56 protein-coding genes (2 of these 56 cut by a window edge) are annotated in these 57,671 nt (G+C 44.1%); 8 read left to right on the top strand and 48 right to left on the bottom strand.

All coding sequences use genetic code 11. The features are described from left to right. From AC58UW_RS06250 to AC58UW_RS06155, 20 genes are all read right to left on the bottom strand, one after another. Positions 1-491, bottom strand: the 5' portion of a protein-coding gene (locus AC58UW_RS06250; protein WP_497419812.1) for an extracellular solute-binding protein. The gene continues 1,063 nt to the left of window position 1, outside the view; 491 of the gene's 1,554 nt are visible here — the first part of the coding sequence; the start codon lies at positions 489-491; its stop codon lies off the left edge, out of view. Positions 492-529: 38 nt separating this feature from the next. Further along, complete coding sequence (locus AC58UW_RS06245) at positions 530-1,426, bottom strand: carbohydrate ABC transporter permease (protein ID WP_497419811.1); 897 nt, start codon at positions 1,424-1,426, stop codon at positions 530-532. A 12-nt stretch (positions 1,427-1,438) separates the two neighbouring features. Further along, complete coding sequence (locus AC58UW_RS06240; protein ID WP_497419810.1) at positions 1,439-2,416, bottom strand: ABC transporter permease; 978 nt, start codon at positions 2,414-2,416, stop codon at positions 1,439-1,441. A gap of 95 nt (positions 2,417-2,511) precedes the next feature. Next, the gene (locus tag AC58UW_RS06235; protein ID WP_497419809.1) at positions 2,512-4,848 is read right to left on the bottom strand and encodes a helix-turn-helix domain-containing protein; all 2,337 of its coding nucleotides are present in this window, start codon (positions 4,846-4,848) and stop codon (positions 2,512-2,514) included. A 238-nt stretch (positions 4,849-5,086) separates the two neighbouring features. Beyond that, positions 5,087-6,496 carry a PAS domain S-box protein gene (locus AC58UW_RS06230; RefSeq protein ID WP_497419808.1) on the bottom strand — a complete coding sequence of 470 codons (1,410 nt, stop codon included), beginning with the start codon at positions 6,494-6,496 and terminating at the stop codon, positions 5,087-5,089. Between the two features lie 80 nt (positions 6,497-6,576). Continuing rightward, entirely contained in the window at positions 6,577-7,206 is a 630-nt protein-coding gene (locus tag AC58UW_RS06225) for a class I SAM-dependent methyltransferase (RefSeq protein ID WP_497419807.1), read from the bottom strand. Between the two features lie 666 nt (positions 7,207-7,872). Next, on the bottom strand, positions 7,873-8,058 hold the full coding sequence (locus AC58UW_RS06220; protein WP_497419806.1) for a hypothetical protein: 186 nt from the start codon (positions 8,056-8,058) through the stop codon (positions 7,873-7,875). Beyond that, positions 8,030-9,505, bottom strand: a complete 1,476-nt coding sequence (locus tag AC58UW_RS06215) for a sulfatase family protein (RefSeq protein WP_497419805.1) — start codon at positions 9,503-9,505, stop codon at positions 8,030-8,032. The genes AC58UW_RS06220 and AC58UW_RS06215 overlap by 29 nt, the downstream gene beginning before the upstream one ends. A gap of 69 nt (positions 9,506-9,574) precedes the next feature. Beyond that, a complete protein-coding gene (locus AC58UW_RS06210) occupies positions 9,575-11,245 on the bottom strand; it encodes an ABC transporter substrate-binding protein (RefSeq protein WP_497419804.1) in 1,671 nt (556 codons plus the stop codon). A 21-nt stretch (positions 11,246-11,266) separates the two neighbouring features. Further along, on the bottom strand, positions 11,267-12,160 hold the full coding sequence (locus AC58UW_RS06205) for a carbohydrate ABC transporter permease (RefSeq protein WP_497419803.1): 894 nt from the start codon (positions 12,158-12,160) through the stop codon (positions 11,267-11,269). Between the two features lie 28 nt (positions 12,161-12,188). After that, entirely contained in the window at positions 12,189-13,097 is a 909-nt protein-coding gene (locus tag AC58UW_RS06200; protein WP_497420001.1) for an ABC transporter permease, read from the bottom strand. 203 nt (positions 13,098-13,300) lie between these two features. Then, the gene (locus AC58UW_RS06195) at positions 13,301-15,628 is read right to left on the bottom strand and encodes a helix-turn-helix domain-containing protein (RefSeq protein WP_497419802.1); all 2,328 of its coding nucleotides are present in this window, start codon (positions 15,626-15,628) and stop codon (positions 13,301-13,303) included. 270 nt (positions 15,629-15,898) lie between these two features. Continuing rightward, positions 15,899-16,930, bottom strand: a complete 1,032-nt coding sequence (locus AC58UW_RS06190; RefSeq protein ID WP_497419801.1) for a zinc-dependent alcohol dehydrogenase — start codon at positions 16,928-16,930, stop codon at positions 15,899-15,901. A gap of 44 nt (positions 16,931-16,974) precedes the next feature. Beyond that, on the bottom strand, positions 16,975-17,967 hold the full coding sequence (locus AC58UW_RS06185; protein ID WP_497419800.1) for a hydroxyacid dehydrogenase: 993 nt from the start codon (positions 17,965-17,967) through the stop codon (positions 16,975-16,977). 40 nt (positions 17,968-18,007) lie between these two features. Continuing rightward, a complete protein-coding gene (locus AC58UW_RS06180) occupies positions 18,008-19,036 on the bottom strand; it encodes a Gfo/Idh/MocA family protein (RefSeq protein ID WP_497419799.1) in 1,029 nt (342 codons plus the stop codon). 23 nt (positions 19,037-19,059) lie between these two features. After that, a complete protein-coding gene (locus AC58UW_RS06175; RefSeq protein ID WP_497419798.1) occupies positions 19,060-20,595 on the bottom strand; it encodes a type 2 periplasmic-binding domain-containing protein in 1,536 nt (511 codons plus the stop codon). A 29-nt stretch (positions 20,596-20,624) separates the two neighbouring features. Then, positions 20,625-21,506 (bottom strand): carbohydrate ABC transporter permease, encoded by an 882-nt coding sequence (locus AC58UW_RS06170; RefSeq protein WP_497419797.1) that lies wholly within the window; start codon positions 21,504-21,506, stop codon positions 20,625-20,627. 32 nt (positions 21,507-21,538) lie between these two features. Further along, entirely contained in the window at positions 21,539-22,504 is a 966-nt protein-coding gene (locus AC58UW_RS06165) for an ABC transporter permease (protein ID WP_497419796.1), read from the bottom strand. Between the two features lie 17 nt (positions 22,505-22,521). After that, positions 22,522-23,280 carry a sugar phosphate isomerase/epimerase family protein gene (locus AC58UW_RS06160; protein ID WP_497419795.1) on the bottom strand — a complete coding sequence of 253 codons (759 nt, stop codon included), beginning with the start codon at positions 23,278-23,280 and terminating at the stop codon, positions 22,522-22,524. A 66-nt stretch (positions 23,281-23,346) separates the two neighbouring features. Next, positions 23,347-24,285, bottom strand: a complete 939-nt coding sequence (locus AC58UW_RS06155) for a sugar phosphate isomerase/epimerase family protein (RefSeq protein ID WP_497419794.1) — start codon at positions 24,283-24,285, stop codon at positions 23,347-23,349. Positions 24,286-24,518: 233 nt separating this feature from the next. Between AC58UW_RS06155 and AC58UW_RS06150 the strand changes: the two genes are divergently transcribed. Then, entirely contained in the window at positions 24,519-25,724 is a 1,206-nt protein-coding gene (locus tag AC58UW_RS06150) for an ROK family protein (protein ID WP_497419793.1), read from the top strand. Positions 25,725-25,801: 77 nt separating this feature from the next. Here the strand turns inward: AC58UW_RS06150 and AC58UW_RS06145 are convergent, their stop codons facing one another. The 3 genes from AC58UW_RS06145 to AC58UW_RS06135 all read right to left on the bottom strand — a co-directional run bounded on the left by AC58UW_RS06145 (position 25,802) and on the right by AC58UW_RS06135 (position 28,178). Beyond that, complete coding sequence (locus AC58UW_RS06145; protein WP_497419792.1) at positions 25,802-26,764, bottom strand: bile acid:sodium symporter family protein; 963 nt, start codon at positions 26,762-26,764, stop codon at positions 25,802-25,804. Between the two features lie 144 nt (positions 26,765-26,908). After that, on the bottom strand, positions 26,909-27,448 hold the full coding sequence (locus tag AC58UW_RS06140; protein ID WP_497419791.1) for an NAD(P)H-dependent oxidoreductase: 540 nt from the start codon (positions 27,446-27,448) through the stop codon (positions 26,909-26,911). A 160-nt stretch (positions 27,449-27,608) separates the two neighbouring features. Further along, positions 27,609-28,178, bottom strand: coding sequence for a TetR/AcrR family transcriptional regulator (locus AC58UW_RS06135; protein ID WP_497419790.1), 570 nt, complete (start codon positions 28,176-28,178; stop codon positions 27,609-27,611). Positions 28,179-28,307: 129 nt separating this feature from the next. Between AC58UW_RS06135 and AC58UW_RS06130 the strand changes: the two genes are divergently transcribed. Together AC58UW_RS06130 and AC58UW_RS06125 are read left to right on the top strand one after the other, a co-directional pair. After that, positions 28,308-29,177, top strand: a complete 870-nt coding sequence (locus tag AC58UW_RS06130) for a LysR family transcriptional regulator (RefSeq protein WP_497419789.1) — start codon at positions 28,308-28,310, stop codon at positions 29,175-29,177. A gap of 117 nt (positions 29,178-29,294) precedes the next feature. After that, positions 29,295-30,395, top strand: coding sequence for a GerAB/ArcD/ProY family transporter (locus AC58UW_RS06125; protein ID WP_497419788.1), 1,101 nt, complete (start codon positions 29,295-29,297; stop codon positions 30,393-30,395). A gap of 215 nt (positions 30,396-30,610) precedes the next feature. Here the strand turns inward: AC58UW_RS06125 and AC58UW_RS06120 are convergent, their stop codons facing one another. The 4 genes from AC58UW_RS06120 to AC58UW_RS06105 all read right to left on the bottom strand — a co-directional run bounded on the left by AC58UW_RS06120 (position 30,611) and on the right by AC58UW_RS06105 (position 34,252). Continuing rightward, a complete protein-coding gene (locus tag AC58UW_RS06120) occupies positions 30,611-31,783 on the bottom strand; it encodes a Ger(x)C family spore germination protein (protein WP_497419787.1) in 1,173 nt (390 codons plus the stop codon). Continuing rightward, on the bottom strand, positions 31,780-33,378 hold the full coding sequence (locus tag AC58UW_RS06115; RefSeq protein WP_497419786.1) for a spore germination protein: 1,599 nt from the start codon (positions 33,376-33,378) through the stop codon (positions 31,780-31,782). Before AC58UW_RS06115 ends, AC58UW_RS06120 begins: the two co-directional genes overlap by 4 nt. 188 nt (positions 33,379-33,566) lie before the next feature. Further along, entirely contained in the window at positions 33,567-33,701 is a 135-nt protein-coding gene (locus AC58UW_RS06110; RefSeq protein ID WP_497419785.1) for a hypothetical protein, read from the bottom strand. Between the two features lie 50 nt (positions 33,702-33,751). After that, positions 33,752-34,252 (bottom strand): hypothetical protein, encoded by a 501-nt coding sequence (locus AC58UW_RS06105; protein ID WP_497419784.1) that lies wholly within the window; start codon positions 34,250-34,252, stop codon positions 33,752-33,754. Between the two features lie 71 nt (positions 34,253-34,323). Here AC58UW_RS06105 and AC58UW_RS06100 point away from each other — a divergent pair, with 71 nt between their 5' ends. After that, positions 34,324-34,458 carry a PLDc N-terminal domain-containing protein gene (locus AC58UW_RS06100; RefSeq protein ID WP_497420000.1) on the top strand — a complete coding sequence of 45 codons (135 nt, stop codon included), beginning with the start codon at positions 34,324-34,326 and terminating at the stop codon, positions 34,456-34,458. A gap of 79 nt (positions 34,459-34,537) precedes the next feature. Here the strand turns inward: AC58UW_RS06100 and AC58UW_RS06095 are convergent, their stop codons facing one another. The 6 genes from AC58UW_RS06095 to AC58UW_RS06070 form a co-directional block, all read right to left on the bottom strand. Beyond that, positions 34,538-35,053: a tetratricopeptide repeat protein gene (locus AC58UW_RS06095; RefSeq protein WP_497419783.1), complete on the bottom strand. Its 516-nt coding sequence runs from the start codon at positions 35,051-35,053 to the stop codon at positions 34,538-34,540. Between the two features lie 88 nt (positions 35,054-35,141). Then, positions 35,142-35,810, bottom strand: coding sequence for a succinate dehydrogenase cytochrome b558 subunit (locus tag AC58UW_RS06090; RefSeq protein WP_497419782.1), 669 nt, complete (start codon positions 35,808-35,810; stop codon positions 35,142-35,144). Positions 35,811-35,983: 173 nt separating this feature from the next. Then, complete coding sequence (locus tag AC58UW_RS06085) at positions 35,984-36,733, bottom strand: SDR family oxidoreductase (protein ID WP_497419781.1); 750 nt, start codon at positions 36,731-36,733, stop codon at positions 35,984-35,986. A gap of 76 nt (positions 36,734-36,809) precedes the next feature. Further along, positions 36,810-37,289: a carboxymuconolactone decarboxylase family protein gene (locus tag AC58UW_RS06080; RefSeq protein ID WP_497419780.1), complete on the bottom strand. Its 480-nt coding sequence runs from the start codon at positions 37,287-37,289 to the stop codon at positions 36,810-36,812. 110 nt (positions 37,290-37,399) lie between these two features. Beyond that, positions 37,400-38,719, bottom strand: coding sequence for an FAD-dependent oxidoreductase (locus AC58UW_RS06075; protein WP_497419779.1), 1,320 nt, complete (start codon positions 38,717-38,719; stop codon positions 37,400-37,402). Between the two features lie 186 nt (positions 38,720-38,905). Beyond that, a complete protein-coding gene (locus AC58UW_RS06070; protein ID WP_497419778.1) occupies positions 38,906-39,370 on the bottom strand; it encodes a carboxymuconolactone decarboxylase family protein in 465 nt (154 codons plus the stop codon). Between the two features lie 25 nt (positions 39,371-39,395). Here AC58UW_RS06070 and AC58UW_RS06065 point away from each other — a divergent pair, with 25 nt between their 5' ends. Genes AC58UW_RS06065 through AC58UW_RS06055 form a run of 3 tightly spaced genes read left to right on the top strand, consistent with a single transcriptional unit; the run spans position 39,396 to position 43,124 of the window. Then, entirely contained in the window at positions 39,396-40,844 is a 1,449-nt protein-coding gene (locus AC58UW_RS06065) for a spore germination protein (RefSeq protein WP_497419777.1), read from the top strand. After that, positions 40,841-42,013, top strand: a complete 1,173-nt coding sequence (locus AC58UW_RS06060; protein ID WP_497419776.1) for a Ger(x)C family spore germination protein — start codon at positions 40,841-40,843, stop codon at positions 42,011-42,013. The genes AC58UW_RS06065 and AC58UW_RS06060 overlap by 4 nt, the downstream gene beginning before the upstream one ends. Before the next feature lie 16 nt (positions 42,014-42,029). Next, positions 42,030-43,124, top strand: coding sequence for a GerAB/ArcD/ProY family transporter (locus tag AC58UW_RS06055; RefSeq protein ID WP_497419775.1), 1,095 nt, complete (start codon positions 42,030-42,032; stop codon positions 43,122-43,124). Positions 43,125-43,177: 53 nt separating this feature from the next. Here AC58UW_RS06055 and AC58UW_RS06050 read toward each other — a convergent pair whose 3' ends face one another. The 8 genes from AC58UW_RS06050 to sigV form a co-directional block, all read right to left on the bottom strand. Continuing rightward, positions 43,178-44,077: an RNA polymerase sigma-70 factor gene (locus AC58UW_RS06050; protein ID WP_497419774.1), complete on the bottom strand. Its 900-nt coding sequence runs from the start codon at positions 44,075-44,077 to the stop codon at positions 43,178-43,180. Between the two features lie 223 nt (positions 44,078-44,300). Further along, a complete protein-coding gene (locus AC58UW_RS06045) occupies positions 44,301-44,891 on the bottom strand; it encodes a DUF3892 domain-containing protein (RefSeq protein WP_497419773.1) in 591 nt (196 codons plus the stop codon). A gap of 78 nt (positions 44,892-44,969) precedes the next feature. Next, entirely contained in the window at positions 44,970-45,815 is an 846-nt protein-coding gene (locus AC58UW_RS06040; protein ID WP_497419772.1) for an ABC transporter permease, read from the bottom strand. Then, a complete protein-coding gene (locus AC58UW_RS06035; RefSeq protein WP_497419771.1) occupies positions 45,799-46,602 on the bottom strand; it encodes an ABC transporter permease in 804 nt (267 codons plus the stop codon). Before AC58UW_RS06035 ends, AC58UW_RS06040 begins: the two co-directional genes overlap by 17 nt. After that, positions 46,577-47,596, bottom strand: coding sequence for an ABC transporter ATP-binding protein (locus AC58UW_RS06030; protein ID WP_497419770.1), 1,020 nt, complete (start codon positions 47,594-47,596; stop codon positions 46,577-46,579). The genes AC58UW_RS06035 and AC58UW_RS06030 overlap by 26 nt, the downstream gene beginning before the upstream one ends. A gap of 229 nt (positions 47,597-47,825) precedes the next feature. Then, on the bottom strand, positions 47,826-48,077 hold the full coding sequence (locus AC58UW_RS06025; RefSeq protein WP_497419769.1) for a hypothetical protein: 252 nt from the start codon (positions 48,075-48,077) through the stop codon (positions 47,826-47,828). Positions 48,078-48,164: 87 nt separating this feature from the next. Next, positions 48,165-49,043: an anti-sigma-V factor RsiV gene (gene rsiV, locus AC58UW_RS06020; RefSeq protein ID WP_497419768.1), complete on the bottom strand. Its 879-nt coding sequence runs from the start codon at positions 49,041-49,043 to the stop codon at positions 48,165-48,167. 1 nt (position 49,044) lies between these two features. After that, the gene (sigV, locus tag AC58UW_RS06015; RefSeq protein WP_497419767.1) at positions 49,045-49,554 is read right to left on the bottom strand and encodes an RNA polymerase sigma factor SigV; all 510 of its coding nucleotides are present in this window, start codon (positions 49,552-49,554) and stop codon (positions 49,045-49,047) included. A gap of 199 nt (positions 49,555-49,753) precedes the next feature. Between sigV and xerS the strand changes: the two genes are divergently transcribed. Continuing rightward, entirely contained in the window at positions 49,754-50,836 is a 1,083-nt protein-coding gene (xerS, locus tag AC58UW_RS06010) for a tyrosine recombinase XerS (protein WP_497419766.1), read from the top strand. Between the two features lie 3 nt (positions 50,837-50,839). On the opposite strand, the gene mgrA is transcribed toward xerS, so the two are convergent. The 7 genes from mgrA to AC58UW_RS05975 all read right to left on the bottom strand — a co-directional run. Next, complete coding sequence (gene mgrA / locus AC58UW_RS06005; RefSeq protein ID WP_497419765.1) at positions 50,840-51,829, bottom strand: L-glyceraldehyde 3-phosphate reductase; 990 nt, start codon at positions 51,827-51,829, stop codon at positions 50,840-50,842. A gap of 526 nt (positions 51,830-52,355) precedes the next feature. Further along, positions 52,356-53,402, bottom strand: a complete 1,047-nt coding sequence (locus AC58UW_RS06000) for a phosphotransferase enzyme family protein (RefSeq protein ID WP_497419764.1) — start codon at positions 53,400-53,402, stop codon at positions 52,356-52,358. 12 nt (positions 53,403-53,414) lie between these two features. Beyond that, entirely contained in the window at positions 53,415-53,921 is a 507-nt protein-coding gene (locus tag AC58UW_RS05995) for an ADP-heptose synthase (protein ID WP_497419763.1), read from the bottom strand. Positions 53,922-54,086: 165 nt separating this feature from the next. After that, positions 54,087-54,680 carry a ribonuclease H-like YkuK family protein gene (locus AC58UW_RS05990; RefSeq protein WP_497419762.1) on the bottom strand — a complete coding sequence of 198 codons (594 nt, stop codon included), beginning with the start codon at positions 54,678-54,680 and terminating at the stop codon, positions 54,087-54,089. A 108-nt stretch (positions 54,681-54,788) separates the two neighbouring features. Beyond that, positions 54,789-55,742 (bottom strand): C40 family peptidase, encoded by a 954-nt coding sequence (locus AC58UW_RS05985; RefSeq protein ID WP_497419761.1) that lies wholly within the window; start codon positions 55,740-55,742, stop codon positions 54,789-54,791. Between the two features lie 149 nt (positions 55,743-55,891). Beyond that, entirely contained in the window at positions 55,892-56,185 is a 294-nt protein-coding gene (locus AC58UW_RS05980) for a hypothetical protein (protein WP_497419760.1), read from the bottom strand. A 68-nt stretch (positions 56,186-56,253) separates the two neighbouring features. Continuing rightward, positions 56,254-57,671 carry the 3' portion of a thiamine pyrophosphate-dependent enzyme gene (locus tag AC58UW_RS05975; protein ID WP_497419759.1) on the bottom strand. It continues 886 nt past the right edge of the window, so only the last 1,418 of its 2,304 coding nucleotides appear in the window; its start codon lies beyond the right edge, outside the window; it ends in the stop codon at positions 56,254-56,256.

Raw genomic sequence — 57,671 nt, 5'->3', positions numbered from 1 at the left:
TCAATGCCCCGTGCACTGGTCGCCATATAGGTTTTGCCATCAAACATGGTGTACGGCTTCAACTCTGGATGCGCTTTCAAATATGCTTTGTAAGAGGTGCTGTATTTCTCGATGTAATCGTCGATTGGTTGGATAGCTCCCTGCTCCTTCAATGTCGCCATGTAATCACGGCCGAATTCCCACATCATATCAGGTGCTTCGCCTGCAGCAATGAGCGTATTTAACTTCTTTGTAGATTCTGTCCGGAGAATCGGAACCCACTTCACGTTAATGCCCGATTTCTCATTGATGTATTTGGTCGTCCGGTTGCTCTCATAAGTTCCTTCGTCGCTCGCCACTTGGCCGCGGTCAAGGATGGATACACTAACCTCCAGCTTCTTATTCTCTCCTGAAGTCTTGCCTGAATTATCTGTGCTGCTTGGTGAGGAGCAAGCTGCAATTGCGAATAAAGAAGCGACTAGCGTTAAAGCTACGTGCTTTTGTTTAATCATCAAATTTTGCCTCCTACAATATGAATGGATTTTTTCTATTAGCCTTTAATCGAACCAATCAAGACGCCTTTAACAAAATATTTCTGTAAGAATGGATATACACACAGGATCGGCAACACTGAGATAATGATCGCAGCAGCCCTTAATCCCTCAGGGGTTACCATGGTTTGAATAGAAGCGCCTTCGCTCCCGCTGGTCGCATTCGTATTCAGCAGATTCTGGCTTGTCGTATCGATCATCTGCAGCAGCTTCACCATCAGTGACAGCTTACCCGAATTCGTGATATACATGAGAACATTCATATACGAATTCCACCAGGTTACTGAATAAAATAACGTCAGCGCAGCAATAATCGGCATAGAGAGCGGAAGAATAATTTTCCAAATAATGAACAAGTCATTCGCTCCGTCAATCGCTGCGGATTCCTCTAGTTCCGGCGGCAACCCTTCAAAGAAAGATTTCATTACGAAGAAGTTGTACGTACTGAGCAGCCCAGGCAGCCAAAGTGCCCAGTAAGAGTTCATGATGCCCAGCGTTTTGATGAGGATATAGTTAGGGATGAGCCCTCCGCCGAACAGCATGGTGAACGTTATGATCATTAGCAGGACATTCCTGCCCTTGAGCCGCTTGCGACTTAACGGATAGGCCGCCATGATGGTTGCTACAATGTTGATGGAAGTCCCCACAATTGTAATGATTAATGTATTCTTCATGGCATTAAACAGCTGGCCGTCTTCAATCAAGTTCCTAAAAGAAGTGAATGTGATTTCCTTCGGCCACAAGAAGACTTCACCTGACATAATGGCCCGAGAACTGCTTAAAGAGGTAGCTAACACATGAATGAATGGGAACAAAGTCATCATGGCAAGTACCGCCAGAAACACATAGATGACACCATAAACCAGTTTAACTGACGAGCTTTGACTGCCGGACACCGCATTCCCCTCCTACCATAGCCCATTCTCGCCTAAGGCTTTAATTAATCGATTCACGCTGACAACCAAGATCAAACCAATGACGGATTGAAACAGGCCAAGCGCTGTCGTATAGCTGTACTGTGCGCCTTCAAGACCAACATGGTATACATAGGTGCTAATTACATTCGCAACCTCTGAAACCGCTTTATTTTGCAACACGAAAATATGCTCGAATCCCACATCCATCATCTGACCCACACGCAGGATCAGCAGAATCGCTATCGTGGATCGGATACCCGGCAGTGTAACGTGCCAGATGCGCCGAAGCTTACTTGCTCCGTCAATCTTCGCTGCTTCATACAACTGAGGGTCAATACCAGCCATAGCGGCAAGGTAGAGAATCGTTCCCCAACCCGCATTCTGCCATATTCCGGACAAGATGAACGTAATCGGCCACCAGAAAGTGCTTGCCATGAAATAGATCGGCTCTATGCCAAACAACTTCACCAAAGCAAAGTTGACGATCCCCGTGGAAGGAGACAGCAGCGCGATAACAATTCCCCCAAGTACCACCCAGGAGATGAAGTGCGGAATGTAGAGAAGATTCTGAATCGTTCGCTTGTACCATTCCAACCGGACTTCATTTAAGAGTACAGCCAGCACAATAGGAACTGGAAAAGCGAATACGATACTGTACACATTCAGCAAAAGCGTATTTTTTAATACGTTGAAGAAATCTGGACTCGTGAACAATCTGTTGAAATGTTTCAGGCCAACCCACTGACTCCCCCATATCCCATCTGCAAAACGATAATTCTTGAAGGCAATGATCTCACCAAACATCGGTGTGTACTTAAATGTGAAATAGTAAGCAAAGATGGGAAGCAGCAATAGATATAAATATTTGTCCCGCTTCACATACTTCCAAGCCAGTTTAAGCTTAGTCGTTTGCTCCTTCTTTCCGGCATTCGCTTGTGCGGTGGTGGCCCCGACGGTTCGTGATTTCATGTCCTACCTCCTCTCAGGTCAATGACTTGCACCTTTATGGTAGCGCTTTTATGGTTATTTCGAAAATAGACACTTTTTAAAAACACACACCTTTTTTAACCGGATTCCAATTCGCCATTTTTATCATCTTCGCCTTTTTTAAGATTTTCCCGGAAATCGCCTGGTGTTTGGCCTGTATATTTCTTGAAAATACGTATAAAGCTCTGAACATTGTTGTAACCTACGCTCTCCGCGATGGTGTTGACCTTCAGTTTCGAGCCGAGCAGCAGCTCCTTTGACTTCTCCATACGGATCTGAATCAGACAATCCATGAAATTGGTTTCCGTCGTTTCCTTGAAGAGCTTGCTTAAATAAGGAACGCTTAACTCAAATTGCTCCGCCAACAGATTGAGCGAAAGGTCGCTATCCATATAATGCTGCTCGACATATGCTAGAACCTGCCCAATCGTATCGTGATGCCCTTTGGAAAGCCGCTTCTCTTCGGTCCGCACAATGAGCTGATGCAGGAAGACAGACATATAGCTCTTCAGCTCAGCAACTTTCACGCAGCACTCAATGCGATCATATATATTTTCCTTCGGGTCCAGGAATTCTTTGATCTCAAGCCCCTTATCCGATATGGCCTTAATGGATTTCATGATAATCTGAATACACATCTGCTTAATTAACTCAGGAGGAACATTGCTGGCTACGACCTCGCCAAAAATTTTATCTAGCTGCGAACGAAGCTTTACTTTATCTGTTTCGCGAATCAGGTTGACGACAGACTCAATTAGCGCAGTTATCCGGTAAAATTTCTCGTTATAATTACTGCCCGCGATATCGTCGATAGAGACAACGGTGTTATCCCCCATAATCAACTTGTATTTCAACGCATTCAGCGCTTCTTCATAGGAAAGCTGGATACCTTCCAGATGTGAATGTGGACTGCCTACCCCAATGGTTACTGTTTGTTTAAAATGAATCCCTACATAATTCTTGACCAGATCAGCAACCTGCAGGGCTTGAATTTGATTGCCTTGCGAATCTTCCGATTCGAAGCTCATAATGACGGTGACTCGGCCATCGGTTAATTCCACGGAAGTGCCCTTGCTTACTCCAGCGATTAGTTCATCCGCAACGTTGCTAATGGCATACGTAAATAAATAGACATCCCGCGGAGTGTGATTCTCTTCGATGCGATCCAGTTCAATGACGAGTACAATGAATTGTTTATGATATAAGTCTATACCGAGCGTATGGAAATACGGCTTCATCCGATCGTAATTCGTTTTATCCCCCATCAGCAGACTCATGATCAGACGCCATTTCAGCGCGGGCAAGCTGTCATTCATTTGTTTTTGCAAGGATTCGTTGTCAGATATCATCTGTTTGAAAAACTGCTCCATGTAGGTAAGGTCGCCAGAACGGACTGATTTCTTACCCGCTACAGAGTGAAAGAACAGTTCAAGCGGTCGGAACGTGTAATTGCTTACTGCAAATACAATGACAATAGCTAGCAAGAACATCCCCGCTGTCACCACTAGCAGTAAATTGCGGACAATCATTAACGGACGGTTCATCTCGGGATCAGGGACAATACTGATGTATTTCCAGCCATTGTAATTAGAAGTCAAATAAAACGTCGTGTAACTCCCGCTTTTCGAATGCGTTGTGATATATCCATTATCCTTAAATTCACTGAGCTTTGGAGCGCCGGGAATGGTGCTGTAGGAGTGAAACAGATGCTCTTTGTTCTGTGAGGAAATAATCGTCCCTTGGTCATTAATGACTAACGTTTGACCTGCCCTTTGCTGATCCACATCTTGAATCAGATTGGAAAGCGTACTTTCCGCGACATTGACAATAATGGCGCCCTTCCGGAACTGCGGCAAACTGATCAGCGGGTAACTGCGCACCAAGGTAATCATATTTTTCTCAATTTGCAGTCCTGAGCTGACCTCCGTTACCTTCCTGGTATCAAGCCATTCGCCATAGCCATTCATGCTAACATAAGCATCATGCCAGGCCATATCGTAGAAGCTGGATTCATCAGAATACGTCACATCCGTCAACAAGCTCTTGTTCGCTAGAGAATACAAATAAAATGAGGAAATATTACTGTTCGCAAACATCAGCGTCTTAAACCGCGTATTCAGAATACGGAAGTAATTAAGGCGCAGCTCATCGCTCGCGTATCGGCCATTTAGGAAAAACTCGACATCCGGTTCTTGTATGAAATTAATCGTGCTCGTATCAATTTCACGCAGCATCATTTCAATCTTCTGCTCGCTCAGATGAAGCAGCGCTGTATTCGTGCGACGCAGCTGATCTTCCATACCTCCTTTCGAGCTTAAATAAGACAACCACACGGTTGATGAGATGATGACTAGGAAAAAAACACCATAAATCACCTTGAACCTGGCTGATATGTTACCTTGTAAGAATCGCATGGTTATCTCCTTTTCTCCGTGTACAATAAGGGCTGGTATTTGGGTGAATATTAATTGATAACGCTTACAAATTTCCATTTGTAAATCCTTTCCTCATATGATAAAGCAAGAATGCGGTTTGTTCAACCAGACTTACAACGAAGCTAGCGCAAGGTTACATTAAAATACCCCTCCAAGTAAACGGCAGTACCTTGTTTCGTACTGTTTACCTGAAGGGGATATGATCTGTATGCCATTCTTATTTTTTTATGGGCAGTTCAATTTGCACGGTTGTTCCATGGTTAATTTGGCTTTGAATAGACAATTCTCCATCATGACCATGAATAATTCGTTTGCAAACCATTAGCCCTAAACCCGTACCATTGGCCTTTGTCGTGAAAAACGGCTCCCCCAACTGAGATAGCTTATCTTCAGAAATACCTACTCCTTGATCTTCGACGCAAATAATTAATCGTTGATTCAATTCATTTCTAACTGATATTTGTATCAATCCACCATTGACCATGGACTCAATCGCATTCTTCAAAATATTAATTAAGACTTGTTTAATTTGGTCTGGAATACAATAAATGGCGGGGATGTCTTGATCCGTGTTCACTTGAATTTGGACGTTATACAGATGAGCATGGGGCTGTAGAAAAGCAATGACACTTTGTACAAGCTCTCCAGGATTACTCGCCATGTAATAACTCAGATGCGGCTTGGCCAGCGTCATGAATTCATTGACGACATAATTGATATGTTCGAGCTCTTCCATCATGACATCCACATAGTCGGCATTCTTAGTCTTTAGCAAATGGACAAACCCTTTTAACGAAGTTAATGGATTCCGAATATCATGTGCGATCCCAGCGGCAAGTTGACCAATGAGCGACAGCTTTTCTGATCTGATAATTGCTTCTTCCGACTTCTTGCGCTCCGTGAGATCGCGAATTACGCTCTGCATGACCGGATACCCAATATTTTTGTGAACATAGATCGAAGATATTTCCGCATCAAAAAGAGTGCCATCCTTCTTGCGCATCTTACGCTCGACAAAATCACTGTAATTATCCATCTGCATGATCTGTTCAAGTCGCTCTATAATCACTTCCTTATCCTTCGGACAGAAATAATCATAGATGGATTCACCTACGAACTCATCGGATGAAGCTCCGCCAAACAGCTTGCAGCTAGCATCATTCACAAACTGGATGAGCCCGTCTTTATGCAAGACAATGGGTTCGGGATTAAGCTTGAGCAGCCTTCTGTACTGTTTCTCTCTTTCAAGAAGCTCCTCTTCCACTCTCTTCTTTTCGCTGATGTCTCTTTCTAAACCAATAAAGCCAACTATGCATCCATCGTTATCTTTCAAAGGCGAGACCGACACATTCGCAATAAATGTCGTCCCGTCTTTTTTAAGCTTTAACGCTTCAAAATCCTTGATTTGCTCGCCGTTTATTAAGGATTGATACAATTTAAGGGCATCCTCCTTGAATGCATCAGGTGTCATCGGCAATACTTGTCCAATAACCTCTTCCCTCGTCCAACCATGCAGCTCTTCAAACTTCTTATTCACTTCTAACACAGTTCCGTTTATATCGACGATTACAATCCCATCGGATGTTAAATTCATGAAGGAATCAATTAAGTATTCTTTTAATTTCATGAGTAAATATCCCCTAGTTCAATCAAGTGATAGTAAGTGTATTCGTCTCCAATGGTTAAAAACCTTTATTAAACATCCTATCAGGACGTTTTTTTACATTTTACCATTAAAAATTTAAATGGCGGTTTACTTTCCATATTCTTATGTGGCTCAACAATTTCTGAAAATTCTATCAACCCATATTTCCCAAACTCTTGTGCTATAGAGTCAGCATCATAAAAAAACATTTTTACGCCTTCGTAGACCTCAAAATAGTCTTTACCCAATGGTTTACCCTTTCCAAACATCGGGGCTTCTTTTGAAATCGTCGTAAAAATCATATATCCGTTCGGCTTTAACTGGTTATAACAATCTTTAATAAACTTTTCTCTCTCGCCTTCATTCAATAAGTGAATAAGCGCATAACTAAAGATGCCGTCATACAGCTTGTTCTCAAAAGGCATATCAGCCACTGAACCATGAAAAATATCAATACTGAGCCCTTCTTGCCTTGCCAGATCAATCGCTGTTTTTGAAATTTCAATACCAGTAACATGTATCCCATTGTCAATAAAAACCTTAGCATTTCTTCCATATCCGATACCAGGTATCAATATATCCTTAACATTCTTCTCCAGGAAGAAGTCCTTAGTCAAGATGGCGGAGTCTGCAGGCTCAAATCCCCACATCCTTTGATTTTCGATAAAACTTGATTCCCAAAATTCGGTCATACCACTATCTCCTTTTATATGTTATTATGGCTTCTCTTTTGTCAGTAAGATGTTAAGCCCATTATAGAACGCACGTTCTAAGAAATCAAATATGAACTGCATAATTGACGCCGCTTATCCAGGTGGTGGGAGAGATAATTGCTACTGAGACGGCTTTTTCGACTCTCTCACCCCTCCATCCACCCATCCCAGCACGATTTCCTCACCCGAGACGGCCTTATCGGATGTCTCGCAACGTAGCAACTCCTATTTTGCTACTGAGACGGCTTTTTCGACTCTCTCACCCCTCCATCCACCCATCCCAGCACGATTTCCTCACCCGAGACGGCCTTATCGTATGTCTCGCAACGTAGCAAATCACATTTTGCTACTGAGACGGCTTTTTCGACTCTCTCACCCCTCCATCCACCCATCCCAGCACGATTTCCTCACCCGAGACGGCCTTATCGGACGTCTGGCAACGTAGCAACTCCTATTTTACGAAGGAGAAGTATGTAAAAGCATTTGTCATTAAAGAATCAGGCACGTGAACAACTCCCTAGCGATGAAGGCTATACGCTAACGGTCAGAGTGGATGCCAAATACAAAGGAGCTAAGTACGGATAGGCCGCTTAGCTCCTTTTTCATTTCTCATCTAGTGGATAATTGTGCTCGCGTAAATACGCTTCAACCATCTGGTTTGTCACCGTTGCGGGTGCCAACGCCGCGAGCATCGCTGCGCCGATAACCTAGAAACGTGCGCGTTTCCGTATAAGCAGGCACATCAAGTGTTGGTTGAAACTTCGACTCGTCAAGAACATAAGGAGGAATTTGATCCGAGAAATTAGGCGTCGCTGGAAGCCCAAATTTCACCGAACGAACACGAAGCGCCTCCAGTACGGATTTCTTTTTTAATCGTTTCATTCACATTTGAAATGGATGTGCTTCTCCCCGACTCCTGATATCTTTCGAGGACAAGCTTCATGGCCTGGGCGATGTCGGGATAAGCATCGATCAAATTATTCATTTCTCCAATATCTTCGTTGAGATCATACAATTGGTACAGCGGCGCCCCTTCTGGCTCTTCCCCAGGCTTCGGAAAGCTCCATCCGCCTGAGCCTGGACATAACTCCAGCTTCCATTTCCCTTGCCTGATAGAGAATGCCCCCTGAATAGAGTGATGAACAATGGCTTCTCGCAAGGGTTGCTCATAAGGAAGATTAGCCCAAATGGGCAGATTACTTACACTATCCTCACCCGCATCTGGGGGTAAAGGAACTTCTAATATGTCTGCAACTGTTGCAAGCAAATCCGTTAAACAGACGGGTTCATCGCTTATGCGCTCAGCTTGTATGCGCTGTGGCCATTTCACAATGAGCGGTATCCGATGTCCGCCTTCATATATATCTGCTTTATGACCGCGGAAAATATAGCTAGGATGATGTCCGAATGCTGCAAGCTCTTCATAATTAGCTCGAGGTGAGCAGCCATTGTCACTCGTATAGATCACAATCGTATGATCGGACAGCTGTAATTCATCCAGTTTATTCATAATTTGACCGATCACATCGTCACACATGAGAACAAAGTCACCATAAGCATTCGTTCCAGATTGACCAACGAACGCTTCTGTTGGAAGGATTGGCGTATGCGGAGCAGGTAACGGGAAATAGATGAAGAAAGGCTCATCCTTATACTGCTCCATCCATTCCACCGTTTTGGTCGTAAGTTTAGGCAGCACTTGGTGATGTTCGAAATCCGGTGCAGTAGCCCCTTCACGCCAATAAGCCATCGGATCGTCGTTACGAGTCATACGATTCGGCAGCTGAGTAACCCGGTCGTTCTCGATATAGACATAAGGGGGCATATCCAGTGATGCGCTAATCCCGTAATAATAATCAAATCCATGGGTTATCGGACCGTATTGAATGGGTTTTCGATAATCAATTTCACTCTCTCCGTCGCCTGCCTTCGCCCATTCCATGCCCAAATGCCATTTGCCGATACAAGCCGTCTTATATCCATGCTCACGAAGTAAACTAGCGACTGTCATTCGGCCTTCCTCAATTAGAGGAGCGGAGAACCCATTCAGAACGCCCTTCTTGAGAGATGAACGCCAATTATATCTTCCAGTTAAGATACTATAACGAGATGGCGTACACACGGCCGATGAGGAATGGGCATCCGTAAATGTGATCCCTTCCTTTGCCAATCGATCAAAATGAACCGTATTTATTCTGGAATTCTTGTTCAGATAGGAAATATCGCCGTACCCCATATCGTCTGCCAGTATATAAATAATGTTTGGTTTGGATGGCATCGATTTCTCCTCCTAGCTTTATTGGACAGTTCAAAAAGCATGGATGTCTCCATGCTTTTCGCTCGAACATTATTTCTTCATTTTCGCATCATAAGCAGCTTGATAGATGTCTAAATATTTCTTCAGATTCATATCATTCAGTTTCTTCACATAACCGTCCCATTCTTTATCAATGCTGGCGTCACCTGTTGTGAAACGAGCGATCATCTGATTGATATAATCCGTTAGAGTCTTCTCTAGATCTGCAAGCTCTGTAGCTTGATCGTTCGAGAAGAACAACGCTGGAAGGACAGACTCTGGCTTTTGTCTATATGGTTCATAGTTATTTCTGGTCTCTGTAAAGAGCTTAACTTCCTGCGGATTTTTCGGATCTGCCATCTGCCCAAGCCGGAAATCATTGGAACGAAGTGACGGTGCAGATTGCCCGCTCCAATTGATATTGTTGGCTGCGTTGGTTGGGATGGCACTTGGAAGCGTTTTCCAAATGGCTTGTTTGCCATTGATGCCCATCTCTCCATTTGCTGCATAATCCCATTCTGTGCCAGGTCGCCCAATCGTTTGACGTAACGTCATCTCCGTATTATAAAGCAGGTCACCTAATCGGAATGCGGCCTCTGGGTTCTTGGCTGTACGTGTTACGACATAATAGCCTTGTAATACGCTTGATTTCCACGGTGTCGTTTGAACACCTGCAGGTCCTTTTAATGAAGGAACCGATTGAACTTCCAACCATCTGCCGCTAGGTCCGTTAAATGAGGTAAATATCCCATTGTGCTGCGAAACTTCGCCACCTAGAATGTTAATATCCGGGTTCTCGCCCATCGCTTTCGCTTGATCCCGATCTTGTGTGAACGATTGCGGTGCAATCAAGCCTTCCGCGTATAACTTGTGGAGGTAGGTCAGACCCTCTTTCCAGCCCTGTGTATTAACCGATGTCGTGACCTTTCCATTGTCAACATATAAGCGTGTAGTAATTCCAGAGTCAAGGACAAATGAGTTCATGATAAATGAATCAATATTTACGTTAGGCCCAACCGCCGCACCTGACAATGGAATCTCGTCTGCTTTTCCATTTCCATTCGGATCCTTCGTCTTAAATGCTTTCAATACGTTATACAATTCGTCTGTTGTTTTCGGTATTTGGAGACCTAATTTATCTAACCAAGGCTGGTAAATCCACATTTTTTGCGACATCGAGCAGTGATAGCACTCATTCACTTGAGGCAAACCATAAATTTTACCTCCAGGTGCTGTAATCTCGTCCTTAACCCCTTGAACGATACCGAACATTTTCTTCGTTTCAACGCCGTATTGATTAATATAGGGTGCGAGATCCAGGAAGTCTCCTTGCGTGCCATAGATCAGTTGTTGGGTTGGCGAAATCCCGAATCCCATGATGACATCAGGCAGATCACCACTGCCAAGTACGAGGTTCAGTTTTTCCACAGCTGACTTCTCAGGAGCAACGGTCCATTCAATATGAATATTCGTTTTCTCTTCCAAATATTTCGTGAACTCATTGTTGGCATAGTCACTTACACCTGGAAAGCCCTTAACTAGTACCTTAATCGTCGTTTTCTCTTTGGTTATCGGCAATTCTCCCGCTGCTGTGACATTGCTGGTTTTCACCGGATCCTTCGTTGCTTCTGCAGGTGCATCTGCTTGTTTATCTGCGCATCCTGCGAGTACAACCCCGCTTGCAATAAGAACACTTAATCCCATACCCCATATTTTTTTCATTCCAAAAACGACCTCCCTTATTTATCCTTTTAAAGAGCCAATCATAACGCCTTTAATGAAGTACTTTTGCACAAATGGATAAACGAGCAGTAATGGCAGAGATGAAACGACAATTAGCGAGTATTTCAAAAGTGCGCGTAAACCCTCTTGAGCGGCTATCTCTTTCATGTCCAACATGGAAGCATCAACTTCGTTTTGCACCAATATCTCTCTGAGGACTAATTGCAAAGGATATAACTTCTGACTATCCAGGTACAATAAACCATTGAAATATTGATTCCAATATCCCACCGCGGAATAAAGGGCAACAACGGCGATAATGGGACCTGACAGCTGCAGAACAATTGAAAAAACATATCGGAAATCGTTACATCCATCGATCTGAGCAGCTTCGAGCATTTCATCCGGCAGTGTCGTTTTGAAGTAGGTTCGTGTAATGATAATGTTAAAAACACTCATCGCACTGGGAATAATCATAGCCCACGCTGTGTTCAGCATCCCAAGATCTTTTACCAATAGATAAGAAGGAATTAGCCCGCCAGAGAACATGGTCGTGAATACGAACAGCAGCATAAACCAGTTTTTACCGAACAAATCTCCTCTAGATAATGGATAAGCAGCAGCAATTGTTAGTACAACGCTGAGTAACGTACCCGCAACCGTGTAGAAGACTGAATTTCGAAAGGAACTCCAAATCAATTTGTGCTTAAAAACAGCCGCATATCCTTCTAAGGTAGGTTGTACCGGCCAAAGCCAAACTTTACCCGAGATCACAGCATCAGGTGAACTGATAGAAGCGCTTACAACAAACACTAGCGGGTACAAAATGACCACAAGAAACAGGGATATCAGCAGCACATTGACCCAATTAAACCATTTGTCACCTCGTGTTTCGAGAATATGTGACTCTTTCATACCTCCGTGCACCTCCCCTGCTACACCGTTACCATAAGCTTTCTTGCTTTGCACGTTTCGCAATTTGATTGACAATAATGAGCATGGCAAGTCCAACAACCGATTTGAATAAGTTAATGGCAGTCGAGTAAGAGTAATTCATAGCTTGTGAAGCAAGACCCACCTTATACACATACGTATCAATGACCTCTGACGTCCTAAGGTTTAATTGATTTTGTAGCAGCAATACCTTCTCAAAGCCAGAATCCATAATATGCCCTGTGTTCAAAATAAGTAAAATGATGACAACAGGCATAATGCCAGGAATATCGATATGCACAATCCGCTTGAATTTACTAGCACCATCGATTACTGCAGCTTCATGCTGAGACGGGTCAATACCTGAAAGCGCTGCCAAGTAAATGATGCAAGAGAAACCAACATTTTGCCATATCCCCGACCAGACAAAGACGGAACTGAAATAGCTTGGCTTCGCCATGAAGTGAATGGGCTCAAAGCCAAACACCCCTAAGAGTAGATTGACAATCCCCTTTTCTGGATCCAGAAGCACGAGAACAATCCCAGCCATTACGACGACAGAGATGAAATGCGGAGCATACGTAATCATTTGAACTGATTTCTTAAACCACTTGTTTTGGATGTTATTGATTGCCAGTGCCAGAATGATTGGGAACGGAATACCTGCAAGCAAGCTGTAGAAATTAAGGACTAAAGTGTTTTTTAAAAGGGTGCCAAATTCATACGAATTGAAGAATCTTATGAAATGCTTGAAACCCACCCAATCACTGCCTGTGATTCCTTTTGAAGCAATAAAATTCTTGAAAGCAATCTGCGCGCCGTACATCGGATAATACTTGAACACGATAATGTAAAGAACAGGCAGCGCAAGTAGAACGTACAGCTGCCAACTGCGTTGCAGCTTCTTTAAGAATGGCATTCGTTTAATCCCTGTATTCGCTTTTGCCAGCGTATTTGCACTTGCCACCGTTTTCAATTGGGTAACCTCCCCTCGTCGTTGTATAACCTTAATGTAAGGGCTCCCCAAGTTGCCTGTATATATGAAAACGTTTAACTCCTGTGCAATCCTTAGGATTTGAGTATGTGCAATCGCTTTATTGATGTGCAAATGTTAACTTCTCGCTATAAATTCACTTCTACAGACCTTTGATAAACCGTTGCACTTACTCCATGCAGTCGTTTGAACGCCCGGCAGAAGGTATTAGATGAGGAGTATCCTACTTGATCTGCAATCTCTTGAATGGCGTATTCCGAATTTCTTAACAATTGCTTCGCTTGCTCCATGCGCAATTGCTCCAAGTAATCTGAGAAATTGATGCCTGTCTGATCTTTGAAGAACTGCGACAAATAAACCTTGGATACACGAAGTCGATCAGCCGCTTCATCCAGACATAACGCTTTGTCTGCAAAGTCTTTCTGAAGCATCATACGGATGTTATCGAGTAATTCAATGTTACGATTTGATCGCTGCTCCATGACATGCCGGCAAATTTTCGAATAAGCTAGACGAATCGCTGCAAAATGCTGCTGCAAGCTCTCATACGAAGGCTCTGCCCCATCTATACGCTGAATTTGAGAGTAAATCTCCTCAGCCTGCATGCCTAATTGTCGTAAAAGCTTGACGAGATTGCCCCACAGTTCGCCAATAAATAGTCGGAGCACGGTTTGTGAAAGGTGCCTGTTTTCAAAATTTTCCGTATACAATGCCTGTAATAGACGCGTAACCTCTTCCTGTTCTCCAGCCAATGCCACATTCATCAGCCGTCCTTCCATGTCCTGCGGATAATGATAATCATTTAACGCCGTTGGGAGTTCATCAAACCATTGCAATCCATCCTTGTCCGACCGTGCTAAGGCAAACAGTACCTCTCTCGCCTGCTCGTAGGAGCGTGAAATTGAGGTTACTCGGTCACAGAAACCTCCGATGCCACAATCGGATACAATTTGAAACCGCAAGTTAATGGCCTGACAAACCTGTTCCATTAGTTTCGTTATGTTCTCACGATGCCTGTTGGCGTCATGCGAATAAACACTCAGTAAGACGGCGATTTGATCTTGCGACACATCATAGGCAAATCCATCTGAGCCTACAAGTTCTCTAATCAGCTCTGCGGACGCGAAGCGGACTCGATCCAGATCTTTGAGCAGCAGCTCATTATAGCCATTGTCATAACCTTGAATGCGAATGAGAGCGACGACATATTGTCTATCCTCATCCTCCATCCCTAATCCGAGATGCCCCAGCAGGATATCGGCATCCCGTGTAGACAGAAATTGTCCTTGCATCAGCCTTCTGAAATACGAGGCACGTAATAAAGGCACCTGCAGCTCCAACTCGGATTGCAGTTTACGGTTAGAAAGCGCCAATCCCGACACAGCTTCGCTTATAAAACCATACACATCATGCTGTTTGACTCCGCCTCCAACGAGTTCTCTAAGCGACTGAGCGAGGTTGCGAAGCGGTTTGCTATTCCGATAAGCAAGAAAATAGGCCATGGATACGCCAATCACTAGAAAAAGCAGTGTTAATGAGAAAATAATCTTTTGAATATAATGAACTTTTCCTAAAAGAATGACTTTCGGTTGACCTACAACGTACGTCCATCCATTTATCGTTGATTTCGTATAAGTAATAATCATCGATTGATTATTCAGCTTTTGCTCCACAATCCCATGGTCTTCCTTTAAATCAGCCAGTTGGATGGGAAGTCCGGTATTTTCGCCAGATAACGTACTCATAATACTCCCCTGATCATCCAAAATGTAAGCCCATCCGCCATCCGATAAATTGAGTCCCTGAAATAACTTGCGGATCTCAGCTTGATCAATCATGACCGCGATAACTGCCTGCGGGTTGCCTGGTAGACCTAACGATTGTAAATACGTCATCATTTGGTAAGAGCTGTTTGCCATACTCATGTGTTCAGACGGAAGAAAGGAACGGGAGTGGTAAGTCTGCAGCCAATTCTTTCGCATTTTCTCAGTATCGCCGCCATCATAAACAGCAATTCGGCTAAAGAATTCGTCCATGGTGTAGCTAGAACCCGGCGTTAAAACAAGGTCACTATTTTTAAAAAGAATATAATAGTTAAAAACAAAGTTATTTGAAAGTTTGAAATCATATAAGCTCTTATTCGTATCGAGAACGGAATAGGTGTTAGCCCCCTGAAATGGATCCGTCACCGTCATGAATTGAATAACTTTCGTATTGGCGGCTACTTGACGTCCGATCGAGGTAATCTCATCCATTCTTCGTTCAAGAATATCTCTGCTTTGCTCCAGAACGAGCCTATGATTCTCTGTGGCATCCTTCTCCATCACATGAATGGTTTCTCGGTAGACAATGTAACCTATACCTAGCAGCATACATATAAATAGAAGGTAAGGGATTAGCATACGAATAAAAACCTTATGTCTGACATTTGCATCCGGTACAAGCCATTTACGCATCGGTAATTTCCTCCTTGATACTTCTACGCCAATTGTACGAATTTATTATCAGTATAACAAAGTATTGTGAGCGCTTGCATTAAAACTGAAAATTCAAGAGGGGCTTCGCCCGCGCCGCCTGGCCTCTAACGATGTTTTACATCGTTACGGCTGCCTCGACAGGCCCTATCCCTCCCTGCAACGATGTTCCTCATCGTTACAGCAAAAAAATAGGAGCTAAGCAGATACAAGCTGCTTAGCTCCTCATTTAATTATTCACCTAATCAAATCCTATTTGACCTCACAGTCAATCATGACGTGAATAGTATCTCCTTTATGTTCGTTTCGCAAGTGGAAGGCCCGGGCGACTTCCGCAAGCGGAACGACGTGAGTAATCATTTCCTCGGTGTTAACGAGTCCGTCGAGAACCAGCCGCAGTCCTTCATCGAAGTAACGTCGGTTATCGATGTCTCGCTTAGGCTCCGTTGAAAGGATATCCAGCCGTTTTTTGTGCACCTTGAAGAAATCAACTGGCTTGTGACAGGTGCCAATGCATCCATACATGACAATTCGTCCATTCTGTGCTGCTGCGTTAATAGCATCTACCATGCCCTCTCCTTCCAGAAGACAAGGAATAACCACATCAAAGCCGTCTGGAAAGTCGGCTCCCACGATATCCATGGTATCGGCATGTTCATGGGGGATTTTATACGTGTGGGTTGCCCCATATTTGCGTGCAAGCGCCAGCTTCTCGTCAAATAGATCTGTTACGACCAAATTTCTTGGACTAAACATATGGATGACTTGCGTCATGACTAGACCACTAACGCCTTGCCCCGTAATTAATACATTTTTATTAGGCGAAATGTCTCCTAGTTCTGCTGCATGGATAATACCCGGAAGCACTTCAATGAGCGAACCCTCGATCAACGGCAACTCTTTGGGCAGCACTTTAAGCGAAAAAGGCGTACAGACCACATATTCGGCGAAAGCCCCCCAAACATACCGTAGTGCAACATGATCGCCTTTCTTGACACCAATGACATTGGGTCCAACTTGATCAATAACCCCTGCAACTTCGTGTCCCAGTCTGGTTGGGTATGAGATAAATTCAGGCTCACGCGCACCACGGAATACCTCTACATCACTACCGCATATACCTACCCACTTGACCTTAACCCTGACTTCGCCTTCCTTGGGTTCTGGAATCAAGGCCCGTCTTACGCTGATCTCCCCGATGGCGTCCATAACTGCACACATCTGCGTTCCAGGACCATCATAATCTACCAACTCCATGGGAGGAACGGACATTTTTCTAACCATTTGCGTATTTCTCCTTCCCTATATAAAAAGATTTCTGTAATCTGTTAGGCCATAACTTCCCACATTTTCTCGTTCACTTCATACATCGTCTTCTCTTCCCGCAGGCCTCGGATGATGTCTTCGACCACTTCCTCCATCAACGCAAGATGTCCCTGCACAGAGGCTCCAGCAATATGAGGTGATAGTAGTACATTAGGAAGAGAACGGATAGGATGATCAACGGCAAGAGGTTCTTTATCAAACACATCTAGAGCAGCAAAGAATCGTCCACTTTGAAGCTCTTCCATGAATGCCTGCTCATCGACTACAGGACCTCTAGAAGAGTTAATGAAGACAGCACCGTCCGGAATAAGCCCCAGCAATTCACGGGTCAGCATCCTTTCCGTTGCGGGAAGCTTGGGCGCGTGAACCGAAATAATGGGACAGCTCATAACTTCTTCTAGTGCAGCCCTTTTAGCATTCAGCCGAGCTGCTGCTTCTTCACTTAAATAGGGATCATATATAAGAACTTTGACTTGAAAAGGTGCGAGCAGCTTGATAAAAGCGCGAGCCGTAGAGCTAGCTGAGATGATGCCCACCGTGCTCCCGGTAAGCTCCCTTCCCTTCAATCCAGCAATTTTCCATTTTCCCTCCCGCATGGCGGAATCATATTCAGGCAAATACCGTAGAGATGATAGCAGTGCTGCCAGACAATATTCACCCACACTTAATGCAATTCTTGGGGCTGCAGAGAAAACTTTGACCCCTTGTGCGAAAATCTGCTTTGGAACAAGGTTCTTTACCGTTCCAGCCGCATGCCCGATGGCACGAAGCTTAACGGCCTTCTTTAGCATTTCGTCTGTCAGGCTGGGGGAGCCCCAACTGGTTATAATCACTTCCGCCTCAGCAATCCGCTCTGCAAGCTCTTCCTGTGTATAGTCACGTCCTGTTTCATTCCATACGGGTTCGAAATAGTTATTTATTCGCGCACGGCACGCATCCGAACATACTTCATCCAATCGTGATTGCGGTGAAAGCACCAATGTTTTTAATTTCATTGCAGAAGTCCTCCTTCGTTTTCCTTAGGCAATCTAAGGATTAGAGCTGCACAACCTGACCTGTCCGCATGGATTCAAAGCAAGCATCCATGACCCTCATCACCTGGATAATTTCCCGGCCTGAAGCCAGCGGTTGACGTCCCTCTCGTATGGCAAGTGCGAATTCCTCAAGCTGCCATTTGAAATTAGGAAATGTAGACTCACAGGATTCTAGCCTCTCTCCGTTCAAGCTAAGCTCATATTCATCTTTCAAATGCAATAACCCGTTTGAACCGATTAAATATCGCTCATAAATACTGTTCTGTGTCGACCATATCCGCTTTCCAGTAAGACCCACTTCATCGGTAGGGCGGCAGCCTGCGTTAAATGACATCCAAACATTCGCCATCTGTCCTTCTCCGAAATTCATGGAAATCGCTACTTCGTCTTCACCCGACCAATTCGGGTTATTGGAATGTCCTTGCGCATAGACCGTCTGAGGAGCTCTGCCATAAGCCCATTGAATGTAGTCAAGAATATGGCTTCCCCACAGGGGAATAATAAATCCTCCGATTTTCGATTCGTCCTTCCACCAATCTGCTGCCGGCTTATCCATATGCGCCAAAAGCATCGCATTGATGTTGATCAAATCGCCAATTGCTTTCTTTCTAACTTGGCGAATCGATTCCATCACTGGTTGATAAAAACGGCGGCTTTGCCCAATCATTAAAGTAACGCTACCACCTTCCGCTGCTTCGGCCATTTCCTCTGCTTCCTGCACATTCATCGCCATAGGCTTCTCTACAAGCACATGCTTGCCGGCACGGAGCGCCTTAATCGAATATTCCGCGTGAATGTCGTGCGGCAGCAGCAGCAAGAAAGCGTCTATATCCGGATCATTTACCGCGTCATCATAGGAAGTATAGGTTTGCACCCCTTCCCACTTTTCGGCTTCAAGACGCAGTTTACCTTCATCGCGAGAGACAAGGGCAACCAATTCAATGAGATTAGATAGCTCCCGTATGGCCGGAAGATGGGACTTCGCCACACGTCCCAATCCGACAACGGCTAAGCGCAATTTACGCAGCATGCATGCTCCACTCCTTCTTCTCTTTATTTACCGCTTTTCCTGTCTTGATAGGACTTATTAAACTCATCTATCATCTTCATGTAGTTGGCATCCGCTTTAAACGTTTTTACCATCGCATCCCATGATTCGATCGGTTCTTTCCCCATAATCACTTTAACCTTCATATCGTCCATCTTTTTCTTAAAGTCTGGTCCCATTTTTAAATCAACATCGGACATCAGACCAATGGATACGTCAGATACACCATAATTTGCTCGTTCATCTATAATTTTCTTATTACGCTCAAAGGTTGCTTTCGGCATACCTACGCGATAGGCCCATAAATAAGGATCGAATCTTTCGAAGATTTTACCGAACGAGCTTTGCGATACACTGTCCTTAACCGCTTGCTCTGTAGCCGTTTTGAAGCCGTCCGCCACGGTGAAGTGGATATCCTTAAGGCCATAACAGGCTAATTCGAAGCCTTCCTCGGATGCACCGTAATCCATCAAGGCCAAGATTTTCTTCATTTTGGCTTCCGGCACTTTTTTCGGAATCACATACAGCCCTGCGAATCCTGAGCCTGTAGAAACCATTTTGCCTGCTGCACTTTCCAGATAAGTCATAGCGACAAAATCCGCTTTCGGATCAAGCTTTTGCGCGCCTTCCGTAGCCCGGAAAACACCCTCCGTGGTATCCATTTGAACGCCGACTTTGCCTGCTTTCGCCATGTTTTCAAAATCCGTTGTTTTCATAGCAACGAAATCTTCAGGCAATATTTTATCCTTATACATCTTGTTCAGATAAACGAGTCCGTCTCTAGTTCCCTGTTCTAGATCGGTATCTACCAGTTTGCCGTCTTGCTCTTTCCACTTGCCATTACTTTTATTAAAGACATCAAGCACTTTCTCCCAGTTCTTTCCGTTATACCCATACGTATCAGCCTTGCCATTCTTGTCAGGATCTTTCTCGACGAAAGCTTTCAAAGCGGTATAGAATTCATCCATGGAATGCGGCATCTTCAGCCCTACGTTATCCAACCAATCTTGGCGGATATTGAAAAAGCTGCTCCCATGAAGCGGTCGTACCGATGGCAGGATATATTGTTTGCCATTTACCTTGACACTGTCCATGATCTCTTTCGGATAAGCCGATAAATTTTTATAATCCTTCAAATATGGCGTCAAATCCCAAAAAGCACCTTGCTTGATCATGGTGATCGCCTGCGTTTGCTTCATGTCTTTGATTTTCATCAAATCAGGCATATCGCCTGAAGCCAGCATGACGTTCTGCTTCTCTTCCCACGCGTTTGGAGATGCCCAAGTAATTGTCAACTTCGTATTCGTGCGCTTCTCGAATTCCTTGGTTACCGGATTATCAGCTGCTGGCGGTTCCGGTGTGCTAAACTCCGTAAAAATGCTAATTTCTGTTGGTGGACCGCTGTCAGCTGCAGTTCCTGTTCCCGCTGTTGAAGCTGGTGCTGCTCCGCCTGAGCAAGCCGATAGGACCGATGCTGCCATCATGAAGGTTAGAGATACAGGCACCGCTTTGCTCGTCATTGACCTCTGATTTTCTTTCATACGAACCCTCCTCATTCATTTTAAAAAAATTATCCTTTCACCGAACCCAGCATGACGCCTTTGGCAAAATGCTTTTGCAGGAACGGATAAACACACAGGATGGGTAACGTCGCAATAACGACAGCTGCCATTTTTAAAGTTTCGGTAGGGATGCTTTGTTCGGCCATCATCTCTGCAGCAGCCGATCCCCCAGCTTGCGTCGATGAGTCGATTAACATATTGCGGAGCACGAGCTGGAGCGGCCATTTGGTATAATCATTGATGTATAGAACCGCACTAAAGAATGTGTTCCAGTACGCCACTGCATAGAATAATCCAAATGCGGCAAGTGCAGGAAGAGAGAGAGGAAGGACAATCCGGAAGAACACGCCGATATCGGTGGATCCGTCAATTATGGCGGATTCTTCTAATTCAACAGGAATGCTGTCGAAGAAGCTTTTCATGAGGATGACGTACCATCCGCTTGTCAGCACTGGCAGAATCAATGACCAGACGCTATTAATCAATCCCAAGTCACGAACCAGCAAGTAAGGCGGGATCAGTCCCGGACTGAACAAAAGGGTGATTAGTATCAATAACATGATCAGTCTTCTCCCCTGCAACCGCTTACGAGATAACCCATAAGCCAAGGCAGCTGTTACCACAAGACTTAGCGCAGTACCAACAGTAGCTAGGAAACCACTGATCATCGTTGCATTTTGAAAGGCTGATGTAGACAACAAATATTTGTAGGAATCGAGTGTCCATTTTTGCGGAAATAAGAGATAACCTTGTTTCTGAATGTACTCTGCCGGATCCGTAAACGAAACAACAAAGACATAATAAAGCGGGAAAATGGTAATAATCGCTATGATACCGAGCACAATAATATTCACCGTATCGAATAGGCGTTCGCCTAATCTTCGATTCATTATTCTCACCCCGTTTCCCCTATTTGCGGAGATTAGTATACGCCTTCTTCACCAAATCGTTTAGCCAGCTTATTGGCTGCAATAACGAGAATCAATCCAACCACAGATTTGAACAAACCAACGGCAGTACTGAAGCTGAACTGTCCCTGCTGAATACCCAGACGGTAAGCGTACGTTTCAAATACATCCGCCACACTCGAAACAGCCCCGTTCATCATCAAAAATACCTGCTCGAAGCCAACGTCCATAATGTGCCCGAGCTTGAGGATGAACAAAATGATTATGACACTTCGGATTGCGGGCAGCGTTACGTGCCAGGCTTGCCGAAAACGTCCCGCTCCGTCCATTTTAGCCGCTTCATACAGTCCAGGATCGACACCCGCGATAGCAGCAAGGAAAATGATCGTTCCCCATCCAGCCTCTTTCCAGACGTTCTGTACCGTAAGCAATATCCAGAAACTGTTTGCATTCGTTAAAAAGTCGTATTTGGCGAACCCCAGACTAACTAACATCTTATTGATAATCCCCGAAGATTGCGATAACAACAAGAAAGTAATCCCTGCGATAATGACCCACGAAAGAAAGTGTGGCATATAGACGATCGATTGAATCCATTTTTTGTAGACTTCATTGCGCAGTTCGTTTAATAAAAGGGCAAGTAAAATCGGCAGCGGGAAAAAGAACACCAGACTGAGCAAACTTATAGCCATCGTATTTCGAAATAATAGGTAGAAGTCTTGGTTTGAGAAAAAGCGGATAAAATGGTCAAAACCGACCCACTGGCTTCCCGTTACCCCCATGTAGGGCGAGTAATCTTGGAATGCGATGACGACTCCCCACATAGGGACATATTTAAATATCAGGAAAAATAACAAACCTGGAGCAATTAATAAATACAGAAATTTGTCTCGTCTAAGTCCATGCAACACATGCTTCCATCTACTTTGCGGGACAGCTTCTGGGATAGTACCCACATGCCATTCACTCTGAGCTGCCATTCACATTGCACCTCCTTTTACTTAAAAAGCGACTTCGCATAAGCAAGATCTTCGGTGATGTACCGGTCCTTATTGGCCAAATCCGTGTACTCTGCTGTCAAACAGATGACGCCAGCATAATTTCTGTTTTTCACATAGCTTGCAATCCTTGGCCAGTGCGCCATGCCGTGTCGACCGGTCGTAAAATGACGCTTCCACTCCGCTGTTTCGGCCTCGGGGCCATTGCTTCGCATAAAATAGCCATTTTTCAAATTCACCATCGCCAGATGGGACCAAACGATGTCCAATCCATATTCAGGCTGCTGCCCAGCGAAGGCATCGTGCGCTGCATCCCAGACCACACCGATATGATCGGAACTTAAGGGTTCCATCAACTTCATAATGCCATTCGAATCGATGATATAGTTTCCGTAATGCTGCTGGATACCTACCTTCACTCCATACTTGTCGCAAAGGGGGACAAGCTCTTCCAGCTTCCGCTTGGTCCTTTCTTCCGTCGTCTTATAGCCATCTTCATCGATATTGACCATGATCCGGATCAACGGCACCCCGGCTTCTGAACATGCGGCGAAAATCGATTCATCGGTTGAAGCGGCAACGCTAAAGATGTTGACCCCTTGCTCGCGTAACTGCTTTGCAAATACCGGCAGCGTTTGCCAAGCTGTCTCAGGCTCTACCTGAAATCCAGCTCGAATTGGAAGCTCGATGCCATCAAAGCCAATACGGCTTACAAAGCTGGCTAGCTCGGGAGCCGTTTTATCTTTCCAGTGCTTCACAAACAGTGAAAACGAATAGGGTTTTTCGGAATGTTCCACAGCAGCCTACACTCCCTCAACGAATTTTTATACGTTAACATTAGATTTAGTGATGCTAAGCAGGTGCTGCACATCGTTGTAACATTGCTGAGCTAATTCGGTGTGTACGGGAAGATCAGAGCCAGGCTTGCTCACACTTTCAACGGTGAGGTAACCGCTGTACGCAATTTGTTCCAGCCCTCGGAACACTTCGTACCAATCAATCCCTCCTTGATTAATGAGCCGATGACAAAAGTATTGATCTTCTTGCTTACCCTGCTTGGGTATGACCCGATGGTATCGGCCGATATGCGGCACATAATCACTATATTCGAAAGCCCAAGGATACTGGTTTCCTTGCAATTTCACAATATCCTTGATATGAACGTTGAAGAGGTATGGCTTTAACCGTTTAATGGTTTCTATCCCATAATCAGTCGGTACCTGATACAAATTGACCGGATCCATGATCAGCCCTACATTACTGCGCCCTACCGCTTCTACAAAAGCAATGGAAGAATCGGCATGATCACAAAGCGTGCCATGGTGCATTTCAATAACCGCCCGGATATTTCGGCTGCTTGCCGCATCGGCGCATTGTTGGAACCACTTAACGGCCTTCGTAAAATCTTCCTTGGACACCTCATCAGAATGCTGGAATCCTGGATTCAAACGCATCATACCGCAACCGATCGCTCTGGCAAAATTGAGATAGCGCTCCCACTTCAGAAATTCAGCTCTACTTTCCTCTTCCGTATTACAGGCAAAATTCCCTACAAACAGGGAAAGATTGATAGGCGTAAGACGATAACCTTCAAGCAAGTTTTTAATCTGCTCCGCTCGTTCTTGTGAGATATGACCGTCTTTCAATTCACCAACACCACGAATCTCTACGCCCTCATAGCCAATAGCTGCTGCATCTTTCAAAAAATGCTCAATGGTTGAATCATCATACATATTCCCGCCTAAAACGATCATCGTTCTCATCCCACCCTCTCCGTAATAGCGCTTACAATTGTATGAGGATATCATAATGTAATTCTGTAACTTATGTCAAGATTTAAATTAAGTCATATAATATTCTGTTATCATCATTTATTATTCGTATAAAATTATTGAACTTTGTTCTGATTTTTATTAAAGTAAGCTCATTACCACTATTCGCATTGGTTCAGGTATAATCGGTTTAATTACATAATGAAATAGCGACGGTGAGACTCATGATAAGTCCATATAAAAGCGATCAAAAGGGCACCAAAACCAGCATCATTCAAGCTTTGCGTATGCACGGCTCCATGCCACGGATTAAATTGACCAAAGTTACCGAACTGAGCAGAGCCACCATCTCTTCCACGATTTCCGAGCTCATGGATTGTAATCTTGTCAAAGAAACAGAAAAAGCCCCGTCAACAGGTGGCCGACCTGCTATTTCACTCGAACTTGTCCCAGGAGCACCTGGCATTATGGGGGCAGATTTGGATAATCAAGTATGGACGCTTGGTGTGTTTGATTTACTGGGGAATGTCATACATCTTACGAAAATACCAGTCAGCTCCCCTCTACCCGAGATCGCGATCCAGGAATTGACGGATCAAACCGCAAAATTTGTTAAAGAATTGGATATCGGAGTCATCAAATTGTTCGGTCTGGGCGTTCCCGGTCTTGTCGATACAAGACGAGGTATTATTAAAAGCGCCTCAGATTTGGGCTGGTCCAACGTGGAGATTGAGGACATGGTAAGTACTAAGCTTGGTTGGCCCACCGTAGCCATAAACAGGCACCGTGCACGTGGACTTGCCGAATGCCGATTTGGTTCGGGCAGCAGCTACAAGCACATGATCTATGTCGGAGTCGGTTCTGGTATTGCTGCTGGAATTTTTAATGATCGCCAGTTGGTTTCAGGTTCTTTCGGCGGGGCAGGTGAGCTCGGACATATTACGGTTGAACCGGATGGCCCTGTATGTCCATGTGGAAATAACGGCTGTTTACACCTCTATTCGACGGCTTCTGCGATTGAACAGGAAGCCCGCAGGCAACTACGGTCTGGACAAGAAGAAAGTTTGCTTAACCGGGTAATCGCAGGCAACGACCTCCAACTCCTGCAGGCCAAGGACGTTTGCTTAGCCGCAGATCAGGGCGATGCTTTGGCGATACGCATCATTAACCATGCCGCCACTTATCTCGGCATTGCTTTGGCCAATCTGGTCAATTTGCTGAATCCTGAGGCCATTATTCTTGGGGGTTCCATTCCTAGCATGTGCAGCACTTATGTCCAAACCGCTACCAAAGTCATGAAACAGCGGTCCATGTTAGCCCTCTCTGCCGGAATCGCAGTGAATACAGCTGTTTTACCCGAAATCGGCGGTGCACTTGGCGCAATTAATTTTGCGCTTGATCAGCATTTCTCTTTTACTATGATTCAGTAAAGCAAATATCGATAAAAGCCTCCAGCCCACTTTGCGAGTGGTTCTGAAGGCTTTTTCAATTTCACGCACCATCTTCATTAGGCTGCTTTGGCTGTTTGATTGTTTATACCGTAACTTTTGGCCAGACGCTGCCCAAATACAGCCGCCAGAATTTGTTGAAATAGCATGCCCGCTACAACAGGAAGCGCCACTGGCGGTGGAAAAAAGCTGATAGCAAGCACCGCACCCGCACTCAGATTTCGCATCCCAGAATTAAACGTTAAGGCTATCGTAACTTCCCGTTCCCATCTCATCAGCCGTGACACTAGCCATCCCGCCAAATAACCGATGGCAGCGCTAGCGAAAGAAACAACAATGATTTTAACCAACTGTCCATTCATGTTCTTCAGATAGGGAGCTATAACCGAAGAGTTAATAGCAACGACCACAAAAAGTCCTATTTTTGAAAAAGGCGCCAACCGTGGTCCCCAGGTGGTTTTAATTCTGCCTTTGGTCCATTGATTAAGAATCGTGCCAATCAATGAGGGAATCACAACCATAAAGAATAACCCTCTCATAATTTCCCATTGGTCCATATGTACCTTCGCTCCGACGATGAGTGAAAGACTAAGTGGCACAATAAAGGGAGATAAAAGTGTGTCTAGCAAGATTAGCGCTAATGTAAGCGCAATATTTCCTCCGTATATGGTGACCCACACCAAGCTAACTACGCCGGTAGGAATAACGAATAGGAGAACAAATCCAGTCTGAGTCAAATCATCTCCTGGAAAAAATAGCGAGCCGGCTGCCCAGCCAAGTAAAGGCATCGCCAGATGCAGAATGATGAAGTTAGCTACAATCGGCAGTGGATGCATCATCACCTTCTGTAAATCTTTAAAATTAGAGCCAATACTACCGAAGAACGTCATCATTGCAAATATCCATGGTACTAGAAAGCTAAGATTGTGCAGCCAAACACTGCAAATTAGCCCGATAATAACAGCCGTTGGCGTGACAAAAGGCATTGCTTTCTCGAGAGCCTTATTCAATCGGATAAGCATTTACACCCCTTCTTTCTCTATGATAAGGATTCATTTTAATTACGAAAATAATTGTAGCACAATTGTGAGTCTTTGAACTTAAACGTTTCAATAAATAAAAAGACTTCCCCCCCCCAAGGGAGAAAGCCTTATACAAAATCCTTCTTAAACCATGACAACCGGTTTGACAGTTTTAAGATGCTGAACATAATCTTGAGCACTTTTTGCTAATCGTTCATCCGTAACATTAGAGGCATCGTTTAGAGCAAAGTGAGGCAGATAAGCAGCACTGACAAAATGAGCAGTCGCTTCAACCGGGCGCAGTATTTCTTCCAATGTGAAGCGATTGGAACCGCTTTTTGAATACGACTCCTTAGTGCCATATGTCGAGACGGCAACTCCGATTTCTTTACTAGTCAATTTGCCGCCTTCCGGTCCAAAAGCCCAGCCGTATAATAACACGGTATCAAACCACTTTTTTAATAATGGAGGTGTGCTATACCAGTAAATCGGGTATTGAAAAATAATTCGGTCATGCGATTCAATCAACTGCTGCTCTTTGGAAACATCGATATTTTCGTCTGGATACGTTTTATATAATTCATGGATCGTGTAATCACCTTGAGCTTGCAAGGCCTTCACCCATGTTTTATTCCAATTGGATGCTTCCATGTTCGGATGAGTAACGATGACTAAAGTTTTCATTTTATTTGCCTCATTTCATCATTGATTTTAGTTTTTTATTTTCTGCACATTTACCTTCATTATTTTTCTTTATTTCTCAAAAAATGATACGCTATTTTTAAATATAATCATTTACCTACTAAAAGATAGGTTAATATAAAAAAACAATCCGCTCACTTTTTCAAGTTAAGGCGGATAGCAACCCCTCGACAATCAAATCAAACTTTTTAACATCGCTAAAGCTTCTTGCAAGCAGCTGCGCACCTTGGAGTGAAGCTAGAAATTGATGGGCTCGCACATCTGCGGCGCCTTCAAACTTTAGATGCCCTTCGCGTCGTCCCTGCTCCATCACATGTTCCAACCATTCTAAATTTGAGGTGAAAAATTGAGCTAATCCATCTCGTACTTTGCCAGATAAGGTAGCCAAGTCTGTAGAAAGCATGACACTTAGACAAGTACGATAATCTTGGACAGGGCCACTATAGAGTAAAGTGAATTTGCGCAGCTTGTCCAAGCTGTTCTGTGTCTCTACATCGATTTGTGCGACTTTAGTAATAAAATGTCTATGATACCGTGTAATCAGCGCTTCTCCCAGATCCTCCTTGTTAGGGAAATAGTAATGAATACTGGCATTTCGTATCCCTACTTTGTCTGCAATGTGTGTATAGCTAAATCCGTTAAATCCAAATTGCTGCACAAGCGACTGAGCCGTATCCAAAATAAATTCTGACGTATTTTTATTTTTATCCATACATAAATTCTATCTTTTAGTAGATAGTGTGTCAATATGTACGGTATTCTTTTATCATGTATAATGCAGAATAATGATATTGATTATCTCAATCTTAGATACCTAAATCCACCCATTCCGGAGGTCTATATGGATGTTCAGTTGCTCAAAGTCTTTTTTACCACGGCGCACGAAGGAAGCATTTCCAAAGCAGCAAATAAATTAAACTTTGCCCAGTCCAACGTCACTCATAAGATTCAACAGCTCGAGGCCGATTTGCAAACACAGCTCTTCTATCGCCACAATCGAGGGATAACGCTTACGCCTTCCGGACAAATTCTTGTTTCTTATGCGGAGAAAATATTGCATGTCATTCAGGAAGCAAGACTTGCCGTTGGAGACTCCTCCGAGCCTGCAGGACCCCTGCATATAGGCTCAATGGAAACAACTGCCTCCGCTAGACTGCCAATGCTGCTTACCAAATATCATACGGAATTTCCGGCGGTCGATTTCACTTTAACAACGGGGCCAACGGAGCAGCATCTTCATGCCGTTCTTCATTATGAGCTCAACGGCGCATTTGTGGCCGGTCCTGTGGAACATCCTGAACTGATTCAGGAAAAAGTCATTGATGAAGAACTGGTCTTACTCACCTCTGCATCCCATCCACCCGTCAATTCCATCCATGATGTGCAGGATCGTCCGCTTCTCGTATTACGCAGCGGCTGTGCTTACCGGGCAAAACTAAATCTACTGCTCAAAGAAGAAGGCCTAATTCCTGTTAAACTGATGGATTTCGGATCACCTGAAACGATTATCGGCTGTGTCGGCGCAGGCTTGGGCATTTCGCTTTTGCCACGTTCCATCGCAGCCGAACCAGAAGAGCAAGGACGAATCCGCTGCCATGTACTTCCAGCCAAGCACGCCATCGTCACAACCGTGTTCATCCGGCGCAAAGACGCTTTAATCACCCCTGCATTGTCAGCTTTCTTATCGGCGATGCGCACCCACTTCAGCTAAAGTATGACTAGAAATGCGTTTATCCTCATCTCTCGTACGTGATCAAAACGTATAAATGGATAGCGATAAGTCAATACTTGGAGCAACCTCTGTGAGGTTAGGAGAGGGAGAGCGAAGATGCAGACTACAGAAAAAATCTCGAATAACCAGTTAGGTATTTTACTATTCTCTTTTATCGCTTCCACCATTGTTTTGACTCTTCCCGGATTGATGGCGATGTTTGCCAAACAGGATGCCTGGTTATCGGTGTTTCCAGCTACGACAACGGGCTTATTAAGCATATGGGTAATGACCTTACTCGCGAAACGTTATCCGGGTTTGACCATCATCGAATACAGCCAAAAAATTCTTGGAAAATGGTTAGGGACAGGTTTGGGTTTCTATTACATTTATTATTGGTTTATGTCGATTTCGATTATGACCAAACAGCATGCCTTTTTCGTAAAAGCACTATTATTACCTAGAAGTCCGACCGTTATAGGAAGTCTGACTTTATTGATCCTTTGCGGTATAGCCGTTTATATGGGAATTGAGGTCATTGGAAGATGTTCTGAGTTTCTTACACCACTGAAATTGTGTTTTTTGGTTCCGCTCTTAATTCTAACAATTGGGGCAGCAGATCCCGAACAACTAAAACCAATTTTGGGAGATGGAATACTGCCGGTATTACAAGGAGCTATTCTTCCGGCAGGAGCTTTTATGAATCAACTGTTTATATTGGGATGGCTTCTTCCTTATTTGAATCAACCCCAAAAGGCGCTCAAGATCTCTTTATATGCCCTTTTAGCTATTTTCATTTTTATTTTTATTATTGTTTTTTCTACCATTATGGTCCTCGGTTCCTTAACAGGTCAACTGAACTATTCGTATTTAAGTGTCATGCAATATATTGGTATTGAAGGTTCATTTGAACGTCTAGAGGCAATCACTGTGATGATCTGGGTCATTGGCAGCTTTTCGAAAGTTTCGGTGACGCTGTTCATCCTAGCTCTTAGTGTTAGCCAAATTTTCGGCATCCGAAATTATCGTGATATCGTTGCTCCGTTAACTCTTTTAACCCTTATTGGTTCGGTTTGGGTTCTCAAGAATGGCGCGGAGCTTCAAACGTACCTCACTTTCATTTACCCAAGTATAGGCTTTATCACACAAAGCCTTATCCCGTTGTTGCTTCTCGCGATTGACACGATCAAAAGAAAAGTAGCCCGTTCATTGCAATAAAAGCATTTTTCCGAAGGGTTCAAGCATAATCTTGAACGGGACAACCATGCTCGGTACGTTAACCCGGGCTATTAGTAACGAACCAACAATAGAGGATACGCCAAGTATACTTCCAAAAACGGCTGCTTCCCTTTTTTTCTGCATTCTCAGCATAGATCGGATTCTGATTAAAGACCATAGGACCATTGAACATACAAATATGATGATTTGGGCTATCATTTTTTGATCTCCTTTTTCTCCAAATGTAAAGGAGGACCTGCCATCCCGCTGCCTAAAATATTTATTTTAACTTCAATCGAAACGTCTACCTCTTGAAACTTAGAGTCCCATTGTCCTTTCAACGATTTCCATTGCTTCGGCTTATCGCGGAAAATTTCTCGACCGAAACCCACGCTATCAACTTTGTACTGCTTCTGGATTTTGGCTAACGCATCCTTGACTTGTTCTTCAACCGATTTCTCCAAGGCAGTCTGCACAAGCTTAAGATTCTCAGGGATACGAATATCTAAATTGGTATTATTTTCCCAGATATTCCCTTCTCCGCGTAACAGTATTCTAAATTTGATCTTATCACCATTTATCTGTGGCGTAATGATTCGATCGGTTTTTGCCAGAATAAATCCTACCATTCCGCCATTATCCGGTAATTCGGCATTAAGGCTGCCATGTTTCATTCGATCTGTAGCCCATAGAAATCCATTGGTTTCATTCTCGTCTAGAAACCCGGCTAATTTGAAATCCTTGAAAATAGCTGATCCAGCTAGCTTAAAGATATGGTCTTCTTTTACTCCTTCTGTTAAACCATCCGGCATGATGACTCCCAATACGGGACTAATTCCTTCACCTGACGATGCTAAAAAAAAGTCCCGTAACGTAATCGCCAACTCGCTTTTTAATGCTTCCATTTCTTTAATTGCTTCGCTGGGTACTTGTTCGAATGGGTATTTGACTTGCAGAATGTCCCGCCCTTCTCCGCCCTTCACAACCATCATGTACGTTTTTAATCGTTGTTTCGAATCATGGGTGTAAATATCAAGAATGTCTTGAATTCCGTGTTTGGATAACTTTTCACCGATATAAATAACAACGCGATGTGCGGTAAACAGTCTACGCGAACTTTTTTTCTGAAGCCTGTAGAAGGCTTCGTTAATATTTTTACCAACCGCGGATATCACAAAAAACTTCTCTTTGCTGCTTCCACCACTCCCTGGTCCTCCCTGAGCGGAAGAAGGGACCGCAATTTGATGTGATAATATATAATCCCCATCATCCGTTATGTCAAATGCTGTGCCCATGATAAACGCAAGATCATTAATTTCCGTACGATCCCAACAACCACTTGTGGTCAAAAGTGTGATTAGCAAACCGATGCAAAGGAATGGTTTCATTCTGAAGCTCCCTTCCCTTTCTCCCCATAATCCGGGCTTGGCCTCTGACCTGCTGGCTCACGTACCGAATTGTTAGATCCTGTTGCCGCAGGACGATGAGTTTTAGCCCATATCGGCGAACGAATGATGACATCTTTTAATTTCGAGAAAGTCATTGGGGCTACCGGAGTGAAATAAGGGACGCCGAACGAACGAAGCGACGTGATATGTAACACGATGGCCATTAACCCAAGTACAACACCATACAGCCCAAGCGTACCTGCCAAGAGTAGCATTGGAAAACGTAGTAATCGGATTCCGTTTGCAAAACTATAACGAGGAATCGTAAATGCAGCAATACCAGTAATCGATACAATTATGACGACGGGTGCGGAAATAATACCCGCTAACACCGCCGCTTGGCCGATCACTAATGCTCCTACAATGCTTATCGCTTGCCCGATCTGTTTAGGTAATCGAATCCCCGCTTCCCGTAAGGCCTCAAAGATAATTTCCATTAGAAAGGCTTCGATCACAGCTGGGAAAGGAACAGGCTCTCTAGAGGAGGCAATACTCAGCACCAGATTAGTAGGGATCATTTCCTGATTGAACGTCGTAATTGCAACATATAGGGGAGGAGCAAATATGGCGATACTGATGAAAAGGAAGCGAATCCATCGCACAAAAGTTGCAATTGGCCAGCGAATGTAATAATCTTCGCTTGCCTGGAGACCCGTCCAGAAGGTCATGGGAACAATGAGAACAAATGGAGAGGTATCGACAAGAATAGCTACTTTCCCTTCCAACAGCTCTGCAGCAACAACATCTGGCCGTTCTGTACTGTGCACAAGAGGAAATGGTGAGAAAGGGCTGTCCTCAATAAACTCCTCTACATATCCTGAATCCAGGATTCCGTCAATTTTAATCCGCGCGACCCTTTCTCGAACTTCCTCAATGACCGTTTCGGAAGCAATACCCACAATATAGGTAATGACGACCGCAGTTTGAGAAAGCTCCCCCAGAGTAAAGGATTCCATTTTTAATCTTGACGTTTTAATTAAGGACCGTATTAACCCGATATTCTTTGAAATGTTCTCGATAAATCCAACCCTGGGACCGCGTATGACAGGTTCAGATGATGGTTCGTCTAGGCCTCGTTGTGATTTAACATTCACTTTAACCGTCATCGCATCGCAGTTTCCTGCTGAGAGCACAGCTGCATGGCCACTTAATACTTGCTTCACAAGGTCAGTTATTTTGGATGTAACACTCGTCTCACCAATGGAGATGCTCTGATCATCCAACCATTCCGTTTTTTCATTGAAAATATCATCGTGTTTATCAGATTTAGCTATCATTGGTTTCAAGATATGATCGTTAATCAACTCTTCTTCAACAAGGGTTGTAAAGTAGATAATAAGCCAATGATCTTGTCCAGCCATTTGAATTTTACGGAAAACGATATCAGAACTGTTGTGGAAAATACCTTTAAGAATCAATTCATTGTGCTCTAGATCCTTGGTTAATCCAGAGGTCTCTTCATCTTCAGAATGAAGATCCTCAGGAATAATAGGATACGCAAGTTTTGTGTGCATCCATCTCCTAAACCATTTCACTGAGCAGCCTCCTACAGAAAACACGGATACATATAATTTCCCATTTTTTCTCCAAAAATATTCTGAGCTGTGTTGTCTGCTTCCTGGTTACTACCGAGTTTTTATTAGGTAATAACGCATAAATCCCAGTGCCAATAAGGCACTGGGATTCTAGATCGATTAATCATTTACCTTGCAGGGCAAATATTTTAATGCCATTCTTTTCTTAATAACTGCAAAGCGGTTAAAGATGAAGGAAATAGCTCAAAATCGCGTGGATGGATGAAATGCCCATTCCCGCCTAAAGTTCCATCGCGATCAACAAACACAGCTTGAATGTTCAATCCTGCTCATCTCCCTCTTTATTTTCCCACGATGGTGATATGGAGACGACTTATCTCCGCCGCTTCCCCCACGGCTTAAAAACGGAAAACAGATACATTAAAACTAATGAAATAATCTGTAAACCTATGCCAATAAATAGCGATAACGTGTTTACTACCATAGCCCCTTGATTTGCTCCCCCAACTCCCGCGTCGGTTATCAGCGAAATTCCTTGAAGCGTCCATATGTACATGCCGATCGGTCCTAGGATAAGCGCAATCAAACTAAGTATTTCTTTCGCTATGATCCAATAATATTTCACCAAGCCCCAGTGCGTCCATACGGATAGAAGCAGTCCTGTCACTATTGTCCCAATAAACGAGGCTCTAACAGAAGTTTTGGATAAAACGTGCATGGCCTTATAGCAGGAAAGTATTAATCCTGAATCATTGGAGCTCACTGCTGTTATACTCAAAATAAGAAATGTTACACTTGTCCCGAGCATAATGGCTGAAAATAGGATGTGCAAGCTCAAGAGCCACTTCTTCTGTGTCATGGTTATCAATTTCATTATCCCGTAATCTCCCTTGTAATAGTTGTATCTTTAAGATAATAAATTGAAATAAACTAGATCTAAACCACATATTAAAAATTCATAAACTGAACTTTTCCTTACCGCGCTATCGTACAGAGGAATTTGCAATCATTATTTTGTTAGCGATGTTATTTTTCCCACTAATCGGATTGATCGTTTATCTCATTATTCGCAATGATTAGCCGGACAAATTGCGTCAATTAAAAACGGGATAAAGCTTGCTGTCAAGAGTCATGACAACAACTTTATCCCGTTAGGATGTTATTCGGCTGATTCATCAAGGTCTTCGTTGTAAGCCAAGATACCGCGTTTAAAATAAAGCAGTTTTTCGTCTGATGTAGTCTCCATTAAAGTGTCGATCAGCAGCTCAACACTTCCTTTGTAGTTTTGGCTATTGTACATAGCCATGGCGAGAAACACTTGAATGGCGCGGTTTTCGGGAAATTCTTTCATGCCTCTTTGTAACGTTTCCACGGCTTTATGGTAATTCCCCCAGTACCGATAAGTACTCCCAAGACCCATAAGACATCTTTCTAGGTCAGAACCACTTAGCCCTAATTCAAGAGCACGCTCATAATAGGGAATAGCCTCGCGGCCTAAACCAGAATTGTCATGCGCGATGCCGGTTTGGTAGTTGATCTCCGCATCATCCGGATAATCGGCAAGCAATTCGACGAAGTGACCGCGAACCTCGCTCAAGATCTCTTGGTCCTGCTTGGCTCTTCCTTCTTCACGCCGTTCGATTAGTTTGGCCAAATCGTCTCTTGTCATTTCCATCCGCCTTTCCCTGTTATGGATCAGGTATAATTATAGTCCATCTGCCTTTTTCTGAAAACCAAATTATCCCTTCAAATTCATGTTTTCTTCAGCTTCCAAGTAAGGCCAAAGCAGCGTTAGCCGTTCCTTGGAATTCATCGCCAGTAAATGCAATGAGCGAAAGAAGGAACAGCAGTGAAACAAGGATGAATACCCCCATACAAATTTGAGAAGAAATTTTTTGCGCGCGCGCTGAAATCGTAACCCCCCAACTAATCATGAATGCCCATAGACCATTGCTGAAATGGAATGCCGCTGATAATACCCCGATGACGTATAGAACGAAATAGGTTGGATTCGTAGCAATTTGATGCATCGTAGAACCAAGGTCATCATGTGTAATAGTTCCCATGTAAACTTGAAACCGCGTATTAAAAAAATGCCAGAAAACAAAAATAAACGTAAGTACCCCAGTGATCCGTTGAAGGGTAAACGCCCAATTGCGACTGTATGCGTATTGTCCCTGGTTAAGGTTGGATTGATAAGCCATATACAGTCCATAAACACCATGGAACAGGATGGGAATGTAGATTCCAAAGATCTCAAGCAAAGGTTTAAGGGGCAGGCTGTTAACCAAATGTACACCGCTACTGAACCCTTCTGGTCCTCGCTCAAACGATTGAAAGTTAAGCAAGACATGGACTAGAATGAAGCCTCCGAGTGGAATTACCCCAAGTAAGGAGTGCAGTTTGCGCCAATAATAGGAATTTCCTTTCATGTGACACCTCTCTTAGATGGTTTATCCCGATCCATATCGATCGGGTCTTGCAATGATGCGCTATCTAGACATTAATAAGACAATTGTGGAGGTCCATATGTGACAAAAAAACCGTCCTCACGGTTCGAAAACCAGAGGACGGTCCATAGCTTTTTTTTATTTCGTAGTTTACTTTAATTCGAAGTGCGCGCTAACCAATCCTCGAAACGCGTCGTGGTGATACGCGCCTCGCCCAGTGGGACGAGTGAGTTTTGCTTCAACAACACGCCATAGTAACGTGAATTTTCGTCTGTGACTAACTGTCTTGAATCTTTTTTCGCAATCAGGAATCGACGAACAAGTTCGTCGAGGCCCATGCGTTCTGGACCAGCAATATCAACAATGCCATTCACCGGAGCCTCAGTTGCATAGCTCGCAAGCGCGGCAGCAACATCGTCGGAAACGATTGGTTGAATGGAGGCAGACGGCATATGGACAGTTTGCCCTTCCGTGGAGAATTGGGCAATGCTTTCGACGAACTCGAAGAACTGGGTTGCTCGAACGATTGTATAAGGTACTTTCGAAGCTTTAATCCTATTTTCTTGTGCCATCTTCGCGCGGAAATAGCCACTTTCAAGAAGGCCATCCGTACCAACGACTGACAAAGCAACGTGATGCTGCACACCAGCAGCAGCTTCAGCCTCAAGGAGATTACGAGTTGAAGTTTCAAAGAACTCCAGAACGGCTTGGTCTTCCCATGAGGGAGCGTTCGTAACGTCAACGACAACTTGCGCGCCGCTGATCGCCTCAGCCAGTCCCTCACCCGTAACTGAGTTGATGCCTAAGGAAGGAGATGCCGCCACAACGTTATGACCCTGCTCACGCAGGATGTTTACAAGTTTTTTCCCAATAAGTCCACTACCACCAATAACGACAATTTTCATATTAATCCTCCTAGTTTATGATTGAATTTTCAAATCAGGATTGTCCGAACAAACAATAACTTCCTATGTTAATGAATTAGCTTAAACCAGCTTTCGTCAAACCAAATGCTGCGTCAGCTGAGCCTGGAACTGTTTTGAACCCGACATTGATACGATTCCAAGCATTGATCGCCATGATCGAGAAGGTCAAATCTGAGATTTCCTTCTCAGATAATTGGCCGCGAACTCGGTCATAGACCCCATCAGGCACACCATGCTCAGGTATATTTGTGAGGATTTCAGTCCATGCCAAAGCCGCACGCTCGCGAGGAAGGAACAAAGTTGATTCCCTCCATATTGGGAGGTGATAGAGACGAAGCTCGCTCTCCCCATGAATCTTGGCTTGTTTAATGTGCATATCCAAGCAGAATCCACATCCATTCATTTGTGAAGCTCTGATATGAACCAGATGTAGGATCTTCTCTTCAATTGAGCTATCCTTCTCCGCGTTGCTGAATTCCATCAATTTTTTAAAAAGCTCCGGTGATTGCTGCATATAATTTACACGTTGTGCCATTGTTATATACCTCCAATGTGTTTTTCTTATTTATTTTCATAACACTATTAAGACAATTGGCAGATTCGAAGTGTGACATCTATTTTATGATCTTCGAATTCCAGATTCTATCAAACCGTTTGTAAGGCTTCATTAACCTCACTGACAATAGATAAAGCAACAGATCGAGCACTGGAGAATGCTCGTTCTGCAAGCTCACCTTTCCCCTCACAGCCGTCTCCACAAAAATAGAAAGGAACATGATCTATACGAGTAGGTAGTAATTTGTTTGTGATAACGTTTTTTACGCTGGAAACCATTGCTTTTTTGGATACACGTTTCACCGCGGTAACATCACGCCAACCTGGATAATGCTGATCGAAAAGTGCTTCCATCTGTGTATGCTTATCATCTAAGAAAGTTTTGCGCTGTTCCTCACTATGATAATGATCTCTCAAATAGGCGATTCCCTGCAGCAATTGTCCGCCCTCTGGAACAAGTGTATGATCCGTTGCCGACACATCACTGATGAATATTTTGTTATCCATGTCGCTTATATAAGTAAATGGTCTCGCAACAACTTGACTTAATCCAACATCATATATCATGACTTCAGTTGCCGTATTGGATTCATATGGAGCAAGGAACGGCTCCCAAGCGGTGCCTTTTAGCAATTTGATGACTTGTTGAACTGGCATTGCAAAGATAACTTTATCGAAGGCTTGATGACGATTTTTCGTTCCCAGAATAAATTTCTGATCCTCAAATCGAAGTTCTTCCACACTTTCCTGCATGGCGATTTCCCATTGGTCAGAACTAGTTATCTTCTGTTTCAATTGATTTGTAATTACAGACCAACTCCCTAACACATAATTGACAGGTTTGGTTGATAGGAAGAGGTTGTGATAATACTCGCTAATCACCGCCCCGGATACATGACGAGCATCTTCAGGAGCAATGAAGAAATTGGAGCAAACTAGATGCTCCCATAATTCTTTCACATCATCATCCGCTTTGGAGGCATCCAAATACTCACCTAGGGTGTTGTAGTTTTTCAAGTTATGAATATTTGCAATAATCGCCGTAATTTCGCCGACAAATCTTACTTTCTGCATGGTGCTTAGTAAATCTGTTTTTAAAAGATTAATAGCATCAATGGGTGCCGTTATAAGATGATTATGTTTAGAATAAACGACTTTGCGTTTGTCAACCTGCTTAGAGGTAAATGTCAGACGCAGCTCTTGTTCCATGGATGACAAGGTATGACGATCGATGCCATAGATCGTATGTGCGCCATAGTTCAATGTAAATCCACTTTTTTCATAAGTAAAAGCTCGCCCGCCCAATTGTGGACTGCGTTCGAATAAGGTTCCTTCAACATGTGGATTTTCAGTTAAGTATGCCGCCGCTGTTAATCCGGCTAATCCACCGCCAATAATAGCTATTTTCATTAAGGTATCCTCCTGGAGTAGGGTATGAGCTATTCGGATCGACATTAATAAGGCAACTGGAGACAACAATACGTGACATCATTGAAGGACCTATTTATTGGATAAAACAAAAAGGAGACCTGCAAACAAGCAGTTCTCCTTTTCGGCAATGCAGAATTGTAAGCTTCCTAGGCCTGTGCAGACGAATTAGTTCAAACCAGCTTTGTTCAAACCAAATGCTGCATCAGCTGAACCCGGGACTGTTTTGAATCCGACGTTGATACGGTTCCAAGCATTGATCGCCATGATTGAGAAGGTCAAATCTGAGATTTCCTGCTCAGATAATTGGCCGCGAACTCGGTCATAGACCTCATCAGGTACTCCGTGCTCCGGTAGTTTGGTTAGGATTTCAGTCCATGCCAGCGCGGCGCGTTCGCGAGGAGCGAACAACGTCGATTCACGCCATATCGGGAGGTGATAGAGACGAAGCTCGCTCTCACCATGAATCTTGGCTTGTTTGACGTGCATATCCACGCAGAATCCACAACCATTCATTTGTGATGCCCTGATGTGAACCAGATGCAGGATCTTCTCCTCGATTGAGCTATCCTTCTCCGCGTTGCTGAATTCCTCTGCATAAGGAAACGATGCTCTGCTAATAATATCCAACATCTATTATGCACGGGGGTGATCCTCGATGAGCGAAATTAGCAGCAAAATCGAAGTAAATGAAGCCTATCTTAGCGAACAATTCAGTGATTGCTCCGATGTAGTTATACGATCCTTTCTGTTAAAAGATGAAACCAAACTATTACTTATCTACCTAGATGGCATGACTCGCTTGCAAAGTATCGAAGATAACGTACTAAAACCTCTGATTTTCAGCGGTTTACCTCAAGGTATTGATCGGATTCAATCGCTCGCCGACATGTTTAGCAGCGAATGGATTCCTTTGACATATGTCACGACGGTTAGTACGCAAGAGGATATTGTCCAACACATCCTGCAAGGACACTTAGGCATATTGGTAAACGATGCGCCAACGGCACTCATTGCACAAGTGCAAGGATACGAGACAAGGGGCATCCAAGAGCCAAGGAAAGAAGCGACTTTACGAGGATCTAAGGAAGGATTCGTTGAGAATATCCGCACGAATACGACGTTGATTCGGCGAAGAATTATTCACTCTCGTCTGAAGATGGAATCTTTTACACTAGGGACTTATACGCAGACTGAGGTCGTCCTTGTTTATATGAAGGAACTAGCGGATGAGAACGTATTAACTGAAGTTAGAGAAAAGCTGAATGCAATTGAGCTTGAAGGCGTTCTCGATTCCGCCTATCTCGAGGAGTGTCTTGAGAACAATTCCTTCTCTATCTTCTCACAGATTCAGAATACTGAACGACCTGATATAGCGGCAGCAAGTCTTTTAGAGGGAAAGATAGTGCTTCTAACGAATGGAACTCCCTTTGTCCTCATACTTCCCGTTACCTTATGGTCTGGTCTTCAATCTGCTGACGACTATTTTGAGCGGTTCATCTTTGTTTTTCTGACACGTTTGGTCAGATATATTTTGACGTTCACTTCATTTGCATTACCAGCAATCTATGTCGCATTATCGACATTCCACCCTGAAATGGTCCCAAGCTCGCTTATGATCGGCATCGCAACGGCAAGGGAAAGCAGCCCGTTTCCGACGGTCATCGAAGTCTTCCTAATGATGTTTATTTTTGACGGTTTACAGGAAGCAGGTGTTCACCTCCCCAATCAACTTGGGCCGGTCGTCAGTATTATTGGTGCTCTGGTAATCGGGCAAGCAGCCGTAGAAGCTGGAATTATATCTACGCCGATCATCATTGTAATTTCCTTGACGGGTGTCGCGGCATATACCATTCCGAGATACAGCGCTACCTTGCCCTTCCGTTTCATTCGGTACCTCTTGCTGTTCATAACCGGGTGGCTCGGCTTTGTCGGCTTCGCGTTTGGCATTATCTTTTTGCTGATTCATCTAGTATCGCTTGAATCCTTTGGAACGCCCTTTTTGAGCCCGCTTGCGCCGTTTGATGCCAAACGGATTAAAGATGTGATCATCCGTTATCCTTATAGGTTCAAGAACGTTCAAAATAAGAAAGGGCGCCAAACATGATTCGCTCTTTTATCGTCATCTGCACATCCCTTATCTTTATTTTGCTCGCCTCAGGCTGTACCGACTTTGTGGAACCCAATCAATTGGCTTTCGTGATGGGGACTGCAGTTGACCATGTCGAGAATGGTAACATCGAAATCAGTCATCAAATTGCCATCCCTTCCCATATGAATGGTTCGTCCAAAGGCAGTGGATCTGGAGATTCGGAAAGTTTCCTTGTCTTGTCTGCCCAAGGGAAGGATGTTCTTGAAGCTAGTCAGAAAATACAAAGAGAAATGTCACGGAGATTACTGACGAGTCATCGCGCTGTTATCGCGATCAGCGAAGATTTTTTCAATAAGAACGAAGTGGACAAGCTATTTGATAAACTCGGAAGAGATCCTGCCAACAATCAAAGGGATATAACCATTATGGTCAAAGGGAAAAGCGCAAAAGAGTTCCTAATGTCAAGGCATCCCTTGGAAAATTTGTCTAGTATCGCCGCGGGAAAAGAACTGCATATCAACGGTATGAAGAGGTTCTCAACAAGACAATTCGTTATCGACAGTGTAGCTGAGGAACATCGATCTCTCGTTCCGATCCTGCAGATGAAAACTAAGCAGCTTAGCAGGAGTAAAAAGGAACAAATTGCCGTTCTATCCGGTTACGCTGTCTTGAACAAAAAGCTCAAAATTGGTGGAGTTCTGGACGATTTGGAGGGCAGTAAAGCAGCCTGGATGTCAGGTAAGGATGGCACACGAATGTTGACCATTCCATGGAAAGATGGCAATGAGTACCTATCTTTCCGATTAGTCCATCTTAAACGCTCAATAAAATCGGCTAACGGCAATTCTCCTGATCAGGTAGTACTGACTGTGAAAGCTCAAGCATATCTGCTTGAAAACACGACGAATCTCGACATGTCCGAACTAGCCAACATGCTTGAAGTACAGAAACATCTGAATGAGCATGTTAGTGAAGATTTACAACTGACCTTGAATAAAGTTCAGAACTGGGGCTCTGACGTTTTTGGCATTGGTGCTTACCTGCACCGTAAGTATCCAACCTGGTGGCGGTCGAATAAAGAGGATTGGGATGAAAACTTTAAGCACATCAATGTGACAGTCCAAGCAAGTATTCAACTTAAATCCATAGGTGCAACAGGCGGACAAATAAAACGAGGAAGATAAGGAGTGTGGACGAAGTATGAAGATAAGTGGTTATCAAATGTTTTGGCTGGTTAGTATTTCGTCCATCATCGTCGTTTCTTACCTCCCTATCCATTTGGCAGCGGAGCATGCTCGACAAGACTGTTGGATTTCCATTCTGCTGGGAGGATTGCTGATGATGGCAATCACTTGGGTTATGCTTCGCGTTTGTATGCAAAATAAGGATAAAACATTAGTATCCTTCATGAAAGACCTATTAGGCACGGTTCTTGGTAAAATCATCGTCATCGTGTATTTTCTGCTGTGGTTCTTGCAAATGTCAACGATTGCAAAGGGGAATGCTGAATTTGTTAGTCTAGTTTTGATGCACAATACACCGATGATTATCATCTTGCTGTTAATGTTATTTCTCGTTGCTTATGCCGTGTATAAAGGGGGCATTACAACCGTCAGCCGCTGCGCAGAAGTCATAGGCCCAATCTTTGTTTTCACCTTGTTTATTCAGATATTTCTGAATCCTCAAGACATGGAAGTAACTAGAGTTTTACCTATCTATTCGGATTCAGGTTGGTTGCTAATTCTAAAAGGTACCTTGTATTCGTATAGCTACATGGTGGATCCTTCGATTATCCTTATGTTATTCTTTTTCACGGAGAACAAGCAAACCGCCTCGCGCGCGATCCTTTGGGGAACAGCCGTTTCGATGATATGGGGTGTATTAGCCACTCTGGCTCTTCTATTAGTAACCGGGCCCGACGCTGCTGCCCAATTAGTCGTTCCTGTCTATTCCCTCACCAAGTTTATATCCATACTCAACTTCATTCAAAATATCGATGCCCTTTACATCCCATTATGGCTATTTGGTGCTTTTGTTAAATTAGCGGTCTGCTTATTCATTCTAAGTTACGGATTATCGGAGTGGACGGGCATCCGGAATTGGAAATATATTGCATGCGGCATGACGGTTATTTTATTGGCATTTCTCATCTATAGCTCTTACAACATTCAAATTTCTTATACGCTCAAAAACAAGTTTCTTATTAGTATCCTCTATCCATTTGCCTACATTGCCATCCCTTTGACCTTATGGACGATAGGCAGTATTAAGAAACGACGTAAAGTGTCCGTTTAAATAGACAAAACTCCGAAATCCCACTCTGGCAAGGGCTCGGAGTTTTATTTATGTTAGATTGATAAATTGGATAAATGTTTTAACTTATCTGGATTCAAAATAATGAAAATGCGTTGAATGGAAATTTTATGGGAATCCCACTCAAAAGAAATAACGCCACTTGGCAAACCGTCTTTTGTTAACAATATCCCTTGTTGATCATTGACTTCGACTAGCTGTGCCTTAGTATCAGGAAATTGTGATGCAAGAGCCTGCAATATTTTAAGCACGCGCTCTTTCATATATACAGGAACAGCTGCTGCCGAAACTTTCCCACCGCCGTCGGCAATCAATATGACGTCCTCCGTTAACAAGTCCACAAGGGACTGAACGTTACCATTCGAAAGAGCAGAGATAAAGCGAGTCACCAGCTCCTTTTCTTCAACAGGATGAGTCCTTAAGAATTCATTTTTGTCCGTAGATAAATCAACTTTTTTCTTAACCCGACTGTAAATTTTACGGCAATTAACTTCCGTTTTATTAAACATTGCGGCAACTTCGCTATGCTCATAAGCAAAGACTTCTCTTAAGATAAACACGGCTCGTTCCAATGGCGTAAGTTTTTCCATAAGCACAAGAAAGGCATAAGAAATCGTGTCATTACGTTCAACGCTATCGAGCGGGCTATCTTCAGTCAATTGTACCATTGGTTCTGGTAGCCAATTTCCTACATAGCTTATGCGTTTTTTACGCGCAGATTTTAATTCGTTCAGGCACCGATTGATCATCATTTTGCTTAAGTACGATTTAATATTATTAATGTTTTCATTCACATAACCATGCATGCCGATGAACAAATCCTGCACCATATCCTCGGCATCTGAGCTAGAACCAAGCATCCGGTAAGCAATTGAAAATAAATGAGGTTTATAGGTTTTATACAAATCTTCGATGATGTTGAGTTGTGGGTCCATGGTATAACTTTGCATAATAGCCTCTTCTCTTTGATTTTAAATTCAATCAGTTCTAATTAGTATTAAACAAATCCAAATAAACCATTCTGTATGAAAAAACTGCCCAGAAGCATCCACTTATAAGACAACTGGCATCGGCATTGTGTGACATTATTTTTAAAAAAGTACTGAAAATATAAAAAAGCAGCTTGCTCGAGAGCAAACTGCTTGATGCCATACCTTTTTAAAACCGAGGTAAGTTCGATAAGTTGTTGCTCGGATCTCCATCTGGATAAGATCTAAGCGTCTTTTCCCCTTCACGATTTCGCCCCGTGTTCACATCTTCAATTAATCCAGCTTCCGTCATTGCTATCGCATTCGCAATATCTACGACTCTGCCGTCTTGAAATTGCACGCTGCTGATTGCGCCATCTCCATAATGAACGGCTTGAATGATCGCCTTATTAGGATCAATCGTATGAGGTCCTGCCCCATACTGCGTCCCATCCCTCATGAACGTGCCGTACTGCGTAGGTTGACCATTGGGTCCATAACCTGTGTATCCACCTTGGAACCCAACATTGCGCGCATCCGCATGGTTGATACCGGTGTTTCGTTGTCCATATGGGGCATTCATGTTTCCGGAGGAACCGGGAACGGGCATTCCGCCCTGATACGTCTGGTACTGATTGTGATCGTTGCGTGCTTGCAGCATAAAGCTTTGTTGCATGTTTGGCTGATACGATGGCGATGGTTGAAACGATTGTTGCCTCATATCGTTAGGTTGGCTTTGCATATTCGGATTCGGTACTGGACCGCGCCGGCGTCTTGACATTCTTATCGACTCCTTTGTTTTTACGTAATATGTCTGCCACCTAACTAGCATGCGTCACTCGTACGTATCCTATCCCAACTAACGTCGCAGCCCCATCATATTGCCAGATGAGTACCTTCTAAGTCCCCCATAAAATAGGCTTATTGCGCCAATACAGAGCAAAAGAGCAATACCTACTGCACCTAAAATAAACGGCAAGTCAGCTTCGCGTAACAATCCAATCGGCAAATAACTAATAAATCCCGCTGGCAGCACGGTGAATAGAACTATTTTGCCTAAACCATTAAAAATGCTGGTTGGATAGGTTGTAAACGTTAAAAGTGCATTATACAATTGAAAACTAAGTCCCTCCGTGCTGCCTAACCAGAAAGCGAGACAGTTAACAATGACCGTGAAAAATAAAAATATCAGCGTCGACAACACCATCGCCAGTGCAAACTTAAACAAACCAAGCCCCGACTTATCACCGAAAGCTACATAAATCAAAAGTGCAAATAAGACGTCACCTATCGCACTAACCGACATACGGCTTATGAGAACATGCAGCAGCACAGGCTTTGGCTGTGTTAAATAAATATCAAGCTGCCCCGTCGCAATGAGATTGGAAATCCGCATCGCATTGCCAAAGAAAGTAGCCATCACCCCAAAACCTCCGGCTGCTATGGCCCATAGCATCATCACATCCTGTAGTTCCCATCCATTCAAAACATGAAACCTGCCAAAATAAATCCCCCAAAATACGATCCAAACCACATTATTGATGATCATCATGCCGGCTGTAAGAAGAAAGCTCAAGCGAAATTCCATTGCTCCCGCCAGATTGAGTTTCCAGCATTCCCAAACGAATCGAAGCAGTCGTTTGATCTTCCCAGGCTGACCATATTCACTGATTGTTGGTAAACTGCTGCTATCCACCGTTAACATTGAGTTTTGTCACTCCTTTCCGGTACACTAGGAACACGATAACACCAATCACTAGCATCCAAATAAGCTGTGTTGTAATAGCTCCTGCCAGCTTGGAGGCTTCGAAAGCGACCGTTGTTTTGGCTGGGAGATAAACAATCGTTTGAAATGGGAGCCAGCGGCCAACCTGCTGAAGCGCGTCAGGGAAAAGCTCTAGAGGCATCAGCATGCCGCCAATGGTAAATAGAAATTTATTGTACACAAATTCCAATCCTCGAGTCTCTTCCACCCAGAAAGCACAGAGTGCTAATACCATATTTAATAAGAAATTAATGGTGAAGCCGCAAAGCGCAATGAGCGGAAGCCACAACAGACCATAACCGAAATGCGGCGTGCCGATGATCAGCAATCCCAGAACGGTGCCAAGCGCTGCGTTTACGATAAAACGTATCGCTGCCTCACTCATGTACTCAACATAGTGGAATACGACAAAATTGACTGGGCGAACGAATTTAAACACGATATCGCCGCTTTTCACTTCTTCTTCAACGCGAGTGCACAAGCTGGGACTAGCAAGAATCATCGATTCCGTAATAACCAGATACCACATAATTTGTTTAAAGCTATAGCCGGCAATCGTATCTGTTCCTTCACCATGGAACGTCGTCTGCCATAACTGTAGGAAAATATATAGGATCAAAAGCAGGAATAACGAGCGGATGAGAAAATCAGCGATGTAAGCAAATTGATTACGGAGCGTGATTTTGCCGATAAACACATACTTAACCGATTTGCTCAAGGAGTTCATGTGCCACCCCTCCCTTGCCATAGTCCCCGTACATACGAGTAATAATATCTTCCATAGGCGGATCCTCTACGGTGACGTCGACGATTCGATGAGCCGCCATAATCTGTGATAAGGCAGTTTCAATCGTGGTTTGCCCCGTATCTACCGATAGGGAGAGTCTAGCGTTGTCCTTTTCCAACACAGTCACACCTTCGAGATCCATCTCGCCTGGTTCATCTTCAAGCACAAGGCGTACCGTCTTGTGGGTCATGAAGCGCTGCTTCATCTCTTGAACACGGTCATCAAACACGATACGTCCATGATTGATCACAATGGCTCTATCGCATAGTCGCTCAATGTCGCCGGCGTCATGTGAGGTCAGGAATATCGTTGTCCCCTCTTCCCGCTTCAACTCCAGAATAAGCTCTCGGATGCGCTGCTTCACAACGACATCTAATCCGATGGTCGGCTCATCCAGGAATAAGACTTGGGGGCGATGCAGCAAGGAAGCAGCGATTTCACATCGCATCCGCTCGCCTAGAGACAGCTTTCGGACGGTTGTCTCCAAGTAAGGTCCAAGCTCGAACCGCTCGATAAGATCGTCACGCCGCTTGATATAATCACTTCGTCGCAGCTCATAAATACGGCTCATCAGCTCAAAGGTATCGATTGGCGGCAGGTGATACCAAAGCTGTGATTTCTGCCCGAAGACGGAGCCTATCCGGTAACTAAGCTTGTTTCGCTCCTTCCAAGGGCAACACCCCAGCACTTCGGCCTCGCCGGTAGATGGATGAAGGATTCCTGTCAGCATCTTGATCGTCGTTGACTTACCCGCTCCGTTTGGGCCGAGGAAAGCTAGCGTTTCTCCTTGGGCAGCAGAGAAGGTAATGCCTTCAACGGCAACTTTCTCGGCGTATTGCGGCCTAATTAGCGCCTTAACACTGCCCATAAATCCTTCTTCCTTTTTCTTCATGCGAAATGACTTCGCTAACTGCTGAACACGTATCGACTCCATCAGGTCCACCCTCCTTTCACTCACTGCAGCAAAAAAGACCTCTCGGTCCGTTTCGCCTATGCAGGCGGAACTTTCCGAAGGTCTTTTATCCCTTACGGTGTAACACGTCTTGATCCGTGTCGGCTTCGCTTGGTTCGCCATCCGCGTGGACTCGGATCCCTAGAAGCCCTTCCGTTTATTTTCCACATCTTAACACATCATGTCATGTACAGACAATACCTTTTTTCAATTAATTCCCAGATTGTTGAAGGGTATCAAGCTCCTGTTTGAGTGTAGCTGACTTCTGCTGCGCATCCTTAATTTGAGTCTGCAGCTGCTGAATTTCCTGCTCTGCCTCCGTGAGTGCAGCCGCGGTAGCCTGGGAGTGAAGCTCCTGAGCTACCTGCAGAGTCTGTTCAGCAGCTTGCTCCGCTTTTTGTGCAAACTGCTTAATTTGTTCAATGTTCTGCTTATCCTGACTTTGTTGACCTTGTTGTGGCATAAAAGAACCCCCAGCTCGAATTTTCCATACAGGATTAATTTTAGTAAAATGAGCCGATCTTATTCCTCTCATCATAAGCAGCTTGACTTATCGCAGATATTCGTCTTTGCTGGCTAGAAGATCGGATAACACATGGGTCGGAATAACGAATTCAGGAACGCCCATATAACCTGGCGCGACTTCATACTTTTGAAACGAAATAACAAGTTGGTCGCTTTCGTTGATATAGAAGTTTTGATCTTTTTTTATTTTCTTGAAGACTTCGCTCATCTGCGCCGGGGAGCCTTCAACCCAATACACCTTAGACGGCTCCGATTTCATCTGCTCCATCATCTGCGCCTTAATGTTCTCGCTGATCACATCGATATAACGCTCATCTATGAACAAACTGGGCAGAGTTATGAGGATCTCTTTCTTTTTATCAATCGTGTCAAATTGAAATGTAGTTGAAGATGATCCCACCATGTTAACCACGTATCTCCCTACCGACAAAATGCGCTCGTTATCGGTTTTCACGACATAACCGCTGTTTACACCCAGATGCCCGCCACTACCTGCTGCTTTCATACTCTCCATTTCGGTCATGAAATCACGATACTGCTTTTTCGCTTCCTCCTGATATTTGTTATTCAGCGATTCCTGTAAATCCTTATTTTTCATGTCCGTAATCACAGGGACTTCCAGCTTAGCTTCATAGGTTTGCTCTTTAAATATATATTCTCTAAACGTGAGCACCTTAATCAAGTTCCCAACCAGCGGCACTTCTGACAGCGCATGAGCAAAAGCAGGACTTGTATTGATGCTAGTTACCAAAATAATCACCGCAGCTGCAGCAGCTGTAACCCATTTCAGACTACGCTTTTTCTTCGTATGCTGTTTGATGGCTTTATTGACGATAAAATCAAGCTCTTTTGGGATCGGGATATCCATATATTGTTGTTTCATCTCATCTAGTTTCCTATCCATCTTAGAGTACCTCCTCTAGCTTATCATCGGTCATTCGAATACGAAGCAGCCGCAGCGCTTGATATAATCGGGTTTTGATTGTCGATATATTTTCATTTAAGACTTCGGCAATTTCATCGATTTTCAAATCTTCGAAATACCTAAGGGTAATCACGCTGCGATACATGGTTGGCAGCTCTTCCAGCGCCATTTCCAGGTCCATATTGGCATACACATCTTCACTGCCAGGATCCATCGCTTCCAGCATTGTTTCTTCCATGACTTGCATCTTTTTGTGCTTCCGCAAGAAATCCAGCGAAGTATTCACGACAATCCGATAAAACCAGCTCTTCATCGACGCGGTGCTTTTCAACGAGTCCGCCGAGGCAAACGCTTTGTGGATGGCTTCCTGAACAATATCAAGCGCATCCTCCTGATTTTTCACATAGCTGTATGCTAGGCGGTAAACGTGTTCTTTATGTTCCGTTATACAGGTAATTAACAGTTTCTCCAGATTTGGATGTAGGGTCATGAGTGTAGAGACGCTCCTTTTGATACGCGCGAATTAAAATGTGTCTTCTATGAGGTAGGACGTATAAGTGCGTCATAAAGTTTGGATCTAGACATCATAACATAGGGTGTAAGGACTCAGAGCCCTCCTGCTTCTACCAATTTCCTCCTCTCACTGCTATACTTACATCATGCATACGTTAGAGAGGTGACTAGAGCCTATGAACATTATTAAAGTCAAGGACCGTCATGAATTAGAAAAAAGAATCCCCTCCATGCCCTGGTATGTAGAGAAATTTATTAATTATAAGCTGCCGGACCTTTCCCCTTCCTCATTGCTGGAATACGTGCGCGATTATGAAATCTTCTTATCCTGGCTGCTAGCCGAAGGACTGAGCACAGCCCCGTCGATGAATCAAGTACCTATCGAAGATTTAGAGAAATTACATATGGACAGCGTCGATAACTTCCGCATGTTCCTTGCTACGCGTAGAGAACACGCGAATGTCAAGACGACCATTAACCGGAAGCTTTCCGCGCTTCGGTCCCTTTTCCATTATTTAAGCCAAATTGCTGAAGACGATAATTTCTACCCGCTGCTTAAACGAAATGTCATGGCCAAAGTGGAAATAAAGCGGTCTCATAGGCCTAAGGATAGCGCTGCCAAGCTCGAAGGTAAGCTGCTGCAGGAAGAGGAGATTGCCGAGTTCATCGACTATGTCCAGAACGGATACGAGCATGACATAGCTTCTAATAAGCAGGCTATCTACTCTTATGAGCGCAACAAAATAAGGGATATCTGCATCATTACGTTGATTTTGAATTCCGGACTGCGCGTGTCTGAAGTTTTTAATCTGAATGTTGATGATATCGATCTGAAGAAGAAACTGACTCATGTCTACCGCAAAGGTAAAAATGATGAGACGTTCAAAACGCCAGTTTACTTCCGACAGGATGCCATTGGGGCACTAACGGATTATCTAGCTACTCGGCAAACGCAATATAAGCCGCTTAAAAGAGAAAAAGCCCTCTTCCTTGCCATCGCAAATGGCAAAAAAGAAGGCGTTCGTATGACCAAGCGGGCCATACAAGAGCTCGTTATCAAATACGCGAAGCGGTTCGGTAAACCCTATTTGTCCGTTCATAAGCTGCGACATTCATTCGCCACGGACTACTACTTACAAAATGATTTGTACAAAACGCAAGAGCAGCTTGGCCACGCCTCACCGGAAACGACACAAATTTATGCGCATCTGACCGATCGAACCATGTCCGAAGCGATTGATAAACGATTGGAATCCTGAAGCTTACTTCAGGATTTTTTCAATTTGTTCTAACTCTTCCGGAGCAAACTCCAAGTTTTTCAATGCTGCAACGTTTTCCTCAATTTGCGATACTCGACTTGCGCCGATCAACGCTGAAGTGACACGTCCGCCGCGCAGCACCCAAGCTAGCGACATTTGCGCTAAGCTTTGACCACGGCTAGCAGCCAGCACGTTCAGCTGAATAATTTGATTCAGCTTCTCTTCCGTAATGTCCTTCGTATTCAAGAATTGACTTTTCCCGCCTGCGCGTGAATCACTTGGTACACCACTCACGTATTTATTCGTCAGCAAGCCTTGAGCAAGCGGACAGAACGCAATGCTGCCAACACCGAACTCATCCAGCACATCTTGCAGTCCACCCTCGATCCAACGGTTCAGCATGCTGTAAGAAGGTTGGTGAATTAAGAGCGGTGTTCCAAGACCTTTCAGAATCGTGACCGCTTCTCTCGTTTGTTCCGCTGTATAGTTAGAAAGACCAACGTACAAGGCTTTACCTTGACGAACAATTTGATCAAGAGCGCCCATTGTTTCTTCAAAAGGCGTGTTCGGATCTGGTCTGTGCGAGTAGAAAATATCAACATAATCTAGGCCCATACGTTTCAAGCTTTGATCCAGTGAGGAAATTAGATTTTTCTTAGAACCCCACTCTCCGTATGGTCCTTCCCACATGTGGTAACCGGCTTTTGTAGAGATGATCATTTCATCACGGTAAGCGCCTAGGTCGCTTTTCAGTACTTTGCCGAACATTTCTTCAGCCGAACCAGGAGGTGGGCCGTAGTTATTAGCCAAATCAAAATGTGTAATCCCCAAATCAAACGAACGAAGCAGCATAGCTCGTCCATTCTCGTGAATGTCCAATCCCCCGAAATTGTGCCACAGACCTAATGAAATTGCTGGCAGTTTAAGTCCCGATTTTCCGGAACGATTATATTTCATTTCTGCATAACGTGTTGAACTTGCTTGATAAACCATGTGCGTCCTCCTTCAAAATGTCCATAGAAAACTTACTCAGTAAGCATCTATTAAAGTTTCACCAAAGTTTGGTTTCTTAGTACAGTATAGGCGAACCATGCCTACAAAAAAAGAGCTGAAAAAAACGTGTCTTACTTACCTCTAGGTTAGTAGTCTCTCATACTCGTTTCCATCCACACAAAAAAACTGCCGAGTCGCCTCGACAGTTTCAGGATTTACTTGCATTTACCGCAGCCACAGCCGCATTTACCCTTGCCTTTTGGTTTGTAGACCTCTTTTTTGTAACCAACGTTTCGACTTCGCCGTTCCACGAATTCCCGCACAGCGTAAACAGTCCGCAATACATTGATTCCGGCCAACTACAAACAAACGCGTGCATACATTCGTACAATAACGGCCACAATTTGGTATTGCACGTACATTTCCGAGATAAGCTCCTTTTGGCATACCACCAGCATCACCTTTTCCTTTGGTACTTATAGGGTATTCCCGTGGTGATGCTTACGGTTGTACAGTTCCTCTAGTCTTATTGCTTATTTTGTATAGAAAGTACAAGCTCCTTACTATGTTCCTGCAACCATTTTGTTTTTTCAAAGGTATTCTGTATGATATCAATAAGCACGCCTTGTGGATCAACACCATCCGCAAATCGTCCCAGGAAGTGAATAAATACATCCAGCCTCCGCAGCTCAATTAATAGCGGCAACACTTGCACTTCTGCTTCTTTTAGCTGGACGAACTGTTTGTAGCCTTGATAGAAAGCAGCACAATTTCGCTGCAGCTCCGCTTTTGGTAGAGCAGGATCAATCAAATCCGACAAGCAGACCGCAATTTCCATTACACGAAGATCTCTCGTAATAAATTCAAAGTCAAGTACAGAGGTAATTTGATATTCCTCATCGACCAGCATGTTTGAACCGTTAATATCCCCATGCACGAGTTGATGAGGCAGTTTACGCAAGGAGGGAATCGCTTGATATAACGCTGAAAATCGTTCAAAAATGTATAGTAGCTCCTCACGCTGCGCAAAAAACGGTTCCGGCGGATGCATACAAAACTCGCGAATCGCATCCGGCGTGCAGCGGGGATGAATATTTTCAATCTCATAATAAGGCGGATAAACGGGCTTCAGATCGACAGCTATCGTCCCCAGAACGGCCGATAACTGTCCAACAGCCTCTCCATAATGCAGCATTTGCTGAGCATTCACCCACGTTGGATTCATCCCGTCCGTAAATGTAAATAACGCCGCAAGCTTTCCTTGGTTATCATCCAGCTGTACAACCGTTCCGCCGTTCGGCAATTCGATTGGCACTGGAATTCGATAAGGCAGTTGATTCTTTCGTTTATTTAAAGCAAGCAGGATACGATGCTCAAAAATGATTTTATCGATATCGCGATGAGTTTCGTACAGCCGCAGCACATAGGAAGTGCCCGCCACATCAACAAATCTTGTTGTATTATTCATTCCTCCCGCACCTATACGGATCGTCCAAGCCTGACCAGGAAACCAGTATGCAGGCAATAAGGCCAATTGATCCTCAAGATCTTTAACTCGCATAATTGTATTCACCAGCTCCTTCCCCTAAACCTGATTGTCACCTTCCACAGCGAATTCGAAGTCTTCCACGTCAAAAGCTTGAGCAGGAATTTCGGCTTGAATCAGCCGCTCGATCAAATCGAACTGATCCGTTAATATTGGCGCTTGCTCCTTCACTGAAGTGAGGATTAACTCCGTTTCAATAGGGTCAAATTGCTCGCCATAAGCCTCCGTATCGATGGCTAACACGACCATTAAGGTTACATGCTCATTGATAGGAAGTGGTGGACTTTTGCGCCATGGTGCGGCAAGCGCTTTTTCAATCTTTTTCTTATTAAAAGACTCCTCGAAGAACGCGATCAGCTCGCCAATCATTTGTTTGACGAAACCATCATCTTCTTCCTCTAGCATGATCGGCTCGCTGCCGGCCTGTAATTCATATAACTCTTGAATACTTGTATAAGGGATTATATAGGTAACTGGCTGGCCTGGAAGCATTAACTGACCATGCACAGCGAGCATAACTGCCTCTATAATAAATGTTCTACTCATGACTGCTCATTCTCCTCTCTCTATGGCTGTATCAGCATTAATTTCGATAATAAGCTTAGAAATCCTTTTTTCATAGGACATTTTAGCATCGAGATATAGTTATGACAAAAAACCGTCAGCACTAATGATCATAGTGATCATGTAGAACTAACGGTTCAATCTTCTCTATAAACTGCCATCCTTTACCTCACGATCTTCGTATAAGGGAAGATAAGGCTTCTTAGAGAACCGATTCGCATAAGCAGATGCCACATAACAATCCGGTTTTATGACAGGAACCATGCCGACAGATTCTACACGCCGCACCATCTCTTGAACGTATTTGGCCGTTCTGTTCTTATTCTCATCATCACCTGCATCAATATGGATGTACATATCGAAAGAGGCACCTTGGTACAGATGAGGAAGAACAATATTTTCCATATCTTCTCGTTTAGCCCCGTCAAAGTATGACGCGATTTCTTCACTGAGTGAAGTTTCCATCGAAAGCTTTTCCTTTATCGAATACAAAGCCCGATGGACAATCACTTGACGATAGCATGCCCACGCTCCTTTTCCAAGCCTCTGAATAACTACACCTGTAATGAATTTGGTGTGGCCTGAGTGCACCTGACAATCCGTTCCAATGATAAACTTGTAGGTCCCTGCCGGGTCTAGACGCATGAAATGCAGAATTCTCTGATGAACCGTATCCAAGTTTAGTCCTCTTTCCGTCGTGTTCCGAAACTCCAGTGGCTGGTTTGCTCTCAAAGGTTTCAAAGATAAGGTTCTTCCTTTCTCCTTAGAATCAGGAAGAAGCGGATGCTGGCCTACTGCATCCGCCCCTATCTATAGTATATAGCAAAATTCCAATGATCGAACCATCACTTATCGTAAAACGCTTCCTCCATATAAAAAGCGATTCTCCCACTGCTTGCCATCGATCGTATCGACACGAACACCGCCGGATTCAATGGAGTAAGTATGCAGTATACTTCCATTCCCCAGATAAAGCCCTACATGGGTAATTGGCTCTTTGAAAGCATCGACATTATCATAATCAGAAGGTTTGCTTCCTTTATAGGAACTGAAAAACATTAAATCCCCGCGCTTTAATTTCGTCCAATCCGTACTAACAGAACCTAAAGATCGTACGAAAGTGCCTTGTGCAGCAGAATCACTTGGTACAGAGAAACGAAGTGCATCCCAGAACATCGTTTGTACGAAATCTGAGCAGTCAAAGGTGGTCGGATCGTTTCGTACAGAGCCAAACTCGTAAGGTGTGCCTAAGTAGACATTTCCAGCTGAAATCACTGCTTCGATCTCATCCGCAATTGGCATGTTAGGAACAACCACGGAGAAATCAGTTACCACGTATTTGCTGCCAGTACTTACGTAACCGCTTGTACCGTTCTCGTCCAGAATTTTGTACCAGCTGTCACTGACCTTATCTGTAATTAATACTTCTTCACCTTTATTAAGCATGCGAATCACTTTGGATCCATTATCTGATGACGGAAGGGTACGAAAGTTAACACCATAAATGATTTCTGCATTGCTGACAATTTTTATGTATTTGCTGTTCGTCGATACATAGCCGCTCACGCCTTGAGCATCTTTGACTTTGTACCAATTGGTTGTCACATAATCCGTTACAGTGACAATTTCATTCGTTTTCAACATTCGGATGACATTGCTTGACGTGTTCGGTTGATCTCTGAAACTTACTCCAGAAACGATCTGTGCTTTGGTCGAAGCACCTACATCTGCTGAAATAGCTGCTGGTAAGACAAAAGTAAGGGCCAAAACAATCATGCTAATAACTAACGTCCATTTTTTCATCGCTTCAACCTAATCTCCTATGATGTCATATTTTTCTTACATAACTTATTATAAATTCATAGGGTGAAGGGCGAATATAGGCGAAAGGATGCGATTTTTGTCGTCACTTCCTTAAGGCCGCATGGCTGCATACCTATTGACGACGAGGTTTAATTTCCCAATTTTCGCACCTCAGGTTTTCTGGTTGGAAGCCAGCGTACCGAGAGGTTAGGGTCATTTCTCAATTTCACATTACAGAGCTTCATTTCACCATCTTCAAGCTCAATAATATGCCAATCTTCTGGCGATTCTCCACCTATAGAGAGGAGAAAATCTTGTGAAAGCTCATTCGCCTCCTCCTGATCCAACCAATATTTCACACCATAATAAGCAAGTCCATAATGATTGACTAGCATGCAGGTGAAGAGTTGATCTGTGTTTTTGCTTTGCAGGACATAGGGCATTTGGTTTCCTCCATTAAAAAGGCACATTCACCGCACAGGGTGAACGTGCCTCGTTCGTATGATTGCTATTACAAATAAGCGTTCTCGTGCTTTGCCTTTAAGCGATTCCAACGTCGTTCAACTTCGACTTCGAAAGATTTGAGTGAGCCTTCATACTCCGGCTTCGTCATATGCTTCGTTTTCCCCATCGTTTTGAGCCAATCAGATAAAGGAATCTTCTTGTTCTTCTCTTCGGGGTTATATGTGAGACTCGTAATTCCGTGTTCCACTTCATATAACGGGAAGAAACAGGAATCTACCGCAGCGCCTACAATGTTTGACCCTTCTTGGTCATCAGACAGCCAGTTGAGCGGGCAAGCAATGAGAATCTTCCCGTACACTAGGCCCTCGTTCTGGGCGTACCACTGTGCTTTCGCTGCCTTTTTCACGAGATCCTGCGGATAGGCTTCTGATCCCGTGAAGACATATGGAATATGCGTAGCCGCCATAATTTGCGCCGTGTCTTTGTGGTGGAACACTTTACCGCCTTGGTGCTTTCCAACGTTGGATGTTGACGTGCGATGACCCATCGGTGTTGAATAGGACAGCTGAGCGCCTGTATTCATGTAACCCTCGTTATCATACTCGAGGATAATCATTTTATGATTGCGCAGCGCAGCGCCAATAGCAGGCCCCATGCCGATATCCATCCCGCCATCGCCTGTAATCATGACGAAAGTGAAATCGTCCTTCAAACCTAAATGATCGAGTTCTCCACGACGCTTGCGCTCCCAGAACATCTCGACAACCCCTGACAGCGTTGCAGCGCCGTTCTGGAAGAGGTTATGAATATACGTCGCCTTATGAGCCGAGTAGGGATAACCTGTCGTGACAACCATCGCACAGCCTGTGTGGAAGATCGAAACAATATCCCCTTCGATTCCCTTGAAGAACAATTCTAAGCCCGAGAATATGCCGCAGCCCGGACATGCGCCATGACCAGGAGCAATCCGCTTCGGCTTCTTGGTTAGTGCGCGCAGTGGCGGGATTCGAACATTCAACTTACCTGAGGTCTCATCCGGCGTTACGGTGATGAGTCCTGTCTTCAAATCCTCATACTTCATCGGTGTCAGTACCCGCTTCGGCGCTTTCGCCGGATCACCTGGCGTGTGTCCGTAGTAATCGAAGGGCACTTCCACCTTGCCGTTTTGCACAGCATCAATGGCAAATTGGAACAGGTTATGCCCGTCTTCGGCATAAAAGTCCTTGCCACCTAAGCCGTATATTCGGCTTATAACAAGCGTATCTCTGTTCCCGTGTGTGAACAGCGCCGCTTTAATTTCGTTGACCATATTGCCGCCATGGCCGCCATAGGAATCCGCGCGATCGCCGACGGTGATCGCCTTCACATGCTGCAAAGCATCTGCGATCTGCTTGGCAGGGAAAGGGCGGATCATATTCGGTGCGATCGATCCGGCTTTAATGCCCTTTTCGCGGAGCTGGTCGA

It is taken from the genome of Paenibacillus sp. J22R160 (assembly GCF_059692135.1).
The sequence above is the reverse complement of the archived record's forward strand: the minus strand, read 5'-3'. Positions and strand labels throughout refer to the sequence as shown.

Coding starts and splice junctions, on each gene's coding strand:
- AC58UW_RS06200 (WP_497420001.1), bottom strand. CDS start 13,097: ATGCCATTCTTAAAGAAGCTGCAACGCAGTTGGCAGCTGTACGTTCTA.
- AC58UW_RS06065 (WP_497419777.1), top strand. CDS start 39,396: ATGAGCGAAATTAGCAGCAAAATCGAAGTAAATGAAGCCTATCTTAGC.
- rsiV (WP_497419768.1), bottom strand. CDS start 49,043: ATGGATAGGAAACTAGATGAGATGAAACAACAATATATGGATATCCCG.
- AC58UW_RS06030 (WP_497419770.1), bottom strand. CDS start 47,596: ATGGAGTCGATACGTGTTCAGCAGTTAGCGAAGTCATTTCGCATGAAG.
- AC58UW_RS06125 (WP_497419788.1), top strand. CDS start 29,295: ATGCAGACTACAGAAAAAATCTCGAATAACCAGTTAGGTATTTTACTA.
- AC58UW_RS06195 (WP_497419802.1), bottom strand. CDS start 15,628: ATGCGTAAATGGCTTGTACCGGATGCAAATGTCAGACATAAGGTTTTT.
- AC58UW_RS06035 (WP_497419771.1), bottom strand. CDS start 46,602: ATGAACTCCTTGAGCAAATCGGTTAAGTATGTGTTTATCGGCAAAATC.
- AC58UW_RS06240 (WP_497419810.1), bottom strand. CDS start 2,416: ATGAAATCACGAACCGTCGGGGCCACCACCGCACAAGCGAATGCCGGA.
- AC58UW_RS06025 (WP_497419769.1), bottom strand. CDS start 48,077: ATGCCACAACAAGGTCAACAAAGTCAGGATAAGCAGAACATTGAACAA.
- AC58UW_RS06075 (WP_497419779.1), bottom strand. CDS start 38,719: ATGAAAATAGCTATTATTGGCGGTGGATTAGCCGGATTAACAGCGGCG.
- AC58UW_RS05980 (WP_497419760.1), bottom strand. CDS start 56,185: ATGCCCTATGTCCTGCAAAGCAAAAACACAGATCAACTCTTCACCTGC.
- AC58UW_RS06120 (WP_497419787.1), bottom strand. CDS start 31,783: ATGAAACCATTCCTTTGCATCGGTTTGCTAATCACACTTTTGACCACA.
- xerS (WP_497419766.1), top strand. CDS start 49,754: ATGAACATTATTAAAGTCAAGGACCGTCATGAATTAGAAAAAAGAATC.
- AC58UW_RS06070 (WP_497419778.1), bottom strand. CDS start 39,370: ATGTTGGATATTATTAGCAGAGCATCGTTTCCTTATGCAGAGGAATTC.
- AC58UW_RS06225 (WP_497419807.1), bottom strand. CDS start 7,206: ATGACCGAATTTTGGGAATCAAGTTTTATCGAAAATCAAAGGATGTGG.
- sigV (WP_497419767.1), bottom strand. CDS start 49,554: ATGACCCTACATCCAAATCTGGAGAAACTGTTAATTACCTGTATAACG.
- AC58UW_RS06230 (WP_497419808.1), bottom strand. CDS start 6,496: ATGAAATTAAAAGAATACTTAATTGATTCCTTCATGAATTTAACATCC.
- AC58UW_RS06210 (WP_497419804.1), bottom strand. CDS start 11,245: ATGAAAAAAATATGGGGTATGGGATTAAGTGTTCTTATTGCAAGCGGG.
- AC58UW_RS05995 (WP_497419763.1), bottom strand. CDS start 53,921: ATGAGTAGAACATTTATTATAGAGGCAGTTATGCTCGCTGTGCATGGT.
- AC58UW_RS06180 (WP_497419799.1), bottom strand. CDS start 19,036: ATGCTGCGTAAATTGCGCTTAGCCGTTGTCGGATTGGGACGTGTGGCG.
- AC58UW_RS06040 (WP_497419772.1), bottom strand. CDS start 45,815: ATGTTAACGGTGGATAGCAGCAGTTTACCAACAATCAGTGAATATGGT.
- AC58UW_RS06150 (WP_497419793.1), top strand. CDS start 24,519: ATGATAAGTCCATATAAAAGCGATCAAAAGGGCACCAAAACCAGCATC.
- AC58UW_RS06050 (WP_497419774.1), bottom strand. CDS start 44,077: ATGGACCCACAACTCAACATCATCGAAGATTTGTATAAAACCTATAAA.
- AC58UW_RS06145 (WP_497419792.1), bottom strand. CDS start 26,764: ATGCTTATCCGATTGAATAAGGCTCTCGAGAAAGCAATGCCTTTTGTC.
- AC58UW_RS06105 (WP_497419784.1), bottom strand. CDS start 34,252: ATGAAATTGATAACCATGACACAGAAGAAGTGGCTCTTGAGCTTGCAC.
- AC58UW_RS06155 (WP_497419794.1), bottom strand. CDS start 24,285: ATGAGAACGATGATCGTTTTAGGCGGGAATATGTATGATGATTCAACC.
- AC58UW_RS06215 (WP_497419805.1), bottom strand. CDS start 9,505: ATGCCATCCAAACCAAACATTATTTATATACTGGCAGACGATATGGGG.
- AC58UW_RS06130 (WP_497419789.1), top strand. CDS start 28,308: ATGGATGTTCAGTTGCTCAAAGTCTTTTTTACCACGGCGCACGAAGGA.
- AC58UW_RS06170 (WP_497419797.1), bottom strand. CDS start 21,506: ATGAATCGAAGATTAGGCGAACGCCTATTCGATACGGTGAATATTATT.
- AC58UW_RS05985 (WP_497419761.1), bottom strand. CDS start 55,742: ATGAAAAAATGGACGTTAGTTATTAGCATGATTGTTTTGGCCCTTACT.
- AC58UW_RS06135 (WP_497419790.1), bottom strand. CDS start 28,178: ATGGATAAAAATAAAAATACGTCAGAATTTATTTTGGATACGGCTCAG.
- AC58UW_RS06185 (WP_497419800.1), bottom strand. CDS start 17,967: ATGAAATTAAAAACATTGGTGCTTTCACCGCAATCACGATTGGATGAA.
- AC58UW_RS06080 (WP_497419780.1), bottom strand. CDS start 37,289: ATGGCACAACGTGTAAATTATATGCAGCAATCACCGGAGCTTTTTAAA.
- AC58UW_RS06165 (WP_497419796.1), bottom strand. CDS start 22,504: ATGGCAGCTCAGAGTGAATGGCATGTGGGTACTATCCCAGAAGCTGTC.
- AC58UW_RS06175 (WP_497419798.1), bottom strand. CDS start 20,595: ATGAAAGAAAATCAGAGGTCAATGACGAGCAAAGCGGTGCCTGTATCT.
- AC58UW_RS06045 (WP_497419773.1), bottom strand. CDS start 44,891: ATGTCAAGACGCCGGCGCGGTCCAGTACCGAATCCGAATATGCAAAGC.
- AC58UW_RS06085 (WP_497419781.1), bottom strand. CDS start 36,733: ATGAAAATTGTCGTTATTGGTGGTAGTGGACTTATTGGGAAAAAACTT.
- AC58UW_RS06235 (WP_497419809.1), bottom strand. CDS start 4,848: ATGCGATTCTTACAAGGTAACATATCAGCCAGGTTCAAGGTGATTTAT.
- AC58UW_RS06060 (WP_497419776.1), top strand. CDS start 40,841: ATGATTCGCTCTTTTATCGTCATCTGCACATCCCTTATCTTTATTTTG.
- AC58UW_RS06090 (WP_497419782.1), bottom strand. CDS start 35,810: ATGAAAGGAAATTCCTATTATTGGCGCAAACTGCACTCCTTACTTGGG.
- AC58UW_RS06190 (WP_497419801.1), bottom strand. CDS start 16,930: ATGGTTAGAAAAATGTCCGTTCCTCCCATGGAGTTGGTAGATTATGAT.
- AC58UW_RS06055 (WP_497419775.1), top strand. CDS start 42,030: ATGAAGATAAGTGGTTATCAAATGTTTTGGCTGGTTAGTATTTCGTCC.
- AC58UW_RS06140 (WP_497419791.1), bottom strand. CDS start 27,448: ATGAAAACTTTAGTCATCGTTACTCATCCGAACATGGAAGCATCCAAT.
- AC58UW_RS06095 (WP_497419783.1), bottom strand. CDS start 35,053: ATGGAAATGACAAGAGACGATTTGGCCAAACTAATCGAACGGCGTGAA.
- AC58UW_RS06205 (WP_497419803.1), bottom strand. CDS start 12,160: ATGAAAGAGTCACATATTCTCGAAACACGAGGTGACAAATGGTTTAAT.
- mgrA (WP_497419765.1), bottom strand. CDS start 51,829: ATGGTTTATCAAGCAAGTTCAACACGTTATGCAGAAATGAAATATAAT.